Below are 56,391 nucleotides of genomic sequence, written 5' to 3'. Positions count from 1 at the left end.
GCGCCGTCATAGCTGCCGGAGGCGCCCTTCGAGGCGTTGAGCACCTGGGGGATGAGGAAACCGCCGTAGGCGCCGACGGCCGAGATGAGTCCGAGCGCCGCTGCCGACTTGCGGGCCGTGCTGACCGATTCCCGCAACTCCCCCGATCCGGCTGCGGCTCCCCGCCGGGCGAAGATCACGGGGATCATGCGGTAGGTGGCGCCGTTCCCGGCCCCGGCAGCGGCGAACAGGACGAGGAACAGTCCGAGGAAGAGCCAGAAGTTGGCCAGGGGCAGGGTCCAGACGACGGTCAGGGCGATCGTGGCCAGGACGGCGAAGGCGCACACCGTGATGAGGGCCCCGCCGAACCGGTCGGCCAGGCGTCCGCCGAAGGGCCGGGCGAGGGAGCCGACCAGGGGGCCGAGGAAGGCCAGGCCCAGCGTGACCGGGCCCATGGAGATCTGCGAGAAGGCGGGGAAGGTATCGGCGATCAGCTTCGGGAAGACACCGGCGAAGCCGATGAAGGAGCCGAAGGTGCCGATGTACAGCAGGGCCATGATCCACAGGTGCGGTTCGCGGACCGCTGCCAGGGACCCCGCGAAGTCGCTCTTGGCGCTCGACAGGTTGTCCATGTACTTCCAGGCGCCGAAGGCGGCGACCAGGATCAGTGGCACCCAGATCCAACCCGCGAGCGGCAGGTTCAGGGTCGCGGCGGCACCGAGCACGACGGCGATGGGCACCACGAGCTGCGCGACGGCGGCACCGAGGTTGCCGCCCGCGGCATTCAGGCCGAGCGCCCAGCCCTTCTCGCGCGCCGGATAGAAGAAGGTGATGTTCGCCATCGAGCTGGCGAAGTTGCCACCGCCGAAGCCGGCGAGCGCCGCGACGGCGAGCATCACCCCGAACGGGGTCTCCGGGTTCGAGACGCAGAGTGCCAGTCCGATGCTCGGGATCAGCAGGAGGAGGGCCGAGATGATCGTCCAGTTCCTCCCACCGAACCTCGGCACCATGAAGGTGTAGGGGATGCGGAGCGTCGCACCGACGAGGGACGGCATGGAGATCAGCCAGAAGATCTGCGACGTCGTGAACGTGAAGCCCGCGGCGGGGAGATAGACGACGACGATGGACCACAGCTGCCAGACCACGAAGCCGAGGAACTCGCAGGCGATGGACCACTGCAGGTTGCGCCGGGCGATGGACTTGCCGACACCGTTCCACTGGGCCGTGTCCTCGGCGTCCCAGTTGTCGATCCAGCGGCCGGGGCGGTGGTGCAGCTGCGCCGCGCTCGCGGGGAGGGCTGCGGTCAGGGTGGGCGTTGGTGCGTCGTCGATGCTCACGGGGTCCTCCAGGGGCTGGTGTTCCTGCTTTCCCCTGACGCTAGTGAGCGCGCGTTTCCGGTCCTGGCGTGCCGCGTAAACGCCCCGTGACGTTCACCTATCCACGCCCCGGCGGGGATGTGAGACCGTGCCCCGGCGGGATCCCTCGTCGACGGCGACGGCCGGCACCTCACCCGCCGCGCCGGTGAGTGCCGTGATGAGCCTCTCCACGCGGACGAGGCCCGTGAAGCAGCCCGCGTAGTCCGGCACCCGCCGGGCGAGTCGGTGGGCGATCCCCGGATCGAGCTCGACCCAGGGCCGGCCCGGCCGGCCCAGGAGGTAGCCCTGGACGAGGGGGACCCCGAGCGCGGCGGGGACGTCGAGTTCCTCGATCCGCTCGACCCCCTCGGTGATGATCCATGCGTCGGGCCTCCCCGCGAAGGCGCCCTGCATTGTCGCCCAGCGCGCGCTACACGCGGACGGTCAGCGGAGGTCGGCGGCGAAGGGCGCGCGCGGCGACCGGCAGACGTCGTCGTACAGCTCGTTGACGGACTGGGCGATCATGTCCCGGTCGAGGTCGTCGAGCTGCATCAGACCGTGGAGATAGGCGGTGACCTCGTACTCGTCCACCCAGCCACCCATGCTCAGGTAGTGGACCCAGACCTCGCCGATCGACAGGCCCGCCCTCCGGATGGCATCGAGGGCGAGCGCGGGCTGGTCCTCCTCGGGAGTCCTGTCCGTCAATGTGCCTCCTCCGGCGGTTCCCGCGGCGCTTCCTCCCAGCCTAGGAAACCGGCCGGAGGATGTCAGCCGGCACTTCCGCCTTGCACGACCCGAGGCGCCGTGCGCGGGCATTGCGGGATCCACCGGAACGCGGGAGTCTGGGTCGGTGGGGTCGTCGCGGTTCCCGGAAAGGCAATGGCATGAGGATCCTCGTCACCGGTTCCACGGACGGGCTCGGCCTCGCCGCCGCGGAGGCACTGCTGGCGGACGGGCACGACGTCGTCGCCCACGCCCGCACCCCCGAACGCGCGGCCGGCCTCGTGCCGGGCGATCGCGGGGCGCAGGTCGTCGTCGGGGACCTCGAGGACCGCGACGCCGTGGTGCGCATCGCCGACGAACTACGGTCGGCGGTGCCGCTGGACGCCGTGATCCACAATGCGGGTGTCTGGAGCGGGCACGCCGTGATGCCCGTCAACGTGATCGCCCCGTACCTCCTCACCGCACTGCTCGAGGGTCCGCAGCGCCACGTCTACCTCAGCAGCGGCTCGCACTACAGTGGTCGTGCCTCCCTCGCCGGGGTGGACTGGCGGGGACACACGCCGGGCTCGTACGGGGACAGCAAGCTCTTCCTCACGACGTTCGTCGCCGCGCTGGCCCGGCTGCGGCCCGACCTGGTCGCCCACGCGGTCGACCCGGGATGGGTCCCCACCCGCATGGGCGGCCCCGATGCGCCGGACGATCTCGAGCTCGGCCACCGGACGCAGGTGTGGCTCGCGACGAGCGACCACACCGACGCACTCACGAGCGGCGGCTACTGGTTCCACCGGCAGCAGCGGCGGCCGCACGAGGCTGTCCACGACACGGCCTTCCAGGACCGTCTGATGGCGGCGCTGGCAGCGGAGACCGGCGTGCGGCTACCGGCCATGCCCTGAGCGGGATGCCGTCCTGCCGACCGGATGGACGTCAGTAGGACGGCGCCGCCGGCAGCCCGTAGTGCTCCTCGAGGGTCTGCGTCCCGGCGGCCTTCATCGCCAGGGCCACGTCCCTGCCGACGTAGCGGAAGTGCCAGGACTCCGCCGAGAAGCCGGTGATCTCGTGGAACCCCAGCGGATAGCGGAGGATCAGCCCGAAGTCCGCGGCATGCTCCGCAGCCCACTGCGCGGCCGGCGTGTCGCGGAAGCACAGCACGAGCGTGCACGCCCCGTCCGCCTGGCCGATGTCGAACGCGAGACCCGTCTGGTGCTCCGAATAACCGGGGCGGGCCGACACCGTGTCCGCCGCTGCAGGATCACCGTACTCACCCACCCAGTACGTGTACGTCGAGTCCTGGTCGGCGAACGAGCGGTAGCCGCTGACCAGGACCAGCCCGACGCCCTCGGCCGCGGCTGCCGCGAACATCCCCTCCACCGCCGTGGCCGTGTCGGGACGCAGGAGCGCCCTGTCGGTGGCGGTCGCCACCTCGGGCAGGCGCAGGTCGGCGGGGACGTAGTCCAGCGGCACCAGGGGACGCCGCTTGTTCACCACCAGGTCGACGGCGCCGGGATCGGCGTGCTGGGCAGCAGCCGCCGGGGTCGGGCCCGGCGCCGCATCCGATGCAGCGGGTGCTGGCTCACGCTGGGCCGGGGCCGGTAGGTCGCCGGGGGAGGGGATCTCGGCGGCAGCGTCCGGTGGCGGCGCCGCCGTGATCGGCGTGGGGATCGGCGTGGCGATCGACGTGGGGATCGCCGCCGCCGGCTCCGGAGCGGGGGCCGAGCATGCGGAGAGTGCCAGCAGGAGCACCATCGCCGCGCCCGGCACGAGGCGCACGGTCAGGTCTTCCGCAGGAGCATGCGGCGGATCGAGTGGTCGGCGTCCTTCGTGAGGACGAGTTGCGCCCGTCCGCGTGTCGGCAGCACGTTGGCCAGCAGGTTGGGCTCGTTGATCCGCTCCCAGATGCCCTTGGCGGTCTGCCGTGCCTCCTCGTCCGTCAGGTTCGCGTACCGGTGGAAGTAGGACTCGGGGTCGGCGAACGCCCCGGACCGCAGCGACTGGAAGCGGTCGATGTACCACTGCTCGATATGGGCGGTCTTCGCATCCACGTAGATCGAGAAGTCGAAGAAGTCGCTGAGCGCCAGGCCCGTGATGCCGTCGGGTCGCGGCCGTGCCGGGGCGAGGACGTTGAGTCCCTCCACGATCAGGACGTCCGGCCGCCGCACCACCACTTCCCGGCCCGGGACGATGTCGTAGGTGAGGTGGGAGTACCAGGGTGCGGTCACCTCGGCCGCGCCGCTCTTGACCTCGCTGACGAAGCGGAGCAGCCGGCGGCGGTCGTAGGACTCGGGGAAGCCCTTGCGCTGCATCAGGCCGCGCCGTTCGAGTTCGGCGTTGGGGTAGAGGAAACCGTCCGTGGTGATGAGCTCCACATCGGGGGTGTCCGGCCAGCGCCGCAGGAGCTCGCGGAGCACCCTCGCCGTCGTCGACTTGCCCACCGCCACGGAACCGGCGACGCCGATCACGAACGGGGTCCTGGTGGTCGTCTCGCCGAGGAACGTGTTCGTGGCCGCGTGCAGTTGACCCGCCGCGGCGATGTAGAGGTTGAGGAGGCGGGAGAGCGGGACGTAGACCTCGCGCACCTCGTCGAGGTTCAGTGCGTCCCCGAGTCCGCGCAGGCGCTGCACGTCCTCCATGTTGAGCGGACTCTCGATCTCATGGGACAGACGTGACCACATGGGCCGGTCCAGCTCGACGAACGGTGTGAAGGATTCGGCACTGGTGGCCTGCTGCGTACCCGTGCTTCTGTCACTCACCCGACGATTCTGCCCGGTGGCCTGCGCATTAACCAATCCTGCCACCGGTACGATTGGAGGCATGTGTGGAATTGTGGGGTATGTAGGCCGGGACCACGGCCAGGGATCGTCGGCGCTTGACTCAGTCGCCCCGGCGTTCGGGCAGGAATCAACCGAAGCGCAGCACGGCGCGCTCGACGTCGTCATGGAGGGACTCCGGCGGCTCGAGTACCGCGGGTACGACTCCGCGGGCGTCGCCGTGATCACCCCGGCCGGCATCGAGTCGCGCAAGAAGGCCGGCAAGCTCACCAACCTCATCGACGAACTGGCCGCCGACCCGCTGCCGCGCTCGCTGACCGGCATCGGCCACACGCGGTGGGCGACCCACGGCGGACCCACCGACCAGAACGCGCACCCGCACCTGGCCGACGGCGGCCGGCTGGCCCTGATCCACAACGGCATCATCGAGAACTACGCCGAGCTGAAGGCGGAACTGACCGGTGAGGGCCTAACCTTCCTCTCCGACACGGACACCGAGGTCGCGGCAGGGCTCGTGGGCCTCCTGTACCGCAGGCTCGTCGACAGCGGTGCCCAGGGCGACCTCCTCACCCTGGCCCTGCAGCAGGCCTGCCAGCGCCTCGAGGGTGCCTTCACCCTGCTCGCCATTCACCAGGACCAGCCCGGCACCGTCGTCGCCGGCCGCCGCAACTCCCCGCTCGTCGTCGGACTGGGCGACGGCGAGAACTTCCTCGGCTCCGACGTCTCGGGCTTCATCGACTTCACCCGCCGCGCCGTCGAGCTCGGCCAGGACCAGATCGTCACCATCACGCCCGACGACGTCGCGATCACCGACTTCTTCGGCGCGCCCGCCGAGGGCACCGAGTTCCACGTCAGCTGGGACGCCGCGGCGGCGGAGAAGGGCGGCTTCGAGTCCTTCATGGAGAAGGAGATCCACGATCAGCCCGACGCCGTCGGACAGACGCTCCTCGGCCGGTCGGACGTCTCCGGCAACCTCGTGCTCGACGAGCTGCGCATCGACGAGTCCATCCTGCGCTCCGTCGACAAGATCGTGGTGCTGGCGTGCGGTACCTCGGCCTACGCCGGTCAGGTCGCCAAGTACGCGATCGAGCACTGGTGCCGGATCCCGACCGAGGTCGAGCTCTCCCACGAATTCCGCTACCGCGACCCGATCGTGAACGAGAAGACCCTCGTGGTCGCCATCTCGCAGTCCGGCGAGACCATGGACACCCTCATGGCCGTGCGCTACGCCCGGGAGCAGGGCGCCAAGGTCGTGGCGATCTGCAACACCAACGGCTCCACGATCCCGCGCGAATCGGACGCCGTGCTGTACACGCACGCCGGCCCGGAGATCGCCGTCGCCTCCACCAAGGCGTTCCTCGCCCAGATCACCGCGGCGTACCTGCTCGGCCTCTACCTCGCACAGCTGCGCGGCAACAAGTACCGCGACGAGATCGCCGACGTCCTCGCGGACCTCTCGACCATCCCCGCCAAGATCCAGTCCATCCTCGACGATGCCGACAAGATCAAGCAGCTCGGCGCGGACATGTCCAACGCGAAGTCCGTGCTGTTCCTGGGCCGCCACGTGGGCTTCCCCGTGGCCATGGAGGGCGCGCTCAAGCTCAAGGAGCTCGCGTACATCCACGCCGAGGGGTTCGCCGCCGGCGAGCTCAAGCACGGACCGATCGCGCTGATCGAGGAGGGCCAGCCCGTCGTCGTGGTCATGCCGTCGTCGACCGCCCGCGACTCGCTGCATGCCAAGGTGGTCTCCAACGTCCAGGAGATCCGAGCGCGCGGTGCCGTGACGATCGTCATCGCGGAGGAGGGCGACACCTCCGTGGAGGCCTACTCGGAGCACGTCTTCTACGTGCCCGCGTCGCCGACGCTCCTCGCACCGCTGCTCACCACGGTCCCGCTGCAGATCTTCGCGCTCGCCCTCGCCAGCGCAAAGGGCTACGACGTCGACCAGCCGCGCAACCTGGCGAAGTCGGTCACGGTTGAGTAGTACCGTCCCGGTGCCGCCGCGGAATCCCGTGGCGGCACCCGTCGGGCGTGCGGCGTGATCGTCGGCATCGGGGTCGACGTCGTCGACATCGAACGCTTCCGTCAGCAGCTCGAGCGGACCCCCGCCCTGGTGGAGCGGCTCTTCGTCCCGGCCGAGCGCGGGCTCAACACCCGTTCGCTCGCTGCGCGCTTCGCCGCCAAGGAGGCCATCGCCAAGGCCCTCGGTGCACCCGTGGGCATGAACTGGCAGCACTGCACCATCGCGGTCGATGACGCCGGTGCCCCCTCCGTCGTCGTCGAGGCGACGGTCGCGGCCGCGGCACGTGCCCGGGGCGTCGAGACATGGCACCTGTCGATCAGCCACGACGGCGGCCTCGCGACGGCCATGGTGGTGGCGGAGGGCCGCGCCACCTCGGCCGGCGAATAGTAACCGTACTGATTATCTGTCGGCTTACCGCTAAGCTCGATCATATGCTCAACGCCTTTTCCGGGGGTGACGTCCGCGCTGCGGAGGCACCCCTCATCGACGCCGGCCAGGGGGACACCCTCATGCAGCGGGCTGCCCACGGCCTGTTCGGCGTGGTGCTGGGGCTGCTGCGCGACGCCGGCCGCGGCACCTACGGAGCCACCGCCGTCGTGCTCGCCGGCAGCGGCAACAACGGAGCGGACGCCCTGTACGCGGGGGAGCGGCTCCTGCGCCGGGGGGTCGGCGCGACGGCGGTCCTCACCTCCGAGCGCGTGCACGCCGACGCCCTCGACGCCTTCGTCCGGGCCGGCGGTACCACTGTCCGCCTCGACGGCGCCGACGTCTCCGACCTCGCAGCGCACGCCGCAGCGGCCGACGTCGTCATCGACGGCATCCTCGGCACCGGTGCGAGCGGAGGGCTCCGGGGCACGGCCGCGGACCTCGTCCGGGCGATCGACGCGGCGGCCGGGCCCCGCGCGGCCCGCTCCGCGCTCGTCGTCGCCTGCGACCTGCCCAGCGGGATCGGGGTCGACACGGGACTCGTCCAGGGTCCGGTCCTCGCCGCCGACGCGACCGTCACCTTCGGGGCCGCGAAGCCCGGGCTCCTCATCGGCGACGGTGCCGTGGCGGCCGGTCAACTGCACGTCGTCGACATCGGCCTCGACCTCGCCCCGTTCCCGCCTGCGGCACGCACCCTGCTCGACGCAGACGCCGCCGCGCTGCTCCGCGTCCCGGGTGCCCGGGACCACAAGTACTCGCGCGGCGTCCTCGGCGTCGCCGCCGGGTCCATCCGCTACCCGGGGGCAGCAGCACTCGCGGTCGGCGCGGCCCTCGCCACCGGCGTCGGCATGGTGCGCTACCTCGGACCGCCCGCCGTCGCGACGCTGATCCACCAGCGGAACCCCGAGGCGGTGGCCTCCACCGGCTCCGTCGCGGAGGCCCGCTCCCAGGCCTGGCTGGTGGGTCCCGGAGCCGTCGACGACGACGACCAGCGCACACGCGCCCGCGACGCGATCACCTCGGGACTGCCGGTCGTCGTCGACGCCGGTGCGCTCACCGAGGTACCGGAGCGCGTGGGACCCCAGGTCATCCTGACGCCCCACGCGGGAGAGCTGCGCGAGGTGCTCGCCGCGCGCGGCGTCGAGGCGGAACGATCCGCGATCGAGGCCGAACCCGCACACTTCGCGCTGAGGGCCGCCGAGGCCACGGGCGCCACCGTCCTGCTCAAGGGGTTCACGACGATCGTTGCGGCCCCCTCCGGCGCGCTGTTCGTGCAGGCGGACGCCACCCCCTGGCTCGCCACGGCGGGCTCCGGGGACACGCTCTCCGGGATCGTCGGGGCACTCGCCGCGACGCTCGCGGAGGACGACGGCGCGGCGGGACGCATCGGCGTGGACCCGGTGGACCTGTGGGCCGCCGTCGCCGCAGCCGGCGCGCTGATCCACGGCCGCGCCGGCCGTCGGGCGGCACGCCGTGGGCCGGTGGTGGTCTCGGATCTTCCCGGCGACATCGGAGCGGTCGTCGCGGACCTCCTCGAGGAGCGTCGCCTAGCGATGTGAGCGACACGGTTAACCAGTACGACAGACGAATGCGCTATGCATGAAGCAGGAGATCGGGGTCCGAGGACCCCGACGACCGCGAGTATCGCCGTGGCCGCCCCCGAGGCGCCCACGGCAGAAGACATCAAGGAGAACTCATGGAACTATGGCCCGGCGACGCGTATCCCCTCGGCGCGACCTATGACGGCACGGGAACGAACTTCGCGCTGTACAGCGAGGTGGCGGACCTGGTGGTCCTCTGTCTCTTCGACGACGACGGCACGGAAACCCGCATCGAGCTCAAGGAGGTGGACGGCTACGTCTGGCACGGCTACCTCCCCCAGGTGACTCCCGGACAGAAGTACGGCTACCGGGTCCACGGCCCCAACAACCCGGCCGAGGGTCACCGCTGCAACCCGAACAAACTCCTCCTGGACCCCTACGCCAAGGCGATCGCCGGCGACCTCGACTGGGACCAGGCCCTGTTCGGCTACAACTTCGGTGACGAGCACTCCGTCAACGACGAGGACTCCGCGGCGCACATGATGCTCGGCGTCGTCGTGAACCCGTTCTTCAACTGGGACGGCGACCGCATGCCGCGCACGCCGTACCACCAGTCCGTCATCTACGAGGCCCACGTCAAGGGACTCACGCAGCTGCACCCGGATGTCCCGGAGGAGCAGCGCGGCACCTACGCGGGCATCGCGCACCCCTCCGTGATCGCACACCTGCAGAAGCTCGGGGTCACGGCGATCGAGCTGATGCCCGTGCACCAGTTCGTCAACGACAGCACGCTGCAGGAGAAGGGCCTGTCGAACTACTGGGGCTACAACACCATCGGCTTCTTCGCCCCGCACAACAAGTACACCTCCACCGGTGACCAGGGCGAGCAGGTCCAGGAGTTCAAGGCCATGGTGCGCGAACTCCACCTCGCCGGTATCGAGGTCATCCTCGACGTGGTCTACAACCACACGGCCGAGGGCAACCATATGGGTCCCACGATCTCGATGCGCGGCATCGACAACGCGTCCTACTACCGCCTGGTCGAGGACGACAAGCAGTACTACATGGACACCACCGGCACGGGCAACTCGCTCAACGTCGGCAACCCGCACTCCCTGCAGCTGCTCATGGACTCGCTGCGCTACTGGGTCACGGAGATGCACGTCGACGGCTTCCGCTTCGACCTCGCCTCGGCCCTCGCCCGCGAGTTCTACGAGGTGGACCGCCTCTCGGCCTTCTTCGAACTCGTGCAGCAGGATCCGATCGTCTCGCAGGTCAAGCTCATCGCCGAGCCCTGGGACGTCGGTCCCGGCGGCTACCAGGTGGGCAACTTCCCGCCGCAGTGGACGGAGTGGAACGGCAAGTACCGCGACACGGTCCGCGACTTCTGGCGCGGAGAGCCCTCGAGCATCGGCGAGTTCGCCTCGCGCCTCACCGGTTCGGCGGATCTCTACGAGCACTCGATGCGCCGCCCCGTCGCGTCCATCAACTTCGTCACGGCCCATGACGGCTTCACGCTGCGCGACCTCGTGTCCTACAACGAGAAGCACAACGAGGCCAACGGCGAGGACAACAACGACGGCGAGTCGCACAACCGTTCCTGGAACGGCGGCGTCGAGGGACCGACGGACGATCCCGAGGTGCTCGCCATCCGCGTGCGGCAGCAGCGCAACTTCATCGCGACCCTCCTGCTCTCGCAGGGCGTCCCGATGCTGCTCCACGGCGACGAACTGGGCCGGACGCAGGAGGGCAACAACAACACCTACTGCCAGGACTCCGAACTGAGCTGGGTGCACTGGGACAAGATGGACCAGCCGTTGCTCGAATTCACCGCGGCCGTCAACCGCCTGCGGTCCGAGCACCCGACGTTCCGCCGTCGCCGGTTCTTCGACGGGCGCCCCGTGCGCCGCGGCGAGGGCGAGGCGCTGCCGGACATCGTGTGGCTCGACACGTCCGGCGAGCTGATGGCGCCCGAGGACTGGAACAGCGGCTTCGGCCGCTCGATCGGGGTCTTCCTCAACGGCCAGGGCATCCAGGGCCGTGACGCGCGCGGACAGCGGATCGTCGACGCCAACTTCCTGCTGTACTTCAACGCCCATGACGAGGCCGTGGACTTCACGATCCCCTCCGACGAGTACGGGACCTCCTGGGACGAAGTGATCGACACCGCCGGCAAGTACGCGGACAGCGAGGCCATCCCGGCCGGCGCCACGATCTCGATCGAGGCGAAGTCCATGGTGGTCCTGCGGGCGCACACGGAGGTCGAGGACGCTGACCATTCCGTCGCGGCGTCCCTGGCGATCCTCGCCAACGAGGTCACCGCCAAGACCGGCACCCCCTAGCACCACCCGACAGGTACACCCACCCCCGTCCCAGGAGGACTTCCACGTGTTGACACCGAAATCGACCTACCGGCTGCAGATCCGGAGCGGGTTCGACCTGCATCGGGCCGCGGCCCTGGTGCCGTACCTGCACGACCTCGGGGTGGACTGGGTGTACCTGTCGCCGATCCTCACGGCGGAGAAGGGATCGGGCCACGGCTACGACGTGACCGATCCCACCGCCGTCGACCCCGACCGGGGCGGTCCCGGCGGCCTCGCGGCACTCAGCGAGGCCGCCCGGGCCGCGGGGATGGGCGTGCTCGTCGACATCGTCCCCAACCACATGGGCATCGAGACGCCCGCCGACAACGCCTGGTGGTGGCAGCTGCTGAAGGAGGGACCCTCCTCCCGCATGGCGGAGGCGTTCGACGTCGACTGGGACGCCAACCACGGACGGATCCGGGTACCGGTGCTCGGCGACGGCGACGGCGAGCTGGACCAGCTCACCGTCGTCGACGGCGAACTGCACTACTACGACAACCGGTACCCGATCGCCGAAGGGACAGCGCATCCGGGTGACACCGGAGCCGAGGTCCACGAGCGCCAGCACTACGAGCTCGTGAACTGGCGCCGCGCCGACAGCGAGCTGAACTACCGGCGCTTCTTCGGCGTGAACACGCTCGCGGGCCTGCGCGTCGAGGTGCCGTGGGTGTTCGAGGAGAGCCACAGCGAGGTGAAGCGGTGGTTCGACGAGGGCCTCGTGGACGGCCTGCGCATCGACCACCCGGACGGACTCGCGGATCCCAAGGGCTACCTGGACGATCTCCGTACCCTGACCGGCGGCGCGTACGTGCTCGTGGAGAAGATCCTCGAGCCCGGGGAGAAGATGCCGGAGGACTGGGCCACGGAGGGAACCACCGGCTACGACGCCCTCGCCGACATCGACCGGCTCTTCACGGACCCGGCGGGCGAGCACGCCCTCACGGCGTCCGTGCCCGTGGATCCGTTCCACGAGATGATCCACGGCACGAAGCGCGGCATCGCCGACGGCATCCTCCGCTCCGAGGTGCTGCGGCTCACGCGGCTCGTCCCGGCGGACGCGGGCCTCGACCCGGAGGCCGCGGCGGACGCGATCGCCGAACTGCTGACCTGCTTCCCGGTCTACCGCAGCTACCTCCCGGGTGGCTCGGAGTACCTCGCCGAGGCGGTGCGGGACGCGCAGGTGCGCCGGCCGGACCTCGCGGACACCATCACCGCGCTCCACCCGCTGCTCGATCCGTTCCTCGACGGCGGTCCAGGGAAGCTGACGGAACTGGCCCGCCGCTTCCAGCAGACCTCCGGCATGGTCATGGCGAAGGGCGTCGAGGACACCGCGTTCTACCGGTACTCGCGGCTCGTCTCCCTCAACGAGGTCGGCGCGGATCCGGCCATCTTCTCGCTCGACCCGCTGGAACTCCACCGACGGCTGCTCGAACGGGAGACGGACAGCCCGCTGGCCATGACCACCCTCAGCACGCACGACACCAAGCGCAGCGAGGACACCCGCTCCCGGATCTCCGTCCTGTCCGAGCTGCCCGAGGTCTGGACCGACGTGCTGTCGGGGCTCGAGGACCTCGCGCCCATCGGCGACCCGACGTTCGCGCCGCTGCTCTGGCAGTCCCTGATCGGGGCATGGCCGCTGAGCCGCGAGCGCGCCCACGCCTACGCCGAGAAGGCCTCGCGCGAGGCCGACCTGAGTACGCACTGGACGGCGCCGAACGAGGAGTTCGAGCGCGGCATGCATGCCGCCGTCGACGCGGCGTTCGACGACGCCTCGGTCAACGCCGTCATCGAGGGCCTCGTCGCGCGGATCCAGCAGGCGGGCTGGTCGAACTCGATCGGCCTGAAGCTGCTCCAACTGACCATGCCGGGGGTGCCCGACGTCTACCAGGGCACGGAGTTCTGGGACACCTCGCTCGTGGATCCCGACAACCGCCGGGAGGTGGACTACGACGCGCGCCGTCAGGTGCTCACCGACCTCGCCTTCGGCGCCCTGCCCCAGGTCGGTGCCGACGCCGCAGCGAAGCTGCTCGTGGTGACCCGCGCCCTGAAGCTCCGCCGGGACCGTTCCGAGCTGTTCACCGGCTACACCGCCATCCCGTCCTCCGGTGAGGCCGCGGACCACGTCTTCGGCTTCGACCGCGGGGGTGCCGTCACCCTGATCACGCGACTGCCCTACGGACTCGAGCAGCGCGGCGGGTGGGGGGACACCACGCTGGACCTCCCGTCCGGCACCTACACGTGCGCGCTCACCGGCGCCACCGTTGCGGGCGGCACCGTCCGCGCGGCCGATCTCTTCACCACCTTCCCCGCAGCGCTACTGGTCCAGGAGGACGCATCATGAGATCACCGTTCGACGTCTGGGCGCCCCGCGCCGAGTCCCTCACGCTCGTGGCCGACGGCACCGAGTACCCAATGACCCGTGGCGAGGGCGACTGGTGGCATCCGTCGGACGCCCCGCCGTCGTCGTCCGACGTCTCCTACGGGTACCTCGTCGACGGCTCCGACACCCCCGTCCCCGACCCGCGCTCGCGCCGCCAGCCCGAGGGCGTCCACCAGCTCTCCCGCACCTTCGACCCGGGCGCCCACGACTGGCAGGACGAGTCGTGGCAGTCGCCGGGCCTCAACGGCGGCGTCATCTACGAGATGCACCTCGGCACCTTCACCCCCGAAGGGACGCTCGACGCGGCGATCGGCAAGCTGGACCACCTCGTGGACCTCGGCGTGCAGTACGTGGAGCTCCTGCCCGTCAACGCCTTCAACGGGACCCACAACTGGGGCTACGACGGGGTCCTCTGGTACGCGGTCCAGGAGACCTACGGCGGTCCGGCCGCCTACCAGCGCTTCGTGGACGCCGCGCACCAGAAGGGCCTCGGCATCATCCAGGACGTCGTCCACAACCACCTCGGCCCGAGCGGGAACTACCTCGGGCTCTTCGGCCCCTACCTCACGGAGGGCCTCTCCAACACGTGGGGCGACGCACTGAACCTCGACGGACCGCAGTCGGACGAGGTCCGCGAGTACGTGGTCGAGAACCTGCTCATGTGGTTCCGGGACTACCATGTGGACGGCCTCCGCCTCGACGCCGTGCACGCCCTGCACGACGAGCGCGCCGTGCACATCCTCGAGGAGTTCAGCACGCGCACCGACGAGTGCGCGGCGGAACTCGGCAAGCCGCTGTTCCTCATCGCGGAATCGGACCTCAACAACCCGCGCCTCATCCAGGGCCGCGACGTCGGCGGGTACGGACTGGCCGGCCAGTGGAGCGACGACTTCCACCACGCGGTGCACGTCAACCTCACGGGGGAGACCGAGGGGTACTACCTCGACTTCGACTCGGTCGGGGCACTCGCGAAGGTCCTCGAGAAGGGGTTCTTCCACAACGGGACCTACTCGTCGTTCCGCGAACGCCACCACGGCCGGGAGATCGATCCGTCCCGTGTCTCGCCGCTCCAGCTGGTCGTCGCGACCCAGAACCACGACCAGATCGGCAACAGGGCGGCCGGAGACCGCATCAGCGCCTCCCTGAACCCGGCACAGCTCGCGCAGGCCGCCGTGCTCAACATCCTCGGTCCGTTCACCCCGATGCTCTTCATGGGCGAGGAGTACGGGGCGTCCACGCCCTGGCCCTTCTTCACCTCCCACCCGGAACCGGAACTCGGCAGGGCCACGGCCGAGGGGCGGCTCAAGGAGTTCGAGCGCATGGGCTGGCGCCCTGAGGACGTGCCCAACCCGCAGGACCCCGCGACGTTCGCCTCCGCGAAGCTTCAGTGGGCCGAGGCGGAGCAGGGTCACCACGCCGAACTGCTCGCCACCTATCGTGAGCTCATCCGCCTGCGCCGTTCGCGCCCCGAACTGCGCGATCCCGACTTCGGCAGCATCTCGGTGGAGTTCGACGAGGACAGCCGCTGGATCGTCCTGCACCGCGGCAGCACCGCCGTCGTGCTGAACCTGGCCGACACGATGGCGACCGTCCCGGTGCGCGGGGCCGACGCCGAGGTCCTGCTGTCCACGGTCGACGGGGTCGGGCTGCTGGCCGACACCGTGCAGCTGCCGCCCCATGCAGCGCTCGTCCTCAGCCTCGCCGCAGCGTAGCCCGCGGACTCTGCAAGGGTTACGACAGGAGCGGCGCCCGGCGGGACGAACGGTCGGTGGACTCCGGCATACTGGGCGGGAGATCTTCCCCGAGGGGAGGCGGATCCCGCCCACGTTGGCGCGGGGATCCGGAAGGCACGAGGCGGCAGGAACACCATGACCCTGGACATCACGACACTGCGGGTGGCTTTCGGGGCCATCGCCATCACCCTTTTCGTGCTGTTCTACACCGTCGCCTTCCGCCAGACCCGGTCCGCCTACAGCGCATGGTGGTGCGCCGCCATCGCCTTCTTCTTCATCGGATCCTCCGGCTACCTGCTCGACGGTACCGGGCACCAGGTGTGGGCCAACCCGCTGTCCAACACGCTGCTGGTCCTGGGGACGGTCAGTGTATGGGCGGGCGCCCGGACCCTGCGGACCAGCAAACCGGCCTGGCTCCAGCTGTCGGCGGCACCGCTCCTGACGCTGCTCGCCTCGGCGGTCGACAACCCCGCCACCAATACGTGGTCCGGTGGTCCGGTGTTCCTCGGCATGATGTCGCTGACCATCGGACTCGCCTCGTGGGAGCTGTGGCGGCTGCCCAGCAGCTACAGCAGGGTGCAGGCTCCGCTGGCGGTCGCCTCCGGCTTCCTGGCGCTCCTCTACCTGGGCCGGTGCATCGCCTTCGTGGCCGGTGGCCAGGACGGGTACGCCTTCACCACCTACTTCGGCTCGGGCATCACCACCCTGATCACCATGCTGCTGCTCGTCGTCGTGTCCTTCAGCGCAGCGGCGCTGAGTGCCGAGCAGATCGCCACGGACCTACGCACGCGTGCCGACCGGGACGCGCTGACGGGGCTGCTCAACCGCTCGGGGTTCCTCGACCTCGCGTCCGTGCAGACGGATCGGCTCGCCCGGACGGACCGGCCCGGGACGCTGATCCTCGCCGACCTCGACTTCTTCAAGAGCGTCAACGACACCCACGGCCATGCCGCGGGGGACACCGTCCTCAGGGCCTTCGCCGCGGCCTGCGCCGAGACGGTCCGCTCCACCGATCTCGTGGGCCGGTACGGGGGCGAGGAGTTCATCTTCCTGCTGCCCGGAGCCTCGGTGTCCAGGAGCGAGGACATCACCCGGGACGTGAGCATGGCCCTGCGGGGACACTCGACGCCGGGCGGGTTCGAGATGCCGACCGTGAGCTACGGCGTCGCCGCCGTCGAAGCGGCGGACTACGATCTCGACGCGGCGATCGCCGCGGCCGACCAGGCGCTCTACGCCGCAAAGGCCAGCGGGCGGAACAAATCGGTGCGCGCCATCCGCCCGGCGGGGAAGGGGCCGGGCTCATCGGCCGAGCCGCCTCCGGGTCCGCTCCGGGTCCCGTAGGCCCCCACCGTGCCTCCCCGGGGGAAGCAGCGTCCGCTCGCCTAGGATGAGGGGATGACCTACCACCCCGCTGATGACCGTTATGAGAAGATGCCGTACCGCCGAGTGGGACGGAGCGGACTGCAGCTTCCCGCCGTCTCCCTGGGCCTGTGGCACAACTTCGGTGATGACAAGCCCTTCGACACGCAGCGGGCCATCCTCCGCCGGGCGTTCGACCTCGGCGTGACCCACTTCGACCTCGCCAACAACTACGGCCCGCCCTACGGCAGCGCGGAGACGAACTTCGGCCGCCACCTGAAGGACGACTTCCGCCCGTTCCGCGACGAACTCGTGATCTCCAGCAAGGCCGGGTACGACATGTGGCCGGGCCCGTATGGCAACTTCGGCTCCCGGAAGTACCTGCTGGCGAGCCTCGACCAGTCCCTCGAGCGCATGGGGCTTGACTACGTGGACATCTTCTACAGCCACCGCCCTGACCCCGAGACGCCGCTCGAGGAGACGATGGGCGCGCTGGACACCGCGGTGCGCTCCGGACGGGCGCTCTACGCCGGGATCTCGTCCTACTCGCCCGAGCGGACGCTGCAGGCCGCCGCGATCCTGGCGGATCTCGGCACGCCGCTGCTGATCCACCAGCCCTCGTACTCGATGCTGAACCGGTGGGTGGAGAACGGGGAACCGAACCTGCCGGAGGCACTCGAGGCCACGGGCGCCGGATCGATCGCTTTCTCGCCGCTGGCGCAGGGCCTGCTGACGAGCCGCTACCTCGACGGGGTGCCCGCCGACTCGCGCGCCGCCGCCCAGAAGTCGCTCTCCGAGGACCACCTGTCGGAGGACAACCTCCGCCGGGTGCGGGGGCTGAACGCGATCGCCGAGGGCCGCGGCCAGAGCCTCGCCCAGATGGCCATCGCCTGGATCCTGCGTCCGCAGGTCAAGGGTTCACCCATCACGTCGGCGCTCATCGGCGCCTCCAGTGTCCGCCAGCTGGAGGACAGCCTGGCAGCCGTGCAGAACCTCGACTTCACCTCGGAGGAGCTGCACGCCATCGACGAGTTCGCCGTCGATTCGGACATCAACCTCTGGGCACGGGCACTGGACGCCTGATCCGGTCATCGGGCCGGCGGGCGGAAGCGGGGCGCCGGCCGGCCGGGGACGCGCGGGTCCGCGTGCCACCCCGGCGCGTCCCCGAAGCGCGGGTCCGCGTGCCACCCCGGCGCCGTCGAGCCCGGTCGAGGGTGACAATGGGGGATGACTGACGGAATGCCTGGCCGCGACCCGATGCTCGGCGTGTGGGCCACCCTCGGCGAGCCCCGACTCGCGAACGCACTGGCGGCGGCCGGCCTCGGCTGGGTGGGCCTCGACGCGCAGCACGGTCATTTCGACGATCGTGGGCTGCGGGACACCCTCGGTCGGCGGTCGGCGGGCGACGCCCCGATGCTCGTGCGGGTCGCAGCCAATGACGCCGCACTCATCGGCCGGGCGCTCGACGCGGGCGCGGACGGCGTCGTCGTGCCCCTCGTGGACACCGTGGCCGACGCCGAAGCGGCTGTGGCCGCCAGCCACTACCCTCCCCTCGGGGCCAGGAGCTGGGGGCCGCTCCACGGCGCCCGGCCGGTCCACCAGCCGGGCTCCGACGGCGGACGGCACGCCGTCCCGCTGTGTTCGGTGATGATCGAGACCGCCCGCGCCCTGGAGGCGGTGGAGGGGATCGCCGCGGTCCCCGGGGTGGACATGATCTTCGTCGGTCCGTTCGATCTGTCGCTCGCCCTCGGGCTGGAGGTCGACGACCTCCTCGCGTCCACGGGGGAGCGCGCTCCGCTGGAGAGGATCATCGGCGCCTGCAGGGTCGCGGGGATCCGGGCGGGTGCCTACGCGGGCACGCCCGAACGCGCGGCGATCCTCGGCGCGGCGGGCTTCTCCTGGATCGCGGCCACGACGGACACCGGCCTGCTGCCCCTGGGGGCGGACGAGGTGCGGCGCCGCATGCACGCCGACGGTCGGCATCAGCCGGACCAGGACGCTCCCAGCGCGGGGAATGCCTCCTCGTAGCCTGCAAGGACCCTCGCGGCGGAATGGAACGAGTCGACCAGCGGGTGGCCCGCGAGTGCACGAAGGGCCGAGTCGCGGTCCCCGTGCACCGCGGCCCGGACGGTGTCCTGCTCCACGGCCTTGACACCCGCCATGAGGCCGAGCTGGTGCAGCGTCAGCGGCGCGGCGGCCAGTGGACGGGCGCCCGAGCGGTCGACGACGGACGGGACCTCCACGACGGCGTCCGGAGGCAGCCCGGGGAAGGTCGACGCGTTGCGGACATTCAGGATGAGCTCCGCGCGGCGGCCCGTGAGCAGGGCGCGCATGACCTCGAGGGCCACGCGCTCGTACCCGCCGCCGGCGAGGTCCGCCTCGTCGCGCTGTTCGTCCTCGCCGCGCGCCTCGGCGAGGTAGCCGGACTCCCGTTCCCGCCGGGCGTCCTCCCACACGGCGAGTGCTTCCGCCGCGGCGAGCAGGCGCGGGTACAGGTCCTGCTGCTGGTCGCGGAGGATCTCTCCCCGCGTCCTGTCAGCACTCCAGATGGACCGCAGGGCCTCCCGGTGGAAGTAGTAGTAGAACAGGTACTCGTTGGGCAGGGCACCGAGGGTCCTCAGGAGGTCGGGGCCGAACAGGCGTCCCTCCTCGAAGCCGGCGAGCCGCGCGGGATCGGCCAGGAGTGCGGGAAGGCGGTCGGTCCCCTCCGCGGCCAGGCCGCGGAGCCAGCCGAGATGGTTCAGGCCGACGTAGTCGACGCCCGCGAGCGAGCCGTGCAGGTCCACGCCGGCCGCCCGTGCGGCCCGCGTCACGAGGCCCGACGCCGAGTCGCAGATCCCGACGACCCGCGAGCCCAGGACCGCGGAGACCGCCTCGGTGACCATCCCCGCGGGGTTCGTGAAGTTGATCAGCCAGGCGTCGGGGGCATGGTCGCGCATCAGGGTGGCGACACGCATCATGTCCGGGATGGACCGCAGGGCGTAGGAGATCCCGCCTGCTCCGACGGTCTCCTGTCCCAGCAGCCCGGCGGCCAGGGCCACGCGCTCGTCGAGGATGCGGCCCTCTGCTCCGCCGCTCCGCACCGCGGCGAACACGATGTCCGCCCCTGGCAGCGCGACCTCGAGACGGGACTCCACGCGCACCGACGGCGCCGGGCGGCCGGCGGGCTTCGGCAGCGCACCGAGCACCCGGGCGACGGCGTGCGCGCGCTCCGGTAGCGCGTCGAGCAGGACGACGTCGGACACGAGCCCGGCGAACGGGCCCTCGAGAAGTGCGCGGTAGACCAGCGGCACCCGGAAGCCGCCGCCGCCCACGATGACCAGGCGTGCGCCGGCTCCGTCAGTACTGGGCAAGGCTCGACCCGCTTCCGTGGTGGGTGGTCCGCTGCGGTGCGTGCCCGGCGGCAGTGCCGTGCACGGTATTCGATGGGCGCCCGCCGCCCCGCGACCGGCGCCTTGGAAGTATTCTGCCGTACATGGCCCATCAGCACCGCTTCGATCCGCTGGCGGCCACACGCGCGCCGGACAGTCCCGAGTTCGATCTCCTGCTCGCCGGGCAGGTGTTCTTCGACATCATCTTCACCGGGCTCGACCAGCTGCCCTCACCGGGCACGGAGGTCTGGACCGACGGCATGGGATCCGGGCCCGGGGGAATCGCGAACCAGGCCATCGCCGCGAGCAGGCTCGGGCTCCACACCACGCTCGCCGCGGCCTTCGGCGACGACGGCTACGGCCAGTTCAACTGGGACGTGCTGCAGGACCAGGAGCACGTGGACCTGTCGAGGTCGCGCGTCTTCGGGCAGTGGCACTCGCCGGTGACCGTGTCCCTCTCCGTGCACCAGGACCGTTCCATGGTGACGCACGGGCACCCCGCACCACTGCGTGCATCGGAGCTGATCGGGACGCCGCCGTCGTGCCGCGCCGCCATCGTGGGCGTCGAGCCCGAGGTGGAGCAGTGGGCGCGGGCGGCCGCGGCCCAGGGGACGAAGCTGTTCGGCGACGTCGGCTGGGATCCCGCGGGGGAGTGGGCGGCGGAGACGCTCGAGTCGCTCGAGCACTTCTACGCGTTCATGCCGAACGCGGTCGAGGCGATGGCGTACACGCGCACGGACGACCCCTGGACCGCCCTGTACTCGCTGGCGGACCGCGTGCCGGTCGCCGTCGTCACGGTGGGCCAGCAGGGCGCCATCGCCATCGATTCGGTCACGGGTGAGGAGGAGTGGGTGCCGGCACTGCCGGTGTCGGCCTACGATCCGACCGGTGCGGGCGATTGCTTCGGAGCGGCCTTCGTGATGGCCGACCTCGCGGGCTTCTCCCTCGCGGACCGCCTCAGCTTCGCCAATCTCTGTGCGTCGCTGTCGGTGCAGCACGTGGGAGGATCCCTGGCCGCGCCGGGGTGGGGCGATATCGCGGACTGGTGGCACCGCGTCAGCGAAGGGCGCGACGGCATACGGAAGCAGTGGTTGCGCCGGTACGCCTTCCTCGAGGACCTGGTGTCCGACGTCCCGTCCGAGGCGTTGCGCCGGGCGACGGCGACGATCGCGCGGCACTCCGACGCGTCGCCGCCGACACGCCCGCCCGAGCCCTGCTCGGACGGGACCGGCTGAGCCGCCCGCACGGGACGAGGCGGACGGCAGGGTCGGGACGATCGCCGCTGGGGCGTCACCCCCGGAGGGCGGCTGCCTCGCCGAGCCAGCGGGCGTACCGCGCCCAGGGATCAGTGACGCCGGCGGCGAGCCGGCCGACGTGCTCCTCGATCTCCGGAGCGCCCGCGAACCACTCGGACCGGCCGAGGCGCCAGGCAGCGAACTGCTCGTGCCGTCGGTGCTCCACCAGGCGGTCGCCGCGCTCGAAGGCGAGGACCTCGTCGTGCCAGATCCGGGCCAGCCGCTGCCGCGGGTTCGCCGTCGTGCCGATCTTGATACGGTCCCGGTACCGGATGTAGTAGACGACGTCGACGCGCGGCGGCGGCAGCCCGTCATCGAGGGCGTCGCCGACCCGCCACTCGCAGGCGGCGCACGCCCACCCCGACGCGTACCGCACGCCGAGCCGCGAGCCGCAGGCCGCGCAGGCGCCCGGCAGCAGGTCCGTGGTGCCGTACTCGGCGCCGACCCACTCCGCGACCAGCGCAGCATGCGTCGGGCAGACGGGGAACGGTCCGTCGCCCGCGGCACGACCGCAGGAGCCTCCGTCACCGTCGGGGAGCACGCAGCCGCGGGTGCCTGACGGGGGTTCGACCATGCCTTCGATCCTTCCTCCCGCCGTGCCCGGCTGCAACCCGGATGCCGCCGGTCGGGCTCCGAACCTGCTGGAGGATGGCGGCAGGAGGTTCCGACGGCGGCGGCTCCCACCGAGCTGGCAGAATGGGGTGAGTGACTTCCACCGAGCGCGTTGCAGAGATCGACCTCGATGCCCTGCGGCACAACATCCGGCACCTGCGCGACGTCGCCCACCCCGCACGGGTCATGGCCGTCGTGAAGGCGAACGCCTACGGCCACGGTGCGGTGCCGGTGGCGCGCGCCGCGCTCGAGGCCGGTGCCGCATGGCTCGGTGTAGCCCACATCAGCGAGGGCGTCGCACTGCGCAGGGCCGGCATCGAGGCGCCGATCCTGACCTGGCTGCACACCGCAGGAACCGACTTCACCGCAGGCGTCGAACACGGGCTCGACCTCGGGATCTCGGGCTGGGAGCTCGAGCGGGTGGTCGCCGCGGCGCGTGAACTCGAGCGCCCCGCCATCGTGCACCTGAAGATCGACACGGGCCTGGGCCGCAACGGCTGTCCGCCGGAGAAGTGGGACGCCCTGCTCAGCAGGGCGGTGGCACACCAGGAGGAAGGGCTGATCCGCGTTGTCGGGATCTTCTCCCACCTCGCCGTGGCGGACGAGCCCGCCCGACCGGAGACGGACCTGCAGGTCCAGGCGTTCCGGGAGGCCGTCGCCGCCGCGGAGAACGCGGGGATCGATGTGGAGGTGCGGCACCTGGCGAACACACCGGCGACGTTCTCCCGGCCCGACTGCCACTTCGACCTGGTGCGCGTGGGCCTCGGCATCTACGGGCTCTCGCCCTTCTCCGACCAGGACTCCGCAGACCTCGGACTGCGGCCCGTCATGACCTTCAGCACCACCGTCTCGAACTGCAAGGAAGTGCCCGCCGGGCAGGGCGTGTCCTACGGCTACGCCTACCGCACGCAGAAACCCACCACGCTCGGGCTGATCCCCGTCGGTTACGGGGACGGTGTTCCACGCATCGCCACCGGCGCCCCGGTGCTCGTCGGCGGCCGGATGTACCCGGTGGTCGGCCGGATCGCGATGGACCAGCTCGTCATCGACTTCGGCACCACGGGCATCGCCGACGCACCGGACGGTCCGCTGGGCAAGCGCGCCGTGCTGTTCGGCGGAGCCGGTTCCCCGGCCGTCGAGGACTGGGCCGCTGCCGCACAGACCATCAACTACGAGGTGGTGACCCGGATCAGCGACCGCGTGGAGCGGATCTACCTGGACCCGGGGAAGGGGAGCGCGGGCGATGACGCCGACGCCTGACTGGACGGCGTCCTACGACGTCGGCTCGGCCACCGAACTGCAGGCACTCGCCGCGGCCCTCGCGCCGCAGCTCCGACCGGGTGACCTGCTGGTCCTCTCGGGTGAGCTCGGCGCCGGCAAGACGACCTTCACGCAGGGGCTCGGGCGGGGCCTCGCGGTCGAGGACCGCATCATCTCGCCGACCTTCGTGCTCGTCCGCCAGCACTCCTCGAGGGGCGACGGCCCGGGCCTCATCCACGTGGACGCGTACCGGCTCGAGAGTGCGGCGGCGGTCGACGACCTGGACCTCGAGGCCACCATGGCCGCCAACGTCACGGTCATCGAGTGGGGGGTCGGCCGCGTGGAGCACCTGAGCGACAGCTGGCTCCGGGTGGACATCGCACGGCCGCTCGGCGGAACCGGGCCCACGGCAGCAGACGGGGAATGGGTCACCGTGTTCGACGACGACGGCGTGGACGAGGTGCGCACCGTCACCCTCACCGGCGTGGGGCCACGGTGGACAGGACAGCAGCCCGGACTCCCGCTCGACTAGGCTGGACCGGTGCTTCTCCTCGCCATCGACACCTCCGCCGCGGCCACGGTCGCGCTCCTGCGGGACGACGTCGTCGTCGGCCGGTTCGGCAGCTCCGACACCCGGTCGCACGCCGAGGTCCTCGCTCCCGCGGTGCAGCGCATCCTCGACGATGCCGGCGTCGCGGGCACGGAACTCGACGCCGTCGTCGCGGGCGTGGGGCCGGGCCCGTTCACCGGGCTGCGGGCGGGGCTCGTCACGGCCCGCACGCTCGGCTTCGTCTGGGACGTACCCCTCCACGGCGTCATGAGCCTCGACGCCCTGGCCCTCGACGCCGCAGCGGGCGGAGTCCTCCCGGCCGGGAGGAGATTCCTCGTCGGGACGGACGCGCGGCGCGGCGAGGTCTACTGGGCCGAGTACGGCATGCCGACGGACGGCGGGAGCCTGCCCGAACTCCTCGACGGCCCCCACGTCGGTGCCGCCGCCGGCCTGCCCGAGGGGCTGCCGCTCGTGGGCCGGGCAGCGGGGCTCTACCCGGACGACGTCGACGGCGTCCCGGCCTTCGCGTCGTCCGACCCGGACGCGGCCGCGCTCGGTCGCGTGGCCCGCCTGCGCCTCCTCGCCGGACAGGACCTCCGGGACACCTCTCCGCTCTATCTGCGGGAGTCCGACGCACGGGTGCCCGGGCCGCGGAAGCGGGCGACGGCGTGAGGTACACCCTGCGGGACCTGACGTTCGAGGACATCGAGACGATCGGCGGGCTGGAGGAAGAGCTCTTCCCGGCCGACGCCTGGCCCATCGAGATGTTCTACTCCGAGTTCTTCCAGCCGGACACACGGCGCTACATCGTGGCGGAGGTGGACGGCGAGGCCGTGGGATACGCGGGCCTCATGGTCCTCGCCACGACGGCCGACATCCAGACCATCGGCGTGCTGCCCCGCTTCGAGGGCCAGGGCATCGGCCGGGCCCTGCTCACCGAGATGCTCGACGAAGCCCGGCGGCGGGGCGCCGACAACGTGATGCTCGAGGTGCGGGCGGACAACCCACGTGCGCAGCAGCTGTACACGCGCTTCGGTTTCGCACGGATCCACACGCGGAAGAGGTACTACCGCGACGGCGTCGACGCCTGGGTCATGAGGCTCGCACTGGCCACCGAGGACGGGGAGACACCGTGACGACCGCAGAACCGCTGATCCTCGGCATCGAGTCGTCCTGCGACGAGACCGGTGTCGGGATCGTCCGCGGCACCCGCCTCCTGACCAACACCGTGTCCTCCTCCATGGACGAGCACGTGCGCTTCGGCGGCGTCATCCCCGAGATCGCCTCGCGGGCGCACCTCGAGGCCTTCGTGCCGACACTGCGGTCCGCGCTCGACGACGCCGGCGTCACCCTCGACGAGCTCGATGCCATCGCGGTCACGGCCGGCCCGGGACTCTCGGGCGCGCTGATGGTGGGTGTCTCCGCAGCGAAGGCGCTCGCCGTCGCGACCGGCAAGCCGCTCTACGCGATCAACCACCTGGTGGCGCACGTCGGCGTCGGCATGCTCGGCGGCACCTTCGCCGACGGGCTGCCGCCGAACCTCGGAGCGCTGCTCGTGTCCGGTGGCCACACGGAGATCCTCCGCGTGGGACACATCGCGAACGACGTCGAGCTGCTGGGCTCGACCATCGACGACGCCGCCGGCGAGGCGTACGACAAGACCGCGCGCATCCTGGGCCTCGGGTATCCGGGCGGACCCGCCATCGACCGGCTGGCGGCGGAGGGCGACCCGAAAGCCATCCGCTTCCCCCGCGGGCTCTCGCAACCCAAGTACATGGGAACGGCCGAGGAACCCGGCCCGCACCGCTACGACTGGTCCTTCAGCGGGCTCAAGACGGCGGTCGCCCGCGCCGTGGAGCAGTACGAGGCAGCAGGGCTGGACGTCCCCGTCGCCGACATCGCCGCGTCCTTCCAGGAGGCCGTGGTGGACATCATCACCTCGAAGGCCGTCCTCGCGTGCCGGGAGCACGGCATCACGAACCTCCTGCTGGGCGGTGGAGTCGCAGCGAACCGGCGGCTCCGGGACCTGACGCGGGAGCGGTGCACGGCTGCGGGCATCACGCTCACCGTCCCGGCGCCGTCGCTCTGCACCGACAACGGTGCGATGGTCGCGGCCCTCGGTGCGCAGATCGTGATGGCCGGCGGGGCGCCGAGCGGGATCGCCTTCGGGACCGATCCCTCGCTCCCCGTCACGAGCATCGTCCTCCCCGGAGCCTGAGGGCGGCAGGTCCGGCCCGCGACCGGTCGAAACACCGGACGACAAAGCGTCATCGTGTGCGTATGTCTGCACGTACAGTGGAGTCTCCGTCCCCGACGAAACGGCCTCTCATCATGCTCTCCGTCCTGCGTTCCACCTCATACCGGAATCTGTTCACCGCCCAGGTGGTGGCGCTCCTCGGCACCGGGCTGCTCACCGTGGCGCTCGGACTCCTGGCCTTCGACCTGGCCGGAGAACGGGCGGGCGCAGTGCTCGGCACGGCCCTCACCATCAAGATGATCGCGTACGTCGTCGTGGCTCCCGTCATGGCCGCGGTGGTCGAACGCCTGCCCCGCAAGGTGGTCCTCGTCGCCGCGGACGGGGTGCGTGCCATGGTCGCCCTCAGCCTTCCCTTCCTCGACCAGATCTGGCAGGTCTACGTCCTGGTCTTTCTCCTCCAGTCGGCCTCGGCGACCTTCACGCCGGCGTTCCAGGCCCTGATCCCGCTGGTCCTGCCGGCCGAGAAGGACTACACCAGGGCGCTCTCGCTGTCGCGGCTCGCGTACGACGTCGAATCCCTTGTCAGCCCGCTGCTCGCTGCGGCACTGCTGTCCGTGCTCTCGTACTCGGACCTGTTCCTCGGGACGATGCTCGGGTTCCTTGCCTCCGCGCTCATGGTCCTCGTCACGCGCCTGCCGGCGATCCCGGCGGTCGCCGGTCAGGGCTCGCTGCTGCACCGCACCACGCTGGGCACGCGGATCTTCCTGCGGGAGCCGAGCCTGCGCGGCCTGCTGGCGCTGAACCTCGTCGTCGCCGCGGCCACGGCCCTGGTCCTGGTCAACACCGTGGTGTACGCACGGGACCTGTTCACGGGCACCAACACCGACGTCGCCCTGGCCCTGGCCGTCTACGGGGCGGGCTCCATGCTCGTGGCGTTCGCGGCCCCTCGGGTCCTCGAGAGCATCTCCGACCGTACGTTCATGCTGATCGGTGCGGCCATCCTGCCCGCCGGTGTCCTGGCTGCCGCGGTCGTGTCGGGCTCCGGCTCGCCGTGGTGGGTCTTCCTGGCGCTCTGGGCGGTCCTGGGCGTCGGGACCTCCATGATCAGCACGCCCTCCTCAAGGCTGCTGCGGCGTGTCGCCACCGATGCCACGAGGGGATCTCTCTTCACGGCGCAGTTCTCGCTCAGCCACGCCTGCTTCATGCTGACCTATCCGATCGCGGGCTGGATCGGTGCAGCGGCGGGACAGCCGGCGGCCGCTCTCTGCCTCGCCGTGCTGGCCGCCGGCGGGACCGTCGCCGCCCTGGTGTCGTGGCCCGCTGCCGCGACCTCGCCTGTAGCGGCAGGTCCCGAAGCGCGCGCCGCCCGGTAGCGTAGGGGGCACGGCGGACATCGACGAGGGGAGGCCGGCATCAGCGACAGCACAGCGGCACAGCCGGACCACGGGCATGGCAACGACGGCGGTGCTCCCAGCCTCGTCCATCCGGTGGCACCGGACTCGCAGCGGCTCGAGGCGGGCGCCGGCACCTTCCGCATGCTGGCGGACCCAACGCGGTTCCATCTCCTCTGGCTGCTCACGCAGGGACCGGCCGACGTCGGCACCCTGGTCGCGGCGACCGGAGCGAACCGCACCGCGGTCAGCCAGCACCTCGCCAAACTTCGGCTCTCCGGCCTCGTGGCCACGCGCAGGGAGGCCCGGAACGTGGTCTACAGCATCATCGACGGGCACCTCACCCGGCTCATCCTCGAGGGGATGAACCACGCGGACCACCGCGTCACCGGGGAGCCGGTGCACGAGGAGTGACGACCGCGGGATGAACAGGCCGACAGAGCCATCGGCGGGGAACCAGGCGGGTTCCCCGATCGTGCGGGACTATCCGCTGAGTGCCGCGATCCTGGCGATCGGACATGGGCAGCGGTCGCTGGCCGCCTCCCTCCTGGGGGAACTGGGGCTCTTCCCCGGGCAGGAGCTGCTGCTCATGCAGTTGTGGGATCAGGACGGCCTGTCGCAGAAGTCCCTCGGCGCCCCGCAGCGGCTCGATCATTCCACCGTCGCGAAGTCGGTCCGGCGGCTCGAGGCCGCGGGCCTCATCACACGGAGCCGGTCGACGACGGACGGGCGGGTGACGCTCGTGTTCCTCACCGACGCCGGACGTGCCCTGCGCGGGCCGGTCACGGAGGCATGGGCCCGCCTTCAGGGGACCGTTGCGGCCGGGCTGACCGACGAGGAACAGGACGAGTTCACCCGGCTCGCCCGGAAGATCCTCGACGGGATGGACCGGGCGGGCCAGGAGGCGCCTCAGACGCCCTGAACCACGATCTTCCCGCGCAGGTGGCCGGTCTCGCTCAGGCGATGCGCCCCGGCGAGGTCGTCGAAGGGGAACAGGGCGGCGATCGGCGTCGCGATCTTCCCCTGCGCGGCGAGCTCGAGCACATCGGCGAAACCGTCCGCCGTCAGGGTCGTCGGATCACCGGCGGCGGCCGCCACACCGAGGGCCGGAGCGGTGAAGTCCGAGATGGTGATGATGCGCTCCGTGCCGCCCATCAGGTCGATCGCGACGGGGATGAATCCCTGCCCTGCGACGTCGAAGACCGCATCCACGCCCTGCTCCGCCACGGCACGGATCCGCTCGCCCACGCCGTCGCCGTAGCCGACCGGGATGGCGCCGAGTGTGCGGAGGTACTCGTGGTTCGCCTCGCCCGCCGTCCCGATCACGGTGACGCCCGCCGCGACGAGCAGTTGGACCGCCATGCTTCCCACGCCGCCCGCCGCGCCGTTCACGACCACGGTCTCGCCCCTGGTGATCCGCAGCGGAGCGAGTGCGCGCCGGGTGGTCTCGGCACCCGTGGGGATGGTGACGGCATGCTCGAAGCTGAGACCGTCGGGCACCCGGGCGACGGCGTCGGCCCGGCTCAGCGCGTATTCGGCATAGGAGCCGGTCGCCGCGAATCCTGCGACGCGGTCCCCGACGGCGATCCCCTGCACACCGTCGCCCACGGTGTCGACGACGCCGGCGAGTTCGGCACCGAGGATGGCGGGGAAGGTCGTCGGCATCACCTCGGCCATCCAGCCCTTCCGGATCTTGGTCTCGAGGGGGTTGATGCCGATGGCGCGGACGCGGATGCGGACCTGGCCTGCTCCCGGGACGGGGAGGGGGACATCCCTCGGTACGAAACCGTCCTCCGTGCCGAAGCCGTCGAGGACGAGGGCCCTCATGGTGGCTCCCGCCGGGCCCTGCCGGCCTGCCGGGTCGGCGGGAAGGATGTCCGCTCCGGTCGTGGTGTTCGTGGTGTCCATGGTGCTCTCCTGGGTGGTGGTGGGTTGGTGAAGGACACAACTACGTTGCCAACCACATAATTCCCCGGTTCCCACCTGGGGCTCCAGAAGATCGCCCGGGAACAGGGCAGGGGCCGGACTCCCGAAGGAATCCGGCCCCTGCGTGGGTCCTGGGACTACAGAGTGCCTCGACGATCCGTCGGGTCGCCGTCGGCCAGTGTGTCATCCCGGAGGCCCTGGCTCTCGGAGGGGACTCCGGTGCCCGGGACGCCGTCCACTGCGGGGACGGGGTCGACGTCGATGACGTCCACGTCGTCGACCACCGGGGTGGTCTCGGGGACGACGGGCGCGGCGTCGACGACGGGGACCGTCTCCACGACGGTCTCCTCCTCGTCTTCCTTGCCCTTGCTCGCTGCCGCTGCGGCCACGCCGGCCACGGCAGCTGCCGCGGCTACCCCGACTCCCGCCGCGACCTTGCCGGATACGCCGGCCTTTCCGCTGTCACCGCGTGACTGCTCGGCGTCGTCGACCGTGGGGGTCCCGGGCTGCCCGGCGACCGTTCCGCGCCAGGCGCCGGTGGCGTAGCTCTCCGACTCGATGAATTCCTTGAACCTGTGCAGGTCGGCCTTGGCCTGGTTCTCCACGACGTTGAGCTTGTCGCCCACCTTCTCGACGAGGCCCTCGGGCTCGTACTCGAGTGTGAGGTTCACACGCGTGGTGCCGCCGAGGTCCTCGAAGGAGACGGTGCCGGCATTGGTGGCACCTTCCGTGGCAGCCCAGGAGACCTTGCGGTCGGGCACCTGCTCGAGGACCCTCGCCTCCCACTGCCGGCGGATGCCGCCGATCTCCGCGACCCACTCGAGACGGTCGTCGCTGAGCTGGGTGATCTGCTTGATGCCGCCCATGAAGTGCGGGAACTCCTCGAACTGCGTCCACTGGTTGTACACGGTCGTCACTGGAAGATTCACTACAACGGTTTCTTCGACCTTCGTGCTCATCATGCCTCCCTTGTCTGGGGTGGGTACGGTCACTGACCAAATCATCAGCATGCTTAGCATATGGTGCGGTCGGGACTATTGCCAGTACCGGTCGTACGGCGGTGCGTTCCTGCACCGTCCTCGCGGTCCTCAGGAGGGCAGGTCGCCGATGCTCGCGTACTTGCGCCGCCAGTCCCTGCCCTCCTCGCCGCCGTACAGCGTCCAGTACTCGCGGCCGGAGGTGATGACGCCGTCGGCCACGGTCCAGATGGACACGACCCGGAAGATCCCGACGTCCTCCTGCGGTACCTGGACCTCGGAGACCACGACCTCACCGGCGTCGTAGACGTTGAGGACGTCGATGCTCCACCCGTTCGGATGCTCGGAGTTCACGGCGACCATGTTGTCCCGGCCGCGGATGACCTCGCGTGTCACGGGCCAGAACACCTCCACGTCGTCCGCGAGCACCTGGCCCACCGCGTTCCAGTCCCTGCTCCACACCGACGACCAGTACCGTCGGACGACCTCGGTAGATTCCATAGGCCGATGCTACCGGCGTAGGTCGCCGCTCAGGTGGCCCAGGTGTGCGGAGACGGAGGCTTCGAAGCCCTCGACCGTGCGCGCGACGGCCTCGGCCGGGGGAGTGTCCCAGATGTCCTGGTTGAAGAGCTCCACCTCGATGTCGCCTGCGTAGCCCGCGGCCTGCACGGCCCGGGTGATGCCGGCGAAATCGATGACGCCGTCCCCGGGGTAGTGGCGCGACAGCAGGACGTCCGCCGCGAGGGGCGTCTTCCAGTCGCACACCTGGTAGCTCGCGATCCGGCCCTCCGCTCCTGCCCGCTCGATCTGCGGGAACAGTTCGGGATCCCACCACACATGGAAGGTGTCGACCACGACGCCGACGGTCGCGGGGGAGAAGGGCGCGGCCAGGTCGAGGGCCTGCTTGAGGGTAGAGATGACGGCGCGGTCCGAGGCGTACATGGGGTGGAGTGGCTCCAGAGCGAGCGTGACACCTGCCGCCTCGGCGTCGGGGGCCAGTTCGGCGAGGGCATCGTGCACCATGGAGCGGGCGCCCGCGATGTCCCTCGATCCCTGCGGGATCCCGCCGGCGACCATGACGAGGACCGCCACGGACCCGGGCGCACCCGAGGCCGCGAGGTGCGCGGTCTCCTCGATCGCCCGCCGGTTGTCGTCCATGGCCGCACGGCGTGCACGGCCCTCCGGCACGGTGAAGAACCCGCCGCGGCAGAGGCTGGAGAAGCGCAGTCCGGAGTCCGCGAGCAGCCGCCCGGCCTCGGGCAGCGATGCGGCCTGCACGGAGTCGCGCCACAGTCCGATACTGGTGATCCCGGCGTCGGAGGTCACCTGCAGGGCGTCGGCGAGCGGGGCGTACTTGATGGTGGCCTGGTTGATGGACAGGCGCCCGTTCGGCGTGCTCATGCTGCCACCCCGCCCACGGCGAGCAGCGCGTGCCAGCGTTCGCGGGCGAGCTCCGGCTGCTCGAGGGCCCCGCACTCGTTGGCGAGGCGGACGATCTCCGACAGGTGCGGCAGGCTCCGGGCGGCCTGCAGGCCACTGACCATGCCGAAACCGGCCTGGTGTCCGTTGAGCCAGCTGAGGAAGGCCACCCCCGTCTTGTAGTAGAACGTGGGTGCCGAGAAGATCTGGCGTGACAGGGCTTCGGTGGGGCCGAGGATCCGCCCGTACGCCGCACTGTCATCGGCGTCGAGCGCCTGGACCGCTGCCGAGGCGTGCGGACCGAGGGCCGCGAAGGCGCCGAGGAGTGCATCGGAGTAGCCCGAGGCGTCCCCGCCGATGAGGGAGACGTAGTTGAAGTCGTCCCCGGTGAACATGCGTGCCGGTGCGTTGAGCTGTGACCGCACGGCCCGTTCGGAGCCCGCGTTCAGCAGGCTCATCTTCACGCCGGCCACCTTGTCGGGCGAGTTCGCGATGATCTTGAGGAGGGTCGACGACGCCGCATCGGTGTCCGACGAGCCGAAGTAGCTGCCCAGCTCGGGGTCGAACGCACTGCCGAGCCAGTGCAGGATCACGGGGGCGCCGGCGGCGGCGAGGACCTCCGAGTACACCCTCTCGTAGTCCTCGGCGGTACGGGCGGCACGTGCGAGGTGGCGGCTCGCCATGAGCACGACGGAGGCGCCCGCGTCCTCGGTGAAGTGGAGCTGCTCCTTGTAGGCGTCGATGACCGCCTCGAGCCCGATCACGGCGTCGTCGACGTGGTCGGTGTTCACGCCGACCACGAGGGCACCGTTCACGGAGCGCGCTTCCGCGGCGCTGCGCGAGATGAGCTCGCGCGTCGCCGCGGCGTCGAGCCCCATGTTGCGCTGCGCGGTGTCCATGGCGTCCGCGACGCCGAGGCCCCACGACCACAGGTGGTGCCGGAAGGCGAGGGTCGCGTCCCAGTCGAGGTCCGCGGGCGAGCCGGGGACGTTGTCCGCCGTGGACCGGGGCACCACGTGCGCCGCCGCGTACACGGTGCGGCTGCTCAGGGGCGTCGCGGGCTTCGAGAACGCAGGCGCGGGATTCAGTTCGACGGTGGAGGTGGCCCCGACCGCGTCGACGAGCGTGATCATGCCAGCGTGATCGCTTCCTCGAGCGAGGACGCGGTGGTGCGCACGTCCTGCAGGTCGAGTCGTCGCCCGGTGCGCGAGCTCTCCAGCCCCTGCTCCGCGAGGTACATCCCGCGTGCGCCGGCCAGGAAGTCGTACGGGTGCGGGCCGTCCTCCAGCACGTGGCGCAGGAACTCCTCCCACTGGGTCTTGAAGCCGTTCTCGAACACCTCGTTGGTGGGCACGTCGATCCAGTCGGCGTCGTAGTCGTGGGTGTCCTCGAGATCGGGGTTCCAGACGGGCTTCGGGGTGGCGTTGCGCGGCTGGATCTTGCAGCCGAACAGCCCGACGACGGCGGATCCGTGCGTGCCGTCCACCTGGAACTGCACGAGCTCGTCACGGTTCACGCGTACGGTCCAGCTCGAGTTGAGCTGGGCGACGATGCCGCCCTCGAGCTCGAACACCGCGTAGGCGGCGTCGTCGGCCGTGGCGCTGTAGGGGCGGCCCTGCTCGTCGACGCGCTCGTCGATGTGGGTGACGGCGCGGGCGTAGACGGACTCGACCTTCCCGAAGAGGTTCTCCAGTACGTAGCTCCAGTGCGGGAACATGTCGACGACGATCCCGCCGCCGTCCTCCGCGCGGTAGTTCCAGCTGGGGCGCTGCGCGTCCTGCCAGCCGCCTTCGAAGACCCAGTAGCCGAACTCGCCACGGACGGAGAGGATGCGGCCGAAGAAGCCGGAGTCCACGAGCCGTTTGAGCTTCTGCATGCCGGGGAGGTACAGCTTGTCGTGCACCACGCCGTTCTTGATGCCGGCGGCTTCGGCCAGGTTCGCGAGTTCGAGGGCGTCCTCGGCGGTCTCGGCGGTGGGCTTCTCGGTGTAGATGGCCTTACCGGCGGCGATCGCCTTCCGGATCGCTGCGGAGCGCGCCTTGGTGACCAGGAAGTCGGCGTAGATCTCCCAGGTGGGATCCGCGAGGACGCTGTCGAGGTCGGTGGAGTAGTGCTCGATGCCGTGCTTCGCGGCGAGCTCGGCGAGCTTGGCCTCGTTGCGGCCCACGAGGATCGGTTCGACCTGGACCCGGGTGCCGTCCGCGAGGAGGACTCCGCCCTGGTCGCGGATGGCGAGGATGGAACGGACAAGGTGCTGGCGGTATCCCATGCGTCCGGAGACGCCGTTCATGATGATCCCGATTGTCCTCGTTGACATTGATACTCCTTGGGTCCGGCGGTGACGCTGTTCTGGAAAGCGCTTACCCAGAGTGTAGGGGAAGAAGGAGGAGGTGACAATAAGCAGCCGGGGGAGGGTCAGCGGCCCGGGCCGGGACGGCCCGGGATTTCACGCCGGGTGCACTGGTCCGGGCGCACCCACGCCTCGCGGGCGATGGAGAATTCGACCCATTGGGCGCGTACCGCCGAAGCGGTCCACGCCATGGCGAATGCACGGACGGTCTGCCGGGAGCCGTCGGGGTACTCGAGGTCCACCCAGAGGGCCGGCGCGGGGGAGACGGACTCGGTGATTCCCTCGGTGGGTGCTTCGAGCTGGAGCGGGGCCATGAACCGATGCGTGGTCGGCGGGAGGCCGTGCCAGCCGGCGGCCCTAGCCACGCCCACCCGTGCGCACCGCGGGGTGCCATGCCGGCTTGTCCATGCGCCCACTCTACGAGGGCGACGGGCGGGAACCTGAGAGCGGGTGCGCTCAGGCGGCGTGTGCCGCCGAGGGCTTCAGGTCCCGACGCCGGCACCGTGCGGCGTCGACCCATGCTTCCCGCGCCCGTGAGTACTCGATCCACTGGGCACGCACGGCCGTGTCCGTCCAGGCCATCGCGAAACCCTTCCGGGTGCAGGTGGAGCCGTCGGGGTAGTCGAGGTCCACCCACAGTGCGGGCGATCGCAGGGGCTCCGTGATGCCGGTGGACGGAGCGTCGAGCTGGAGCGGTGGGATGAACCTGTCAGCGCTGGGAGGGATGCCGTGCCACCCCGGTCGTTCTGCCATGCGACGAGGGTATGCCGCGGGTCCGACACTCGATCACGGCGACGGGGCGTCCCCGGCTCCGGCGTGCGCCCGCGCGAGCTCGTCGCTGAACGGTGCGCGGCGCCTGGGGGGCAGCTCGTCGATGAGCTCGTTCACGGCGAGGGCGAGCAGGTCGCATTCGAGGGCGGGCATCGGCATCAGGCCCGCCAGGTAGGCCTCCACCTCGTACTCGTCCACCTCGCCGCTCAGCGAGAAGTAGTGGAGCCACACCTCACCCGTCGAGAAGCCCGATTCGACGATGGCCGCCGTGATCATCGCCCGCTGTTCCTCCGAGTAGGGGAATGTCATCGGGACGCATCCTCCGTTCCGTGGTCACCGTGACCGTTCACGATGTCCGCGGTGAGTTGCCGGAACGGCACCCCGGTGATGCGGGCACGGGCGGTCAGTGCCGTGAGTGCCTCCGACTCGGTAAGGCCCTCGCGTTCCATCAGGATCCCCTTCGCGATGCCGACGAGGTCGCGCGAGCGCAGCGACTCGCGCAACTCGCTGCTGATCCGGGTCGATGTCTCCGATGTCTGCACGTGTCCGAGCAGGGCGGAGGCGGCGATCGACAGGCTCGTGAGGCGGGCACGGTCGGCGTCGTCGAACGCGGCGGGGACGGTCGAATAGACCTTCATGGCGCCGAGGGAGTCGCGGCCCCTCAGGAGGGGCACGCTGAAGCAGGACCGGACGCCGGCGTCGGCCGCCGCCGCGCTCCACTGCGGGAACCGCACGTCGGTGCTCGTGTCGTCGATCGTCACCGGCGACCGTGTGGACCACGCCGTCAGGCACGGTCCCTCGGACAGGGTGTACTGGAGATCGTCGGCAGTGCGGACGAGCGCGTCCGTCGCGCCCACGCTGGTCCGCTGCGACTCGTGGATGAGTGACACGCCCGCGCCCGACGCATTGGGTGTCGTCTCCTGCGCCACCTGTGCGAGGAGGTCGACGGCGTGCTGCGCCGTCTCCTGCGTGAGCACGAGTCCGCGGATGCGACCGAGCGTCGCACCCAACTCGTTGGAGGGGGGAAATAGGTCCATCAGTAGCCTCGAACGTCATGCCGGGCCTGATCCCGGCGCCACGGGCCTTCTGCTAGACCACGATCGCACGTTGCCGCCGATCCGCTGCTCCCATCCTAGCCGGGCGGGAGGGGAATGGGCGCCGTGATGCAGATGGTTGTTGCGGCGGACACCGCGTGCGGGTAGGCGCTGCACGCCGGGGCTGCCGGCCAACTCGGTGCGGGGCCGGTCCACCCCGTGGCAAGGCATCCGTCACCTGCTTTTCATCTCGTGGAGGCAGGTGTCTGGTTAGGATTGTCGCGACGACGCCACCGACACCGCGCCTCGGACGAGCCGTCCGGAGGACACCCTGGAGGAGGTGCGCCGGCGTCGATGCCGTCGAGCCAGGAAGTGAGGTACGCGCAACGCCATGACGAACGGTGATCTGCAGAAGATCCGCGTCGCAGCAGCGGACAAGGAGGATGTCGAGTTCGAGCTCGACCGCGCCGAACTGATCCTGAAGGAAGCCGTGACCGAGGCGCTCAGCCACGGCGAGGACATCGAGGTCGTCGCCGAGGTCGCCGAGCTGCCGCTGGACGACGTCGCGGAGCTGGCCCGCCGGACGGCCGCACCCGGGCCGATCCTGCCCCTGTGATGCCCCGTCCTAGCGACGCGGCGTACTGTCCCTGATGATCGTCTCCGTGGGGATGGGGGCCGGACCTGTGCCGTTCTCCGCGGAGGCGCCGTCATAGGCCGTTCCCGTCGCGAGCTGGAGGGCACGCCGTCCGACGTCCTCGAGGGGGATGCGCACGGTGGTCAGGGCCGGCGTGATGTCGCGGACCGTCGGGATGTCGTCGTAACCCGCCACGCCGATCCCTTCGCCGGGCACGATCCCCGCGTCGCGCAGGGCGGACACGACGCCGACGGCCATGACATCGTTGGCCGCGAAGACCAGGTCCACGGGCGCTCCCGAGGCGAGCAGTTCCTGGGTGCCGCGGTAGCCGCCGTCGCGCGTGAAGTCGGCGTGGACGATGCGCTCGGGGGGAAGGGGGATGCCGTGCTCCGCCAGTCCCGCCGTGAAGCCGTCCAGGCGTTCCTCGGAGGTCCTGATCTCGGGCGGTCCGGCGATGACGGCGAAGTCCCGGTAGCCGAGGCCCGCCAGGGTGACGGCGAGGTGACGTGCGCCGCCACGGTTGTCCAGGAGGACGGTCGCGAAGGGCGCCGCGTCCTGGCTGATGAAGGCGACCTTGCCGCCCGTGTCCTCGAAGGAGGAGAGCTCGGCCCGCAGGTGCTCCTCGAAGGCGGAGCCGGTGGTCCGGGATCCCGCGAGGATCATGACGCGGGGACGCTGCCCACGCAGGGCCCGCACCGTGTCGAGCTCACGCTGGGCGTTGCGGCCCGTGACGGCGATCGTCACCACGAGCCCCTCCTCGCTCGCCGCATCGATCACTCCCGCCGCGATGCTGGAGAAGTAGGGGTCCGCGATGTCGGCCACGAGCAGGGCCACCGTGGTGGTGCTGCCCTTGGCCACGGCCTGCGCGAAGAGGTTGGTGGTGTAGCCGAGTCGCTGGGCCGCTTCGACCACGCGCTGCCGGTAGGCCTCGTTCACCTTCCGCGCGCTGCCGTTCAGGGACCGCGATGCCGTCGCGAGCGAGACTCCGGCCTCCCTGGCGACATCGTGCAGCGTCGCGGGACTCTTGCTTGCCGGTGCAGACATTGCGTGCACTCCTGATGGTGTGGGCGGTAGCCTCGGGCCACGCCCTGCGAATTGCGGAAAGGGCCATTCTTGCACGACGCCGAACGATGCCCGCTCGCGCCTGCCCGGCCGGGTAAACGCTTTCTCTGTTAGTGTTCCGAGGACCGCAACCCTGCCGATGATGGAGGTCTCCGTGCCCCTGCCGAGTCCAGTCGCCGAGTCCGCTGCCGAGTCCGGCACAGAGTCCGCTCCCGGCCCGGAGGTTGCGACGGCCGGGCCGCTCAGGGCGGCCATCCTGGGAACCGGTGGGGTGGCCCACCTCCACGCCCGAGCGCTACGCCTCCTGCCCGGAGTGGAACTGGTCGCAGCTGCGGATCCCTCCGAGCAGCACCTCGCGGCCTTCGCCGACATGTACGGCATCGATTCCCGTTCGGCGTCGCTCGAGGACATGCTCGCGGCCGTCAGCGTCGATGCCCTCCACATCTGCACGCCCCCCGGCGGACATGCCGAACAGACGGCGGCGGGATTCGGGGCAGGAGCCCACGTGGTGGTCGAGAAGCCCGCGGCCCTGAGCCTCATCCAACTCGACACCATGGTCGAGGTCGGTCGCGCCGCCCAGCGCGGCCTCGCCGTCGTCTTCCAGCAGCGCTCGGGGACGGCCGCCGCGCACGTCAAGGAGTTGCTGGACTCGGGTGCGTTCGGACGGACCCTCTCGGCGCTGTGCCAGACGAACTGGTACCGGACGGCGGAGTACTTCGCCGTTCCCTGGCGCGGGACCTGGGCCACCGAGGGAGGCGGCACCACGCTGAGCCACGGAAGCCACCAGGTGGACCTGCTGGCCTACCTGCTGGGCGAGTGGTCCGCCGTGCAGGCCACGATGTGGCGGCTCGGACGGGACGTCGAGACCGAGGATCTGTCCCACGCGTCCCTCGTCTTCGCGTCGGGGGCCGTCGCCTCCGTGGTCACCACCGTCCTCGCGCCGCGGGAGTCGAGCCTCCTCCGGATCGATACCGAGAACGCGACGATCGAACTGGAGCACCTCTACGGCCACGGGCACGCGCACTGGAAGATCGCGCCGGCACCCCATGTCGACGAGCGGACAGCGGCGTCCTGGGCGCTCCCCGAGCAGGAGGTCCCGAGCGGGCACGATGCCCTGTTCGCCGAGATCTACGGCTCACTGCTGGCCGGAGGCGGCATGCCCGGGGTCGTGGGACACCCGGCCCGCGCACTGGAGATCGTCAGCGCCATGTACGCCTCGGCACGTGAGGGCCGCTGGATCTCGCGGGCCGACCTCGCAGATCCTGCCTTGCGCGGCGCCCTCACGGCGCCGGTCATCGAAGGCCGACCGGCGGGTCGCCCAGAAGCCCTCCTCGGGGCTCGGCCGCACGGACCCGCGGCGTGACCGGTCCCACGCCCGTCCGGACGGCGGACGGCCGGCTCGCCGGCGTCCTGCACGACGGCGGGGGAGCGCCCGCCGAGCATTCGCCCCGGCCTTTCCTGCACCCGGTGTCGACGCCCACGGGCGGCACCGTCAGCGACTGCGGGCCGGCCGACCACCCCTGGCACTGGGGCCTCGGCATCGCCGTGTCCAATGTCGCCGTCGCAGGCCAGCGCTACCCGGTCAACCTCTGGGGCGGGCCGACGTACAGCGAGGGTCAGGGCTACGTGCAGTTGCCGAACAACGGCTCCCAGCAGGGCGTCGACGTGGGCGGGGACCCCGGTGTCCTGCAGCGGCTCGAGTGGTGCGCGGCGGACGGGAGCGCGTTCCTGGACGAGGACCGGAAATGGGGCGCTCGGACCGTCCACGCCGGCGCCGACTGGATGCTCACCTCGGTGCGGAGCCGGTGGGTCAACACCAGCGCGGGTGCGCTGGCCTTCGGGAGTCCGACGACGGCGGGCCGGGCGAACGCGGGGTACGGGGGATTCTTCCTGCGCCTGGCGTCATCGTTCGACGGCGCCGACATCGTCGCGGGCGCTGCCGCCGGGCCGGATGACCCCGGGCACGTGCCTGCGTCCTCCGGCCCGGATGACCCCGGGCTCGCGCCCGGGTCCACCGGCGCGGGGTCCGGTATCGGGTCCCTGAGCGAGGAGGACGCCATGGGCAGCAGACGCTCATGGCTCGGCCTCAGGTCGCCGACCGCATCGGTGCTGATGGTGCCCGCTCCGGGCAATCCCGGCGGGCCCTCGCCGTGGTTCGTCCGCAGCGCCGGCACACCGATGCTGTGCGCCGCACCCTTCTTCCACTCGGAGCTGCACCTCGGCCCGGGCCAGGCGTTCGACTGGGGTTGGTCGCTGCTCGTCGCCGACGGGCGGATGTCGGACTCCGCGTTCGTCGACGCAGCAGCGGCAGCGATCCGGTCCTAGGCCGGGCACCGTCGCACAGCGGCTGACGACCGCGTCCCGTCGAAGGGGACGCGGTCGGGCGGGCCGCGGGATGTTCCCGCTACAGCCCCAGGGACTCCAGGACGGGCAGTTCGGCGCGTGCACGAGCCCGGGCCTCCGCCGCGGTCGGGGCGGCGACGGCGATGCCTGCGATGCGCTGCGCCTCGGCGAGGGTGACGCTGTTGAGGACGGCGCCGACTCCCGCGAGCGCTCGCGGTGTCATGGACAGCGTCGAGACGCCGAGGCCCACGAGGACGACCGCGAGGGCGGGGTCGGCCGCGGCCTCACCGCACACGCCGACGGGCTTCGCATGCCCTTCTGCTGCGGAACCCTGCACCGTCAGCTGCACCATGCGCAGGACGGCGGGCTGCCAGGAGTTGTTCAGCGCGGCGAGCGAGCCGAGCTGGCGGTCCGCCGCCATGGTGTACTGCGTGAGGTCGTTGGTGCCGAGGCTCGCGAAGGCCACCTCGCCGAGGATCGCCTCGGCCATCAGTGCCGCGGACGGGACCTCCACCATGACGCCCGGGGTCTGCAGGCCGGCATTGCTGCACAGCTTGGCGAAGTCCGCGGCCTCCTCGGCCGTCGAGATCATCGGCGCCATGACCCAGACATCGGCACTGGCCTGCGATGCTGCGTCGGCGACCGCCTGGAGCTGGCGCTCCAGCACCCCCGGGGACGTGAGGTCGGTGCGGTAGCCGCGGACACCCAGGGCGGGATTCGGTTCGCTGGCGTCGGTGAGGAAGGGCAGGGGCTTGTCGGCGCCGGCGTCCAGGGTGCGGACCACCACCTTCTTGCCCGGGAAGGCGTCGAAGACGCCCTTGTACGCCTCGATCTGCTCCTCCGCCGTCGGCTCCGTGTCCCGCTCGAGGAAGCAGAACTCGGTGCGGAGGAGGCCGACCCCCTGGGCCTTCGCCTCGGCGGCCTTGACGGCGTCCTTCGCTCCGCCGACATTGGCGAGCAGGGGGACCTCGTGCCCGTCGGCGGTGACGCCGGTGCCGTCGAAGACCGTGAGCGCGGCCGCGGCCGCCTTGTAGGCCTCGGCGGCTGCCTCCTCCTCGGCTCCCGGGTCGAGTGCGATCGTGCCGGCCGCTCCATCCACGAAGACGTCCGTGCCGTCGGCGATGTCGTCGACGCCCACGGCGGCGACGACGGCGGGCAGGCCGAGGGAGCGGGCGATGATGGCGGTGTGCGACTGCGGTCCTCCGCCGGAGGTGACGAGGGCGAGGACGACAGCCGGATCCAGGGTGGCGGTATCGGCGGGTGCGAGGTCCTCGGCGACGAGGACGAAGGGCGTGTCCGACGACGGGATGCCCGGTGCGGGCAGGCCGCGCAGCTCGGCCACGATGCGGGAGCGGACGTCGAGGACGTCGGCGGTGCGTTCGGCCATGTAGCCGCCGAGGTTGTGGAGCATCTCGGCGACGGACGCGCCGGCTTCCCAGACGGCACGCGCGGGTGACGTGCCGTTGTTGATCAGCTTGGTCGCGGACTTCAGCAGCATGGGGTCGGCCGCCATCAGCGAGGTCGCCTGCAGCACGGCCTTGGCATCGCCCTTGGCGATCCCCGCCCTGCGCTTCAGCTCCTCCTGGACGGCCTTGGAGGCGGCCTTCAGGGCTGCGACGGCGGCCTCGGGAGCGTCCGGGGAGTCGTGCCGTTCACCGGCTGGAGGTTCGCCGACCGACTTCGGCATGTGGCGGATCGGACCGATCACGCGTCCGGGGCTGACTCCGACCCCTGCGAAATTCTCCATTGAACGTCCTTGTCTCCTTGCCGGTGTGTTTCGGTCTAGCACCATTGTGCCGCTCGAGGCAAAAACTATTTGTGATGCAGTTCATATAACGGTGCTATAGGTGCTACGGTAGCAGGCATGAAAAAAGTAGGCGAACCAGCGCCTAAGGACAGGCTGCTGAGGGCCGCCGCAGCACTGCTCGCGGAGTCCAACGGCGAGCCCGTCTCCACCCGGCAGATCACCGAAGCCGCCCGGGTGACCGCTCCGACCCTGTACCACCACTTCGGTGACAAGGAAGGCCTGTTCGACGCCGTCGTCGCCGAGGGTTTCTCGGAGTACCTCGACGCCGAGAGGGGCCTCCCGACGTCGGGACAACCGATCGAGGACCTCCGGATGCACTGGGACAACCACGTTCAGTTCGGCCTCGACCATCCGCACCTCTACCTGGTGATGTTCGGCAACATCCGGCCCGAGCGCAGGCCATCCATGGTGGCCAGCGCGGAGGCGTTCCTCGAGGAGGTGCTGGCGCGGGCGGCCGCGGCGGCCCGCCTCGTCGTCTCACCGCGTGAAGCCGCCCGCAGCATGCTCGCCGCCAACATCGGCGTCACGCTCATGCTGATCGCGGAACCTGCGGCGAAACGCAACCTCGAGCTCTCCGCCATGACGCGGGAAGCCGTGATCTCGGCCGTGGCCACGGATTCCGAGGGCGACCCCACCACCGACACGGAGGGGACACCCTCCGTGGTCGTGGCGGCGATCGCCCTCAATGCCGCGCTGCAGTCCTCGCACCCCGACCAGCTCTCCAGCTCCGAACTGAAGCTCTTCCTCGAATGGCTCCAGCGCATCTCCAGCAGGTCGGGAAGCTGACGCTTCCCGGTCATCACCCATCCCTCTCCGCAGAGTTGCGGGGACAACGGTAAGGAAAGAATGTGGCAACACAACTAGAAGCGAGGTCCGGCACCAGTGCCCGGGTCCGCGTCCAGAAATTCGGGACGTTCCTGTCCGGAATGATCATGCCCAATATCGGCGCGTTCATCGCGTGGGGCCTCATCACGGCACTGTTCATCGAGGCCGGCTACTTCCCGGTGGGCGTGCTCGGGGGCTTCGGCGAGAACGAGGCCGGCGATCCGAACGTCGGCCTCGTCGGTCCGATGATCACCTACCTGCTTCCGCTGCTCATCGGCTACACCGGCGGCAAGATGATCTACGAGACCCGTGGCGGCGTCGTCGGCGCGGCCGCGACCATGGGCGTGATCGTCGGCACGAGCATCCCGATGTTCATCGGCGCCATGATCATGGGCCCGCTGACCGCCTACCTCATGAAGAAGATCGACAGCATCTGGGACGGCAAGATCCGCCCCGGCTTCGAGATGCTGGTGAACAACTTCGCCGCCGGTATCTTCGCCGCACTCATGGCGGTCTTCGGTCTGCTCGCCGTCGGCCCGCTGGTCACGCTCTTCAGCGACGCAGCCGGCAGGGGCGTGGACTTCCTCGTCAGTTCGGGACTCCTGCCCTTCACGAGCATCCTGATCGAGCCCGCCAAGATCCTGTTCCTGAACAACGCCATCAACTACGGCGTGCTCACCCCGCTCGCCACGGAACAGGCGACCGAGACGGGCAAGTCGCTCCTGTTCCTGCTCGAGGCGAACCCCGGCCCAGGGCTCGGCCTGCTGCTCGCCTACGCGGTCTTCGGCCGCGGCATGGCCAAGTCGTCGGCTCCCGGCGCCATCATCATCCAGTTCCTCGGCGGCATCCACGAGATCTACTTCCCGTACGTCCTGATGAAGCCCCTCATGGTCCTCGCCGTCATCGGCGGCGGCATGGCCGGTATCTTCACCCTCGTGCTCACCGGTGCCGGCCTGCGCTCGCCCGCCGCACCGGGCAGCATCATCGCCGTCTACGCCGCGACCGCCCAGGACAGCTTCATCGGCATCACCCTGTCGGTCCTGATGGCCGCTGCGGTCTCCTTCCTGATCGGCTCGGTCATCCTGAAGACCTCGAAGTCGACGGACGACGACATCGCCGGTGCCGCCTCGAAGATGGAGGGCCTGAAGGGCAAGAAGAGCTCCGTCGCCGGGAACTTCCGCTCGACGTCCGCCACGGACGGACCGATCCGCAACATCGTGTTCGCCTGCGATGCCGGCATGGGCTCCTCCGCGATGGGTGCCTCGGTGCTCCGCAACAAGATCAAGGCGGCCGGCTTCCCGGACGTCAAGGTCACGAACCTCGCCATCGCCAACCTGAAGGACGACTACGACGTCGTCGTGACGCACCAGGACCTCGCCGCCCGCGCCGAGCCCCTGACGCAGCGCGCGACGCACGTCTCCGTCGATAACTTCATGAACAGCCCGCGCTATGACGAGATCGTCGAACTGGTGCGCGCCAGTGCCTCGGCCGAAGGTGGGGTCGATCCGAAGAACCCGATGCCGGCCGCCGCGTCATCGGAGGCCGACGCGGACACCGACGGCGCAGGCACCGGTGCCAATGACGTCCTCGCCGAGCAGAGCGTCGTGCTGAACGGCAGGGCGACCACCCAGGAGGACGCCATCAACGAGGCCGGCCGCCTGCTGGTCGAGCGCGGTGCGGTCGACTCGAGCTACGTCACAGCGATGCACGAGCGCGAGAAGTCCGTCCCGACCTACATGGGCAACTTCCTCGCCATCCCGCACGGCACCAACGCGGCGAAGGACCTGATCAAGCGCTCGGCCGTGTCGATCGTGCGCTACCCGGAGGGCATCGACTGGAACGGCAAGCAGGTGAAGTTCGTGGTGGGCGTCGCAGGCGTCAACAACGAGCACCTGTCCATCCTCTCCGCGATCGCCCGTGTCTTCTCCGACAAGGACCAGGTCGCCAAGCTCGACGAGGCCACCTCGGTGGACGAGGTCCTCGCCCTCTTCGGAAAGGTCAATGCTTAGTGAAGGCAGTACATTTCGGAGCCGGGAACATCGGACGCGGCTTCGTGGGGCTCCTGCTCCACGAAGCCGGGTACGAGGTGGTCTTCGCCGATGTCGCGGATGCCCTGATCGATCAGCTGGCCTCGACGTCCAGCTACGACGTCCACGAGGTCGGCGAGGAGCCGGCGGTGAAGACGGTGGACAACTACCGTGCCCTCAACTCGCGGTCGCAGGAGGAGGACGTCGTCGCGGAGATCGCGACGGCGGAGATCGTCACCACCGCCGTGGGGCCGAACGTCCTCAAGTTCCTCGCGCCGGTCATCGCCCGGGCGATCGCCCGGCGTAGCGACGAGCTCGCTCCGTTGCAGGTGATGGCGTGTGAGAACGCCATCAACGCGACGGACATCCTGCGCCGCGAGGTCGAGCAGACGTACGACGGTGCGGCCCTGGACCTCGCGTCACGCGCGGTGTTCGCCAACACCGCCGTGGACCGGATCGTGCCGAACCAGGCGCCCGGGCAGGGGCTCGACGTCACCGTGGAGACCTTCTTCGAATGGGTCATCGACCGCACCCCGTTCAAGGGCAACGCACCTGAGATCCCCGGCGCGACCTACGTCGACGACCTCGAGCCGTACATCGAGCGGAAACTGTTCACGGTGAACACCGGCCACGCGTCGGCCGCCTACTTCGGGTACGCGGCCGGCGTCGAGAAGATCGCCGACGCCATGGCGGACGAGGCGATCGCCGCGAAGGTGCGGGCCGTGCTCGACGAGACGAAGCAGCTGCTCGTCTCCAAGCACGGGTTCGACGCGGCGGAGCAGGAGGCCTACGTGCAGAAGATCCTGCGCCGCTTCACCAACCAGCACCTCCCGGACACGGTGGTGCGCGTCGGCAGGGCGCCGTTGCGGAAGCTGAGCCGCAAGGAGCGGTTCGTCGGTCCGGCCGCCGAACTGGCCGAGACCGGCGTCCACCCGGCCGCGTTGCTCGAGGCCATGCAGGCCGCACTGGCCTTCTCGGCCGCCGACGATCCCGAGGTCGCAGCACTGGCCGAGATCCTGGCCTCCCAGGAGCCGGGCGAGGCGACGACGACGATCACGGGCCTCGAAGCGGAGCACCCGCTGTACGGTCCCGTGCGCGAGATCATCGTGCAGCACGCGCCGGGCCATTCCGCCTGATCGGCCGACGGCAGGGAAAGGGAGCAGCTCCGGCTGCTCCCTTTTTCGTGGTCGGACCTTGACGCCGGGAGCCCCGAAACCTAGGTTGGTGAAGGAAAGCGTTTTCCAATCAAAGGATTCAATGATGAGTTCGGTCAAGAAAACCGCGGTCTCGACCTGCGTCGCCCTCGCCACGGGCACCCTCCTCACCCTCTCCGGTCTCGCCGTCCCCGCCATGGCGCAGGGCCAGGGAGCCGGCAACACCGCTCCGATCGGGGGAGTGCAACTCGACTACCTGGACCGGGGACTGGTCGCCGCCGCGACGCCCCAGGGTGTGTTCCTCAGCTGGCGGCTCAAGGCGGGCGAGGTAGCCGGCGCGACGGCGGACCGCCTGACGGGCACCGACTTCACGGTCTACCGGAACGGCGAACCCGTCGCCACCGTCACGGACAGCACCAACTACCTCGATACTGCCGTGACCGGGGAAGGCGCGGCGGCCGCCGCCCGGTACAGCGTGGGTGCCGTCGTCGACGGGGTCGAGGTGGAGCTGAGCGCCGAGGTGGCACCCTGGACGCAGGCGTACACCGACCTGCCGCTGACCAGACCGGCCGACGGCGTGACGCCGGCGGGCGAGGCCTACACCTACGCGGCGAACGACATGAGCGTCGGCGACGTCGACGGGGACGGCGCCTACGAGTACTTCGTGAAGTGGGATCCCTCGAACTCCAAGGACGTCTCCCAGATCGGGTACACGGGCAACACCTACATCGACACCTACACGGCGGAGGGGCGCCTGCTGAGCCGGGTCGACCTCGGCGTCAACATCCGGTCCGGCGCCCACTACACGCAGTTCCTGGTGTCGGACTTCGACGGCGACGGCCGGTCCGAGCTGATGCTCAAGACGGCGCCCGGGACGAAGACCATCACCTACGGACCCGACGGAGCGGTCACCTCGGAACGCTACGTGACACTGCCCGAGGCCGACGTCACCGCCGGCTACACGGACACGGACGACTACCGGCTGGATGCCGCAGGCTACTACGAGCACGTCGTCGGGATGTTCAAGGGCTGGCAGGACCACCCCGAGGTCGCCGCGGGGAACTGGCCCGCCACGCTCGAGGAGGCCTTCGGGATCGCGCAGCGCTACGACTACCCGCTGTCGGACGCCGACGCCCGCGCGATGGCGGACTACTTCATCGACGTCTACGCCCCGTCCCGGAGCGCGCGGAACAACCTCCGTGCCTTCGAGGGCTTCATCGTCGACGGACCCGAGTACCTCAGCGTGTTCGAGGGAGCCACCGGTGCCGAACTCGAGACCGTCCCCTACGAACCGGGCCGAGGAGACGACGGCCTGCTGTGGGGGGACTACGCCATGGCCCGCATCGAGCCCGGCAACCGCGTGGACCGTTTCCTCGCCGGCGTGGTGTACCTCGACGGCGAGAACCCGTCGGCCGTCTTTGCCCGGGGCTACTACACGCGGGCCAACATCGTGTCCTACAGCTGGGACGGGGAGCGCCTGGCCCAGGACTGGGCCGTCGATTCGGGCCACGTCCCCATGTCCAACCCCTTCAACGACGGGCCGCACGGCGGCAGGGGCAGCAGCGAGGAATTCGGCGCGCTGTCCGGGCAGGGGTTCCACTCGCTGAGCGCCGCGGACGTCGACGGCGACGGCAGGCAGGAGATCGTCTACGGCAGCGCCACCATCGATGACGACGGCTCGCTCCTCTACAGCTCGTCCGACATCCTCCCCGCCGGCAGCTCCGCCCCCGGGACGGAGGCGAAGCTGGGCCACGGCGACGCGATCCACGTCACCGACATCGACCCGGACCGCCCCGGCCAGGAGATCTTCTCCGTGCACGAGGGTGCGACGGGGGCTCCCTACGGCTGGGCCATGCGGGATGCATCGAACGGCGAGGTCCTGTTCGGCGGCTACACGGGCAGGGACACCGGCCGCGGCATGATCGGCGACATCGATCCCGCCGTCCGCGGCATCGAGAACTGGGCCGTGGGGCTCCGCTCGGCGTCGGGGCAGCTCCTTCCGGGCAACGGCCCGGGGACGAACATGAGCATCCGCTGGGCCGCCGATGGCACCACCCAGCTCGTCAACGGCACCGGCAGCCAGTCCGCCACCATCGACGACGCGAAGCGCGGCCGCCTGCTCACGGCGACCGGCACGCGCACGAACAACGGCACCAAGGGCAACCCGTCGCTCGTCGCGGATGTCCTCGGCGACTGGCGCGAGGAACTGCTGGTCCGGACGGCGGACAGCTCTGCCATCCGGATCTTCGTGAGCACCGAGGTGACGGACCGGAAGCTGTACACCCTGATGCACGATCCGCAGTACCGCGCGGAGATCGCCCGCCAGAACACGGCCTACAACCAGCCTGCCTACACCGGCTTCTACCTGGCCTCGGACACCGACTTCACCGGTGTCCCCGTCCCGGACGCGTTTCTGCCCGGTGCGCTTCCCGCCCTGCAGCGACAGCTCGAGCAGGCCATCGCGGCGGGCGACGTCTCGGGTCCGGCCGCGCAGCAGCTACGGACCTCGCTCGACCAGGCCCAGCGCGCCGTGGAGAGGGACCAGTCCGGCAACGCGGTGCGGGCCCTGCAGAAGTTCCTCGACCGGCTGGAGCAGACGAAGCCGGGCACCGTGTCCGACGAGGCCCGGGTCCAGCTCGGGTACGCGGGATCGGCGGTCCTCACCACGCTGGGCTGACGACGCCGAGCAGAACTTTAGGCAGGATCGCGTGCGGACGGGCACGCGGTCCTGCCGGAGCCCGGGCCGCCCCACGGTCGGCGGCCGTTGGGTAGATTGTGCCCTGTGAGCCGAAACCCCCAAGACCTGCTGTCGATCGTCTACTCGAGCACCGCAGCCCAGCTGTTCGACGACGGCGATCTCAGCGCACTGCTGGCCCTGAGCAGGGAGAACAATGCCCGTGCGCACCTGACGGGGATGCTGCTGTACCGCAGCGGACGATTCCTCCAGGTCATCGAGGGGCCGGCGGACGTCCTGCGCGAACGCATGTCCATCATCGCCGCGGATCCCCGGCACCTGGACGTCCGCGTCCTCCTCCGGGAGACCATCGACGAACGGCAGTTCCCGGACTGGACCATGGCGTACGAGCCCGCCTCCGATGTGGCTGCGGAGGACATTCCCGGGTTCCGCAGCACGTTCGCAGACATCGAGGGCGGGGACGATCCGCAGGAGTCCGTCGCGGCCCTGCGCGAACTGCTGCTCTGGTTCCAGGACCGCGCGGCCCGGCTGCACCGCGCCTGACCGGCCCTCCCCGCGACCATGGGAGAGCCGGGAGTGTGGGCGATCCCCGCCGTCGTCCGCACGCGGCCCAAGAGGCCTCAGGAGCCCGTGAGCTCCCGGATGAAGGCCAGGTGCTCCACGTCCTGGAAGGCGCCGCCCTGCTCGTGCCCGTTGTACGGGTACACCTTCATGCGCTTCGGGCCGGCGTAGTGGTTGTGCGCGGCGAACACGCACGACGGCGGGCACACGTCGTCGAGCAGGCCCACCGAGAACATCGCCGGGATGGTGCTGCGCGTCGCGAAGTTCACGCCGTCGAAGTAGCTGAGCGTGCGGAAGACGGAGTCGACCGCGTTCCGGCGCGTGCCGAGATACTTCGCGATCTCCGAGTAGGGGACCGTGTCGACGATCTCCGTGGCTCGCCGCATGTGTGCGAGGAACGGGACATCGACGATCGCGCCGATGGGCGGGGTGTCGATGACGCGCTGGGCGAGAGCCGCCGTGGCGAGGGTGATGCCTCCGCCCTGGCTGCCTCCGGAGATCACCACGCGGGACGGATCCACGGCGGGGTGCGCCTGCGCGGCCTCGACGGCGTGGACGGCGTCCACGAAGAGCCGGCGGTAGTAGTAGGTCGCGGGATCCTCGATGCCGAGCGTCATGAAGCCGCCGACGTGGGGCCCGTTGAGGGCGCCGTCCGCGGTGTCGCCGGGCCGGTGGCCCGAGCCCTGGCCCCGGAGGTCCATGACGAAGTGCGCGAACCCCGCACTGGGCAGTCCGGTCCATTCGCCGAGCAGGCCGCGCCCGCCACCGTAGCCGATGTAGGTGACGACGGTCGGCAGGGGGCCGGGAAGGTGACGCGGGGTGAGCAGCCAGCCCTTCACCGGCTGGCCATCGTAACCGGCGAACGTGACGTCCTCCGTGACCAGCTGGGTGTAGCCCGCGTCCACCTCCTCGAAGGAAGGGGAGGCGGCGTGCGTCCGCTGCTCAGCGAGGGTCTTGTCCCAGAAGGCGTCGTAGTCGGCGGGTTCGTCGCGATCCGGCAGATAGCTCCGTAGCTGGGACAGGGGCAGGTCGAATTGAGGCATGGGGTGCATCCTTTCATGGCTTCGATGGGCGAAGATAGAGCGCGGACAAGCTCGCCCGGATCAGGCTGTTGACCATTGATACGATTCAATCTACGCTGTGGGATAACGCTTTCCCAGAGGCGTCCAACGATGGCTGACGAAGAAGTTTTCCAGGAGGACAAAGATGTTCCGCACATTCTCACGGCGCACCCTGACGGGCGTTGCAGCCCTGGCCGCCACCGGCCTGGCCCTGACCGGTTGTGGCGGCGGCGGGGGCGAACCTGCAGCACTGAACACCGAGGAAGAGATCACCCTCAACTACACGTTCTGGGGCAACGACGACCGCGCCGCCCGCTACGACAAGGCCATCGCGGCGTTCGAGGAGAAGTTCCCGAACATCACGATCAACGACACGTTCACCGACTACCCGTCGTACTGGGAGAAGCGCCAGACCGAGGCGGCGGGCGGCGGACTGCCGGACGTCATGCAGTTCGACTACACCTACCTCCGTCAGTACGGCGACAACGGCCTGCTCCTGAACCTCGAGGACTACTTCGGCAACGGCATCACCACCGACGCCATCGACGAGAGCCTGCTGTCCACCGGCAAGCTCGAGGACGGCACCTTCGCCATCCCCACCGGCTACAGCGCGTGGTCGGTGTTCCAGAACCCGGCACTGCTCGCCGACGCCGGCGTCGAGCCCTACGAGGGCGGCACGAGCTGGGACGACTACAACACGTACATGGCGTCCGTCACCGACGCCACGGGCGGAACGGTGTACGGAGGAACCGACACCACCCAGCGCATCCAGGACCTCGAGCTGAAGCTGCGCCAGCAGGGCCGCGAGCTGTTCACCGAGGACGGCGAGCTCAACTTCACGCAGGAGGAGCTCGTCGAGCACTGGACCGAGGGCCAGGAGAACCGCGACAAGGTCACCGTTCCGCAGAGCAAGCTCGAGGAGATCAACCCGGTCTCCGGCTTCGGTGGCAACCTGACCACCAGCGAGATGAGCTGGAGCAACTTCCTCGGCGGCTACCTGGGAGACTCCGGAGCCGAGGAGATCACCATCGTCGCTCCTCCCACCGACAGCCCGGACGAGAAGGACCTGTACCGCAAGGTCGGCCTGATGCAGGCTGCATCCTCCTCGACCGAGCACCCCGAGGCAGCGGCGGCATTCGTCGACTTCCTCATCAACAGCCCGGAGGTCGGCGAGATCTTCGGCGCGACACTCGGCATCCCCGCCTCGGAGACGCAGCTCGAGGGTGCGAACCTTGAAGGACCGGACAAGGCCGTCAAGGACTACCTCGATTCCATCGAAGGTCGCATGGGCGACGCTCCGGCGGCACCGGTCGCCGGCTTCGGCGCCATCGAGCAGACGTTCTGGGACCTCGGCAAGTCCATCGGACTGGGCGCCGTGACCCCGGAGGACGCCGCGAAGCAGTTCTTCGACGAAGCCTCCGTCACGCTCGGTAGCTAGGCAGACAAAGGAGTTAGATCGTGACAACGGACTCGGCGCACGCGCCAGCAACAGCCCGCACCGCCGAATCCGGTGCCCGTCCGGCGGCCCGCCGCCGGACGGGCACGCCCCGGCCCCGCCGTTCCCGAAATCGCGACACCGTGGCGGGCTACGTCTTCCTCTCCCCGTGGCTGCTCGGCTTCATCGGCCTCACCCTCGGCCCCATGGTGGCTTCGCTGTACCTCGCGTTCACCGACTACAACCTCTTCACCGCTCCCGAGTGGACCGGGCTCGAGAACCTCACCCGCATGGCCGGGGACGAGAAGTTCTGGAGCTCGGTGCGGATCACCCTGGTCTACGTCCTGGTGGGAACGCCCATCAAGCTCGCGGCCGCACTCGGCGTGGCGATGCTCCTGAACTACAAGGCACGCGGCACGGGCTTCTTCCGCTCGGCGTTCTACGCACCGAGCCTCATCGGAGCGAGCGTCAGCATCGCCATCGTCTGGCGGGCCATGTTCTCCACCGACGGCCCCGTCGACGGCACGCTGAACCTCTTCGGCATCAACCTCGGCGGGTGGATCGGCAACCCGTCGCTCATCATGCCGATGATGATCCTCCTCGCGATCTGGCAGTTCGGCGCACCGATGGTCATCTTCCTGGCCGGGCTCAAAGGGGTCCCTGCCGAGCTGTACGAGGCGGCATCGGTGGACGGCGCACGCGCCTGGCGCAAGTTCCTCAGCGTGACCGTTCCGATGCTCTCGCCGGTCATCTTCTTCAACCTGCTCCTCGAGATGATCAATGCCTTCCAGGTGTTCGCCTCGGCCTACATCATCGGTTCCGGCACAGGCGGCCCGGGCGGCGCCACGAACTTCTACACCGTGTACCTCTACACGAGGGCTTTCGCCAACAACCAGATGGGCTACGCCTCGGCGATGGCATGGGTCCTGCTGCTCGCCGTCGGCGTCCTCGCCTTCATCCTGTTCCGCACCTCCAGGAGCTGGGTCCACTACGCAGGAGACTCCAAGTGACCACGATCGAATCCAACCCTGCCGTCCCCGTCCCGGTGAACCCCGACGAGCCCACCATGCGGGCGCCCCGGCGCCGTCCGATGCGCCGGCACATCCCGACCGCGATCTGGATCATCGGCATCGTCGCGCTCACGGCCATCGTGCTGTACCCGCTGCTGTGGATGGTCTCGGCGTCGCTCAAGCCGAACTCCGAGTTTGGCAGCAACCAGGGCTTCTTCCCCGAGAATCCGACCTTCGACAACTTCGTGAAGGTGATGCAGGGCATTGCCGGGATCCCGACCTGGAAGTTCTTCCTCAACTCCCTGCTCCTCGGCGTCGGTGCTGTCATCGGCACGGTCATCTCGTCCTCGATGGCCGCGTACGCCTTCTCCCGCATCAACTTCCGCGGCAGCAAGATCCTCTTCGCCGCCATGATCGGGACGTTGCTCCTGCCCTTCCACGTGCTGATCATCCCGCAGTACATCATCTTCAGGAACCTCGGACTGATCGACACCTTCTGGCCCCTGCTGGCCGGCAAGTTCCTGGCCACGGAGGCGTTCTTCGTCTTCCTGATGGTCCAGTTCATCCGCAACCTGCCCCGGGAACTGGACGAGGCCGCGCGCATCGACGGCTGCGGTCACGCGAGGATCTTCTTCTCCATCACCCTGCCGCTCATCAAGCCCGCCATCATCACCTCGTCGATCTTCGCGTTCATCTGGAGCTGGAACGACTTCCTCGGCCCACTGCTCTACCTGAACTCGCCGGACAAGTACCCCCTGCCGCTCGCCCTGCGCATCTTCAACGACCAGACGAGCACCTCCGACTACGGCGCGACCATCGCGATCTCCGTGCTCGCACTGCTGCCGGTCATGCTGTTCTTCGTGATCTTCCAGCGCTTCCTCGTCGACGGTGTCGCCACCCAGGGCCTCAAGGGATGAGCCGGCGCCGGCGCGAGGCCGTTCGCGGGCGGGAAGCCGCCACCCGCGACGGAAGCGGCCTGCGCTGGCCCGGGGCGTCCGCCCGTTTCGCCCTGTTCGGAGAGGTCCTGTGGGTCGGGGTGCTGTGCTGTGTGGCGGGCCTCGGGATCGTCATGATCCCTGCGGCCTTCGCTGCCGGTTCGGCCCATCTCCACCGTTTCCTCCGCGCCGAGGACTCCTCCCTCCGCCACTTCGCTGCGGACTTCACCGCAGCCCTGCGGACCGGCTGGCTCGTGGGTCTGGGCGTCATGCTGGGCGTCGCGCTCCTGCTGCTCGACATCGTCGTCGCCGCTGCGCGGATCCTGCCGGGGTGGGAGTTCGTCCTGGCGATGGGCGTCGTCCTGCTGGTCGCCCTGCTGGCAGCCCTTGCCGGGACGACGGCCCGCTGGCAGGACTCGCGCTCATGGCGCACCGCCGGGCTCCAGTGGGTCCGCGACGTGCGGCGTGACCCGGCGGGCGTCGCCTGGCTCGCCTTCGCGGTGGGCCTGACGGCGATCGTCGCATGGCAGCTGCCACCACTCGTGGTCCCGGGCATCGGATGCCTGGTGTTCGCGGCGCTGGCGACTTCCGTGCGGGACCGCCCCACCCGGTTCTGACCATCCTTCCGACCACCCCGACTACCCCTGGAGCTCGCGTGCATTACGGCGGCGATTACAACCCCGAACAGTGGCCCGAGGACATCTGGCCTGATGACGTGGCACGCATGCGCGAGGCCGGGGTGACGATGGTCAGCCTCGGGATCTTCTCGTGGGCCCGGATCCAGCCGTCCGAGCACGAGTTCGACTTCGACTGGCTGGATCGCATCATCGCCCTCCTGCACGACGCCGGCATCGCCGTGGACCTGGCCACCGCGACGGCGTCGCCACCACCCTGGGCGACCGTCGCCTACCCGGAGATGCTGGCCGCGGACGAGCACGGGTCGCCCTACTGGCACGGCAGCCGCCAGCACTACGCGCCGTCGTCGCCCGCCTACCGGAAGCTCGCCGCCGCACTCGTGACGAGGATCGCGGAGCGCTACGCGCAGCACCCCGCCGTGGTGCTCTGGCACGTGAACAACGAGTACGGCTGCCACCTCAACGTCGACTACTCCGATGCGGCTCGGGATGCCTTCCGCCTCTGGCTGGAGAAGCGCTACGGGACGGTGGACGCTCTGAACGAGGCCTGGGGCACCATGTTCTGGTCCCAGCGCTACGGCAGCTTCGGCGAGGTCTTCCCGCCCCGCCACGCGCCCTACAGCCACAACCCCGGCCAGCTCCTCGACTACCGCAGGTTCACCTCCGACATGCTCCTCGAGTGCTACCGGATGGAGCGCGACATCATCCGCGCCGCGGGCGCGACGCAGCCCGTCACCACCAATTTCATGGGCGCCTTCAAACCGGCGAACTACGCACAGTGGGCGCCGGAGCTGGACGTCATCAGCGACGACCTGTACCCGGACCCCAACGACCCCGAGAGCTTCCGCGAGGGCGCCTTCCACGGGGACCTCATGCGGTCGCTCAAGCCGGGCACCCCGTGGCTGCTGATGGAGCAGGCGTCCAACGCCGTCAACTGGCGGCCGTCGAACGCGCCGAAGGCGCCGGGGCAGCTCGCAGCCCAGAGCATGCAGGCCGTGGCCCGCGGAGCCGACGGCATCCTGTTCTTCCAGTGGCGCCAGTCGCGGGCGGGATCGGAGAAGTTCCACTCCGGTATGCTGCCGCACGCCGGGACGCAGACGCGGACCTGGCGGGAGGTGGTGGCACTCGGGAAGGAGCTCGACCGGCTGCCGGGACTGCCCGCCGACGACGGTTCCTCGCGCGTCGCCATCCTGCTCGACTGGGAGAACTGGTGGGCCATCGAGAACCCCGACCACCCCACCTCCCTCGACTACCTGTCTTTCGTGCGGGGCTGGTACGACACCGCACACCGCCTCCATGTGCAGGTCGACATCCTGCCGCCCACGGCAGACCTCACGACGTACGACGCCGTCGTCGCTCCGCACCTCTACCTGCTCACGGACCAGTCCGCCGGCAACCTCGTCGCCTTCGTGGAGCAGGGCGGACACCTGCTGGTCACAGCCTTCAGCGACGTGGTCGACGAGAGTGACCGCTTCCGTCCGGGCGGGTTCGGCACGCAGCTGCGCGACCTGCTCGGGGTCGTCGTCGAGGACTTCGGCGCGCTCGTCGCACCGGACTCGCAGGGGCCCGGGCAGCAGCAGGCGCGGATCGCCGGCCGCGGATTCGGCTTCGCGGGCTCCTACCTCGCGGAGGAGGCCCACGTCGTCGACGCCGAGGTGCTGGCGACCTTCGACGGGGCCCGCCAGCACGGCCGGCCGGCACTCACAGTGCGCCGCGAGGGGGCAGGAGCCGCCTACTACCTCGCCACGGTGCCCGACGACGACGGCGCCCGGCAGGTGCTCGGGCACCTGTTCGCGGCGGCGGGCGTGGAGCCGGTGCTGCCCGGACTGCCACGGATGGTGGAGGCGATCCGCCGTGGCCGGTTGCTGACCGTCATCAACCACGGCGTAGAAGCCACGGAGATCGAGGTGGCGGGCGAGGACGCCCTCACGGGCCACACCGTGGACGGCGTCACGCTGCAACCCTTCGACTACGCCCTCGTACTGACCGACCGTTGACGCCGGTCGAAGGATCGCCGTCCCGCTACACCGCACTCCCGGCAGGTGCAAGACGGGACGGCAGTTCCTACGGGGGCTGCAGGGAAGCCGGCGGCGGGCCTACGCTCGGGATCATGGACCAGCCGACTGAAGAACATCACCTGAAGGATCTCGGCAGCACCGAGGGGATCGATCCGACCGACGTCGGTCAGATCCAGGACGGGCCGCTGACCGCTGCGGACGAGGTCGACCTCATCGCGAATCAGGCCGTCGCGGACGGCGACCCGTCCGTCGAGACGCTCGCGGGCAACGTCGGACTCGAGGACTCGCCCGCGGACAACCCGACGACGGACGACCGCTTCACCGGGGGCTCGCGCTAGCGGAGGCCCGAGGGAAGACCCTCCCTGCCGCAGGCGGTTTGCCGCGGGATC

53 protein-coding genes (1 of these 53 running past the window's edge) are annotated in these 56,391 nt (G+C 70.1%); 33 read left to right on the top strand and 20 right to left on the bottom strand.

Annotated elements, in window-relative coordinates; translation table 11 throughout:
• From AC0Z9V_RS06310 to AC0Z9V_RS06300, 3 genes are all read right to left on the bottom strand, one after another.
• Window positions 1–1,310, bottom strand: the 5' portion of a protein-coding gene (locus AC0Z9V_RS06310) for an MFS transporter (RefSeq protein ID WP_459288057.1). The gene continues 91 nt to the left of window position 1, outside the view; only the first 1,310 of its 1,401 coding nucleotides appear in the window; the start codon lies at window positions 1,308–1,310; its stop codon lies beyond the left edge, outside the window.
• Between the two features lie 99 nt (window positions 1,311–1,409).
• Window positions 1,410–1,748 carry a hypothetical protein gene (locus AC0Z9V_RS06305; RefSeq protein WP_485141043.1) on the bottom strand — a complete coding sequence of 113 codons (339 nt, stop codon included), beginning with the start codon at window positions 1,746–1,748 and terminating at the stop codon, window positions 1,410–1,412.
• A gap of 30 nt (window positions 1,749–1,778) precedes the next feature.
• Complete coding sequence (locus AC0Z9V_RS06300) at window positions 1,779–2,039, bottom strand: hypothetical protein (protein WP_485141042.1); 261 nt, start codon at window positions 2,037–2,039, stop codon at window positions 1,779–1,781.
• Between the two features lie 179 nt (window positions 2,040–2,218).
• Between AC0Z9V_RS06300 and AC0Z9V_RS06295 the strand changes: the two genes are divergently transcribed.
• Window positions 2,219–2,950, top strand: coding sequence for an SDR family NAD(P)-dependent oxidoreductase (locus AC0Z9V_RS06295; protein ID WP_485141041.1), 732 nt, complete (start codon window positions 2,219–2,221; stop codon window positions 2,948–2,950).
• A 31-nt stretch (window positions 2,951–2,981) separates the two neighbouring features.
• On the opposite strand, the gene AC0Z9V_RS06290 is transcribed toward AC0Z9V_RS06295, so the two are convergent.
• Together AC0Z9V_RS06290 and coaA are read right to left on the bottom strand one after the other, a co-directional pair.
• Complete coding sequence (locus AC0Z9V_RS06290) at window positions 2,982–3,824, bottom strand: M15 family metallopeptidase (protein WP_485141040.1); 843 nt, start codon at window positions 3,822–3,824, stop codon at window positions 2,982–2,984.
• 2 nt (window positions 3,825–3,826) lie between these two features.
• Complete coding sequence (gene coaA / locus AC0Z9V_RS06285) at window positions 3,827–4,726, bottom strand: type I pantothenate kinase (protein ID WP_485141282.1); 900 nt, start codon at window positions 4,724–4,726, stop codon at window positions 3,827–3,829.
• A 139-nt stretch (window positions 4,727–4,865) separates the two neighbouring features.
• Between coaA and glmS the strand changes: the two genes are divergently transcribed.
• The 9 genes from glmS (at window position 4,866) to AC0Z9V_RS06240 (ending at window position 18,675) form a co-directional block, all read left to right on the top strand.
• The gene (glmS, locus tag AC0Z9V_RS06280; RefSeq protein WP_485141039.1) at window positions 4,866–6,806 is read left to right on the top strand and encodes a glutamine--fructose-6-phosphate transaminase (isomerizing); all 1,941 of its coding nucleotides are present in this window, start codon (window positions 4,866–4,868) and stop codon (window positions 6,804–6,806) included.
• A 54-nt stretch (window positions 6,807–6,860) separates the two neighbouring features.
• Window positions 6,861–7,232, top strand: coding sequence for a holo-ACP synthase (locus AC0Z9V_RS06275; RefSeq protein WP_133082447.1), 372 nt, complete (start codon window positions 6,861–6,863; stop codon window positions 7,230–7,232).
• 44 nt (window positions 7,233–7,276) lie between these two features.
• Window positions 7,277–8,830, top strand: a complete 1,554-nt coding sequence (locus AC0Z9V_RS06270; protein ID WP_485141038.1) for a bifunctional ADP-dependent NAD(P)H-hydrate dehydratase/NAD(P)H-hydrate epimerase — start codon at window positions 7,277–7,279, stop codon at window positions 8,828–8,830.
• Between the two features lie 137 nt (window positions 8,831–8,967).
• Complete coding sequence (glgX, locus tag AC0Z9V_RS06265) at window positions 8,968–11,154, top strand: glycogen debranching protein GlgX (RefSeq protein ID WP_133082449.1); 2,187 nt, start codon at window positions 8,968–8,970, stop codon at window positions 11,152–11,154.
• A gap of 46 nt (window positions 11,155–11,200) precedes the next feature.
• A complete protein-coding gene (gene treY, locus AC0Z9V_RS06260) occupies window positions 11,201–13,516 on the top strand; it encodes a malto-oligosyltrehalose synthase (RefSeq protein ID WP_208739002.1) in 2,316 nt (771 codons plus the stop codon).
• Complete coding sequence (gene treZ, locus AC0Z9V_RS06255; protein ID WP_485141037.1) at window positions 13,513–15,267, top strand: malto-oligosyltrehalose trehalohydrolase; 1,755 nt, start codon at window positions 13,513–13,515, stop codon at window positions 15,265–15,267. The genes treY and treZ overlap by 4 nt, the downstream gene beginning before the upstream one ends.
• A gap of 156 nt (window positions 15,268–15,423) precedes the next feature.
• Complete coding sequence (locus AC0Z9V_RS06250; RefSeq protein ID WP_133082452.1) at window positions 15,424–16,629, top strand: diguanylate cyclase; 1,206 nt, start codon at window positions 15,424–15,426, stop codon at window positions 16,627–16,629.
• A 54-nt stretch (window positions 16,630–16,683) separates the two neighbouring features.
• Window positions 16,684–17,730 carry an L-glyceraldehyde 3-phosphate reductase gene (gene mgrA / locus AC0Z9V_RS06245; RefSeq protein ID WP_133082453.1) on the top strand — a complete coding sequence of 349 codons (1,047 nt, stop codon included), beginning with the start codon at window positions 16,684–16,686 and terminating at the stop codon, window positions 17,728–17,730.
• 144 nt (window positions 17,731–17,874) lie between these two features.
• Entirely contained in the window at window positions 17,875–18,675 is an 801-nt protein-coding gene (locus tag AC0Z9V_RS06240; RefSeq protein ID WP_485141036.1) for an HpcH/HpaI aldolase family protein, read from the top strand.
• Here AC0Z9V_RS06240 and AC0Z9V_RS06235 read toward each other — a convergent pair.
• On the bottom strand, window positions 18,630–20,000 hold the full coding sequence (locus AC0Z9V_RS06235) for a family 4 glycosyl hydrolase (RefSeq protein WP_485141035.1): 1,371 nt from the start codon (window positions 19,998–20,000) through the stop codon (window positions 18,630–18,632). The two genes, AC0Z9V_RS06240 and AC0Z9V_RS06235, sit on opposite strands and share 46 nt — an antisense overlap.
• 122 nt (window positions 20,001–20,122) lie before the next feature.
• Here AC0Z9V_RS06235 and AC0Z9V_RS06230 point away from each other — a divergent pair, with 122 nt between their 5' ends.
• Window positions 20,123–21,253, top strand: coding sequence for a carbohydrate kinase family protein (locus AC0Z9V_RS06230; RefSeq protein WP_485141034.1), 1,131 nt, complete (start codon window positions 20,123–20,125; stop codon window positions 21,251–21,253).
• A 55-nt stretch (window positions 21,254–21,308) separates the two neighbouring features.
• Here AC0Z9V_RS06230 and AC0Z9V_RS06225 read toward each other — a convergent pair whose 3' ends face one another.
• Window positions 21,309–21,887: a GIY-YIG nuclease family protein gene (locus AC0Z9V_RS06225; RefSeq protein WP_459267147.1), complete on the bottom strand. Its 579-nt coding sequence runs from the start codon at window positions 21,885–21,887 to the stop codon at window positions 21,309–21,311.
• 131 nt (window positions 21,888–22,018) lie between these two features.
• Here AC0Z9V_RS06225 and alr point away from each other — a divergent pair, with 131 nt between their 5' ends.
• From alr to AC0Z9V_RS06185, 8 genes are all read left to right on the top strand, one after another.
• Window positions 22,019–23,185, top strand: coding sequence for an alanine racemase (gene alr / locus AC0Z9V_RS06220; protein ID WP_208739946.1), 1,167 nt, complete (start codon window positions 22,019–22,021; stop codon window positions 23,183–23,185).
• Complete coding sequence (gene tsaE / locus AC0Z9V_RS06215) at window positions 23,169–23,717, top strand: tRNA (adenosine(37)-N6)-threonylcarbamoyltransferase complex ATPase subunit type 1 TsaE (RefSeq protein WP_485141033.1); 549 nt, start codon at window positions 23,169–23,171, stop codon at window positions 23,715–23,717. The genes alr and tsaE overlap by 17 nt, the downstream gene beginning before the upstream one ends.
• A gap of 9 nt (window positions 23,718–23,726) precedes the next feature.
• A complete protein-coding gene (tsaB, locus tag AC0Z9V_RS06210) occupies window positions 23,727–24,407 on the top strand; it encodes a tRNA (adenosine(37)-N6)-threonylcarbamoyltransferase complex dimerization subunit type 1 TsaB (RefSeq protein WP_485141032.1) in 681 nt (226 codons plus the stop codon).
• Window positions 24,404–24,871, top strand: a complete 468-nt coding sequence (rimI, locus tag AC0Z9V_RS06205; RefSeq protein WP_485141031.1) for a ribosomal protein S18-alanine N-acetyltransferase — start codon at window positions 24,404–24,406, stop codon at window positions 24,869–24,871. Before tsaB ends, rimI begins: the two co-directional genes overlap by 4 nt.
• Window positions 24,868–25,953, top strand: a complete 1,086-nt coding sequence (gene tsaD, locus AC0Z9V_RS06200; RefSeq protein WP_133082462.1) for a tRNA (adenosine(37)-N6)-threonylcarbamoyltransferase complex transferase subunit TsaD — start codon at window positions 24,868–24,870, stop codon at window positions 25,951–25,953. Before rimI ends, tsaD begins: the two co-directional genes overlap by 4 nt.
• Window positions 25,954–26,066: 113 nt before the next feature.
• A complete protein-coding gene (locus tag AC0Z9V_RS06195) occupies window positions 26,067–27,305 on the top strand; it encodes an MFS transporter (RefSeq protein ID WP_485141281.1) in 1,239 nt (412 codons plus the stop codon).
• 114 nt (window positions 27,306–27,419) lie between these two features.
• Complete coding sequence (locus AC0Z9V_RS06190; protein ID WP_459267145.1) at window positions 27,420–27,737, top strand: ArsR/SmtB family transcription factor; 318 nt, start codon at window positions 27,420–27,422, stop codon at window positions 27,735–27,737.
• A gap of 10 nt (window positions 27,738–27,747) precedes the next feature.
• Window positions 27,748–28,245 (top strand): MarR family winged helix-turn-helix transcriptional regulator, encoded by a 498-nt coding sequence (locus tag AC0Z9V_RS06185; protein ID WP_485141030.1) that lies wholly within the window; start codon window positions 27,748–27,750, stop codon window positions 28,243–28,245.
• On the opposite strand, the gene AC0Z9V_RS06180 is transcribed toward AC0Z9V_RS06185, so the two are convergent.
• From AC0Z9V_RS06180 to AC0Z9V_RS06135, 10 genes are all read right to left on the bottom strand, one after another.
• Window positions 28,233–29,231, bottom strand: coding sequence for an NADP-dependent oxidoreductase (locus AC0Z9V_RS06180; protein WP_459287046.1), 999 nt, complete (start codon window positions 29,229–29,231; stop codon window positions 28,233–28,235). The two genes, AC0Z9V_RS06185 and AC0Z9V_RS06180, sit on opposite strands and share 13 nt — an antisense overlap.
• A gap of 155 nt (window positions 29,232–29,386) precedes the next feature.
• Window positions 29,387–30,208, bottom strand: a complete 822-nt coding sequence (locus tag AC0Z9V_RS06175; RefSeq protein WP_459287044.1) for an SRPBCC family protein — start codon at window positions 30,206–30,208, stop codon at window positions 29,387–29,389.
• Window positions 30,209–30,337: 129 nt separating this feature from the next.
• Window positions 30,338–30,727, bottom strand: a complete 390-nt coding sequence (locus AC0Z9V_RS06170) for a nuclear transport factor 2 family protein (protein WP_133082465.1) — start codon at window positions 30,725–30,727, stop codon at window positions 30,338–30,340.
• A 9-nt stretch (window positions 30,728–30,736) separates the two neighbouring features.
• A complete protein-coding gene (locus tag AC0Z9V_RS06165; protein WP_133082466.1) occupies window positions 30,737–31,627 on the bottom strand; it encodes a sugar phosphate isomerase/epimerase family protein in 891 nt (296 codons plus the stop codon).
• Window positions 31,624–32,778, bottom strand: coding sequence for a DUF993 family protein (locus AC0Z9V_RS06160; RefSeq protein ID WP_133082467.1), 1,155 nt, complete (start codon window positions 32,776–32,778; stop codon window positions 31,624–31,626). The genes AC0Z9V_RS06165 and AC0Z9V_RS06160 overlap by 4 nt, the downstream gene beginning before the upstream one ends.
• Window positions 32,775–33,962: a Gfo/Idh/MocA family protein gene (locus tag AC0Z9V_RS06155; RefSeq protein ID WP_133082468.1), complete on the bottom strand. Its 1,188-nt coding sequence runs from the start codon at window positions 33,960–33,962 to the stop codon at window positions 32,775–32,777. The genes AC0Z9V_RS06160 and AC0Z9V_RS06155 overlap by 4 nt, the downstream gene beginning before the upstream one ends.
• Before the next feature lie 98 nt (window positions 33,963–34,060).
• Window positions 34,061–34,309, bottom strand: coding sequence for a hypothetical protein (locus AC0Z9V_RS06150; protein WP_133082469.1), 249 nt, complete (start codon window positions 34,307–34,309; stop codon window positions 34,061–34,063).
• Between the two features lie 142 nt (window positions 34,310–34,451).
• Entirely contained in the window at window positions 34,452–34,748 is a 297-nt protein-coding gene (locus AC0Z9V_RS06145) for a hypothetical protein (protein WP_133082470.1), read from the bottom strand.
• Between the two features lie 33 nt (window positions 34,749–34,781).
• Window positions 34,782–35,075 carry a hypothetical protein gene (locus AC0Z9V_RS06140; RefSeq protein ID WP_133082471.1) on the bottom strand — a complete coding sequence of 98 codons (294 nt, stop codon included), beginning with the start codon at window positions 35,073–35,075 and terminating at the stop codon, window positions 34,782–34,784.
• A complete protein-coding gene (locus AC0Z9V_RS06135; RefSeq protein WP_133082472.1) occupies window positions 35,072–35,803 on the bottom strand; it encodes a GAF domain-containing protein in 732 nt (243 codons plus the stop codon). Before AC0Z9V_RS06135 ends, AC0Z9V_RS06140 begins: the two co-directional genes overlap by 4 nt.
• 388 nt (window positions 35,804–36,191) lie before the next feature.
• Here AC0Z9V_RS06135 and AC0Z9V_RS06130 point away from each other — a divergent pair, with 388 nt between their 5' ends.
• Window positions 36,192–36,416: a hypothetical protein gene (locus AC0Z9V_RS06130; protein ID WP_133082473.1), complete on the top strand. Its 225-nt coding sequence runs from the start codon at window positions 36,192–36,194 to the stop codon at window positions 36,414–36,416.
• 9 nt (window positions 36,417–36,425) lie between these two features.
• Here AC0Z9V_RS06130 and AC0Z9V_RS06125 read toward each other — a convergent pair whose 3' ends face one another.
• The gene (locus AC0Z9V_RS06125) at window positions 36,426–37,478 is read right to left on the bottom strand and encodes a LacI family DNA-binding transcriptional regulator (RefSeq protein ID WP_485141029.1); all 1,053 of its coding nucleotides are present in this window, start codon (window positions 37,476–37,478) and stop codon (window positions 36,426–36,428) included.
• 172 nt (window positions 37,479–37,650) lie between these two features.
• Between AC0Z9V_RS06125 and AC0Z9V_RS06120 the strand changes: the two genes are divergently transcribed.
• Window positions 37,651–38,859: a Gfo/Idh/MocA family protein gene (locus tag AC0Z9V_RS06120; protein ID WP_485141028.1), complete on the top strand. Its 1,209-nt coding sequence runs from the start codon at window positions 37,651–37,653 to the stop codon at window positions 38,857–38,859.
• Window positions 38,856–39,821 (top strand): DUF6807 family protein, encoded by a 966-nt coding sequence (locus AC0Z9V_RS06115; protein ID WP_485141027.1) that lies wholly within the window; start codon window positions 38,856–38,858, stop codon window positions 39,819–39,821. The genes AC0Z9V_RS06120 and AC0Z9V_RS06115 overlap by 4 nt, the downstream gene beginning before the upstream one ends.
• A gap of 79 nt (window positions 39,822–39,900) precedes the next feature.
• On the opposite strand, the gene ptsP is transcribed toward AC0Z9V_RS06115, so the two are convergent.
• A complete protein-coding gene (gene ptsP, locus AC0Z9V_RS06110) occupies window positions 39,901–41,586 on the bottom strand; it encodes a phosphoenolpyruvate--protein phosphotransferase (protein ID WP_485141026.1) in 1,686 nt (561 codons plus the stop codon).
• 117 nt (window positions 41,587–41,703) lie between these two features.
• Between ptsP and AC0Z9V_RS06105 the strand changes: the two genes are divergently transcribed.
• From AC0Z9V_RS06105 to AC0Z9V_RS06085, 5 genes are all read left to right on the top strand, one after another.
• Window positions 41,704–42,432, top strand: a complete 729-nt coding sequence (locus AC0Z9V_RS06105; RefSeq protein ID WP_133082478.1) for a TetR/AcrR family transcriptional regulator — start codon at window positions 41,704–41,706, stop codon at window positions 42,430–42,432.
• A gap of 62 nt (window positions 42,433–42,494) precedes the next feature.
• Entirely contained in the window at window positions 42,495–44,480 is a 1,986-nt protein-coding gene (locus AC0Z9V_RS06100; protein WP_485141025.1) for a PTS mannitol transporter subunit IICBA, read from the top strand.
• Window positions 44,480–45,634 carry a mannitol-1-phosphate 5-dehydrogenase gene (locus tag AC0Z9V_RS06095; protein ID WP_485141024.1) on the top strand — a complete coding sequence of 385 codons (1,155 nt, stop codon included), beginning with the start codon at window positions 44,480–44,482 and terminating at the stop codon, window positions 45,632–45,634. The genes AC0Z9V_RS06100 and AC0Z9V_RS06095 overlap by 1 nt, the downstream gene beginning before the upstream one ends.
• A gap of 124 nt (window positions 45,635–45,758) precedes the next feature.
• Window positions 45,759–48,329 carry a rhamnogalacturonan lyase gene (locus AC0Z9V_RS06090; RefSeq protein WP_485141023.1) on the top strand — a complete coding sequence of 857 codons (2,571 nt, stop codon included), beginning with the start codon at window positions 45,759–45,761 and terminating at the stop codon, window positions 48,327–48,329.
• Window positions 48,330–48,434: 105 nt separating this feature from the next.
• Window positions 48,435–48,890, top strand: coding sequence for a BLUF domain-containing protein (locus AC0Z9V_RS06085; RefSeq protein WP_485141022.1), 456 nt, complete (start codon window positions 48,435–48,437; stop codon window positions 48,888–48,890).
• Window positions 48,891–48,967: 77 nt separating this feature from the next.
• Here the strand turns inward: AC0Z9V_RS06085 and AC0Z9V_RS06080 are convergent, their stop codons facing one another.
• Window positions 48,968–49,951, bottom strand: coding sequence for an acetylxylan esterase (locus AC0Z9V_RS06080; protein ID WP_485141021.1), 984 nt, complete (start codon window positions 49,949–49,951; stop codon window positions 48,968–48,970).
• 163 nt (window positions 49,952–50,114) lie between these two features.
• Here AC0Z9V_RS06080 and AC0Z9V_RS06075 point away from each other — a divergent pair, with 163 nt between their 5' ends.
• The 6 genes from AC0Z9V_RS06075 (at window position 50,115) to AC0Z9V_RS06050 (ending at window position 56,340) form a co-directional block, all read left to right on the top strand.
• Window positions 50,115–51,407, top strand: a complete 1,293-nt coding sequence (locus tag AC0Z9V_RS06075; protein ID WP_133082483.1) for an ABC transporter substrate-binding protein — start codon at window positions 50,115–50,117, stop codon at window positions 51,405–51,407.
• Window positions 51,408–51,427: 20 nt separating this feature from the next.
• Window positions 51,428–52,414, top strand: coding sequence for a carbohydrate ABC transporter permease (locus AC0Z9V_RS06070; protein WP_459267133.1), 987 nt, complete (start codon window positions 51,428–51,430; stop codon window positions 52,412–52,414).
• A gap of 56 nt (window positions 52,415–52,470) precedes the next feature.
• Window positions 52,471–53,331 carry a carbohydrate ABC transporter permease gene (locus AC0Z9V_RS06065; RefSeq protein ID WP_485141280.1) on the top strand — a complete coding sequence of 287 codons (861 nt, stop codon included), beginning with the start codon at window positions 52,471–52,473 and terminating at the stop codon, window positions 53,329–53,331.
• Complete coding sequence (locus tag AC0Z9V_RS06060) at window positions 53,328–53,966, top strand: hypothetical protein (RefSeq protein ID WP_485141020.1); 639 nt, start codon at window positions 53,328–53,330, stop codon at window positions 53,964–53,966. The genes AC0Z9V_RS06065 and AC0Z9V_RS06060 overlap by 4 nt, the downstream gene beginning before the upstream one ends.
• 38 nt (window positions 53,967–54,004) lie before the next feature.
• Complete coding sequence (locus AC0Z9V_RS06055; RefSeq protein ID WP_485141019.1) at window positions 54,005–55,981, top strand: beta-galactosidase; 1,977 nt, start codon at window positions 54,005–54,007, stop codon at window positions 55,979–55,981.
• A 113-nt stretch (window positions 55,982–56,094) separates the two neighbouring features.
• Window positions 56,095–56,340: a hypothetical protein gene (locus AC0Z9V_RS06050; RefSeq protein ID WP_485141018.1), complete on the top strand. Its 246-nt coding sequence runs from the start codon at window positions 56,095–56,097 to the stop codon at window positions 56,338–56,340.
• The last annotated feature ends 51 nt before the right edge of the window (window positions 56,341–56,391 follow it).

It is taken from the genome of Arthrobacter sp. UYP4 (assembly GCF_057291175.1).
The sequence above is the reverse complement of the archived record's forward strand: the minus strand, read 5'-3'. Positions and strand labels throughout refer to the sequence as shown.

Excerpts from the sequence above, each read along its gene's own strand:
- AC0Z9V_RS06240 (WP_485141036.1), top strand. The coding sequence starts at position 17,875 with ATGACTGACGGAATGCCTGGCCGCGACCCGATGCTCGGCGTGTGGGCC.
- AC0Z9V_RS06065 (WP_485141280.1), top strand. The coding sequence starts at position 52,471 with ATGCGGGCGCCCCGGCGCCGTCCGATGCGCCGGCACATCCCGACCGCG.
- glgX (WP_133082449.1), top strand. The coding sequence starts at position 8,968 with ATGGAACTATGGCCCGGCGACGCGTATCCCCTCGGCGCGACCTATGAC.
- AC0Z9V_RS06140 (WP_133082471.1), bottom strand. The coding sequence starts at position 35,075 with ATGACATTCCCCTACTCGGAGGAACAGCGGGCGATGATCACGGCGGCC.
- AC0Z9V_RS06080 (WP_485141021.1), bottom strand. The coding sequence starts at position 49,951 with ATGCCTCAATTCGACCTGCCCCTGTCCCAGCTACGGAGCTATCTGCCG.
- AC0Z9V_RS06075 (WP_133082483.1), top strand. The coding sequence starts at position 50,115 with ATGTTCCGCACATTCTCACGGCGCACCCTGACGGGCGTTGCAGCCCTG.
- mgrA (WP_133082453.1), top strand. The coding sequence starts at position 16,684 with ATGACCTACCACCCCGCTGATGACCGTTATGAGAAGATGCCGTACCGC.
- AC0Z9V_RS06225 (WP_459267147.1), bottom strand. The coding sequence starts at position 21,887 with ATGGTCGAACCCCCGTCAGGCACCCGCGGCTGCGTGCTCCCCGACGGT.
- treZ (WP_485141037.1), top strand. The coding sequence starts at position 13,513 with ATGAGATCACCGTTCGACGTCTGGGCGCCCCGCGCCGAGTCCCTCACG.
- AC0Z9V_RS06305 (WP_485141043.1), bottom strand. The coding sequence starts at position 1,748 with ATGCAGGGCGCCTTCGCGGGGAGGCCCGACGCATGGATCATCACCGAG.
- AC0Z9V_RS06130 (WP_133082473.1), top strand. The coding sequence starts at position 36,192 with ATGACGAACGGTGATCTGCAGAAGATCCGCGTCGCAGCAGCGGACAAG.
- coaA (WP_485141282.1), bottom strand. The coding sequence starts at position 4,726 with ATGTGGTCACGTCTGTCCCATGAGATCGAGAGTCCGCTCAACATGGAG.
- tsaE (WP_485141033.1), top strand. The coding sequence starts at position 23,169 with ATGACGCCGACGCCTGACTGGACGGCGTCCTACGACGTCGGCTCGGCC.
- AC0Z9V_RS06105 (WP_133082478.1), top strand. The coding sequence starts at position 41,704 with ATGAAAAAAGTAGGCGAACCAGCGCCTAAGGACAGGCTGCTGAGGGCC.
- AC0Z9V_RS06180 (WP_459287046.1), bottom strand. The coding sequence starts at position 29,231 with ATGGACACCACGAACACCACGACCGGAGCGGACATCCTTCCCGCCGAC.
- AC0Z9V_RS06150 (WP_133082469.1), bottom strand. The coding sequence starts at position 34,309 with ATGGCCCCGCTCCAGCTCGAAGCACCCACCGAGGGAATCACCGAGTCC.
- AC0Z9V_RS06295 (WP_485141041.1), top strand. The coding sequence starts at position 2,219 with ATGAGGATCCTCGTCACCGGTTCCACGGACGGGCTCGGCCTCGCCGCC.
- ptsP (WP_485141026.1), bottom strand. The coding sequence starts at position 41,586 with ATGGAGAATTTCGCAGGGGTCGGAGTCAGCCCCGGACGCGTGATCGGT.
- AC0Z9V_RS06175 (WP_459287044.1), bottom strand. The coding sequence starts at position 30,208 with ATGAGCACGAAGGTCGAAGAAACCGTTGTAGTGAATCTTCCAGTGACG.
- AC0Z9V_RS06170 (WP_133082465.1), bottom strand. The coding sequence starts at position 30,727 with ATGGAATCTACCGAGGTCGTCCGACGGTACTGGTCGTCGGTGTGGAGC.
- AC0Z9V_RS06185 (WP_485141030.1), top strand. The coding sequence starts at position 27,748 with ATGAACAGGCCGACAGAGCCATCGGCGGGGAACCAGGCGGGTTCCCCG.
- glmS (WP_485141039.1), top strand. The coding sequence starts at position 4,866 with ATGTGTGGAATTGTGGGGTATGTAGGCCGGGACCACGGCCAGGGATCG.
- AC0Z9V_RS06160 (WP_133082467.1), bottom strand. The coding sequence starts at position 32,778 with ATGATCACGCTCGTCGACGCGGTCGGGGCCACCTCCACCGTCGAACTG.
- AC0Z9V_RS06165 (WP_133082466.1), bottom strand. The coding sequence starts at position 31,627 with ATGAGCACGCCGAACGGGCGCCTGTCCATCAACCAGGCCACCATCAAG.
- AC0Z9V_RS06270 (WP_485141038.1), top strand. The coding sequence starts at position 7,277 with ATGCTCAACGCCTTTTCCGGGGGTGACGTCCGCGCTGCGGAGGCACCC.
- AC0Z9V_RS06050 (WP_485141018.1), top strand. The coding sequence starts at position 56,095 with ATGGACCAGCCGACTGAAGAACATCACCTGAAGGATCTCGGCAGCACC.
- AC0Z9V_RS06090 (WP_485141023.1), top strand. The coding sequence starts at position 45,759 with ATGAGTTCGGTCAAGAAAACCGCGGTCTCGACCTGCGTCGCCCTCGCC.
- AC0Z9V_RS06155 (WP_133082468.1), bottom strand. The coding sequence starts at position 33,962 with ATGTCAACGAGGACAATCGGGATCATCATGAACGGCGTCTCCGGACGC.
- AC0Z9V_RS06250 (WP_133082452.1), top strand. The coding sequence starts at position 15,424 with ATGACCCTGGACATCACGACACTGCGGGTGGCTTTCGGGGCCATCGCC.
- AC0Z9V_RS06195 (WP_485141281.1), top strand. The coding sequence starts at position 26,067 with ATGCTCTCCGTCCTGCGTTCCACCTCATACCGGAATCTGTTCACCGCC.
- AC0Z9V_RS06230 (WP_485141034.1), top strand. The coding sequence starts at position 20,123 with ATGGCCCATCAGCACCGCTTCGATCCGCTGGCGGCCACACGCGCGCCG.
- AC0Z9V_RS06060 (WP_485141020.1), top strand. The coding sequence starts at position 53,328 with ATGAGCCGGCGCCGGCGCGAGGCCGTTCGCGGGCGGGAAGCCGCCACC.
- AC0Z9V_RS06125 (WP_485141029.1), bottom strand. The coding sequence starts at position 37,478 with ATGTCTGCACCGGCAAGCAAGAGTCCCGCGACGCTGCACGATGTCGCC.
- AC0Z9V_RS06135 (WP_133082472.1), bottom strand. The coding sequence starts at position 35,803 with ATGGACCTATTTCCCCCCTCCAACGAGTTGGGTGCGACGCTCGGTCGC.
- AC0Z9V_RS06145 (WP_133082470.1), bottom strand. The coding sequence starts at position 34,748 with ATGGCAGAACGACCGGGGTGGCACGGCATCCCTCCCAGCGCTGACAGG.